The organism is Neisseria sp. DTU_2020_1000833_1_SI_GRL_NUU_006 (assembly GCA_032388755.1).
GTDB lineage: Bacteria > Pseudomonadota > Gammaproteobacteria > Burkholderiales > Neisseriaceae > Neisseria > Neisseria sicca_C.
Window position 1 is genome coordinate 1,439,415 of the sequence record CP135593.1, and the last position, 57,671, is coordinate 1,497,085.

The window sequence follows — 57,671 nt, forward strand, 5'->3', positions numbered from 1 at the left end:
TTGTTCAGCCAAGCCGAACACGACGAAATCGCCCAAGCCATCCTCATCGGCACATCGCAGCCCTATCTCGACGAAGTTCAAGCCGCCATGAACCGCCTCATCGAAGCCATGCCCCGCCGCGACATCATCGAAGCCTCGCTCGGCAACAGGGGCGCGATGATACTCGCCAAAGACTTGGACGAAGCCTGCGAAATCGCCAACTACATTTCCCCCGAACACTTGGAATTGTCGGTAGAAAACCCGCAGGAATGGGCGAAAAAAATCCGCCACGCCGGCGCGATTTTCATGGGACGCTACACCAGCGAAAGCCTCGGCGACTACTGCGCCGGCCCCAACCACGTCCTGCCCACCAGCCGCACCGCCCGCTTCTCCTCGCCGCTGGGCACTTACGACTTCCAAAAACGCTCCAGCCTGATCCAAGTCTCCGAACAAGGCGCACAGAAACTGGGTAAAATCGCCAGCGTGTTGGCACACGGCGAAAGCCTGACCGCCCACGCGCGCTCGGCGGAATTCAGGTTGAAAGACTGATTCGGTCGAACACGCCATCCATCAAAAAGCAAAGGTCGTCTGAAAACCTGTTTTCAGACGACCTTTCGTTATTCCCTCCATCAAATCGAATATTCAATCAACTCGTTTTGCGAAAACACATAAACCTGTTTCGGCACCAATGCCAATTCCCGCCCTGCGGACAAATCCAGCCTTGACGCGTCGCTGCCTGCCAGTGTGATATGCACGTCCTGTTTGCCGTGTTTCACCAAAACGTGTGTCAGTGCGCCGACGGCGTGGATTTTTTCGATTTCGGCGCGGATCATCGGGGTTTCGTGTTCGGCTGCGATCTGCCATTCGTGCGGGCGGATGTAGCCGGTGGCGGTTTGTTCCTGCCATTTGTAGTGTGCATCCAATTTCCACGCGAAGCCGTTGTAGTGCCAGATGCCTTTTTCGATGCGTCCTTCAAATGCGTCGGTTTCACCGAGAAACTCAGTAACGAAGGCGTTTTCGGGTTTACGGTAAATGGCTTCGGCGCTTCCGGTTTGTTCGATTTTACCGTGGTTCATAACGACGATTTCGTCGGAAACTTCGAGGGCTTCTTCTTGGTCGTGCGTTACTAAAATGCTGGTTACGCCTAGGTTGTGATGGATGTCGCGCAGCCAGGTGCGCAATTCTTTGCGTACTTTGGCATCCAGCGCGCCGAAGGGTTCGTCCAGTAGCAGGAGTTTGGGTTCGACCGCAAGGGCGCGGGCGAGGGCGATGCGTTGGCGTTGGCCGCCGGAGAGTTGGTGCGGATAGGATTTGGCGAGGTGGGAGAGCTGCACGAGTTTGAGCAATTCTTCGACTTTGGTGCGGATTTGTTCTTTGGAAGGGCGTTCGGACTTGGGCAATACGGTCAAACCGAAAGCGACGTTGTCAAACACGTTCATGTGGCGGAAGAGGGCGTAGTGTTGGAACACAAAACCGACTTTACGCTCGCGGACGTGTTTGGCGGTTACGTCTTGCCCGTCAAAGAGGATATTGCCGCCGTCGGCGTTTTCCAGTCCGGCGATGATGCGCAGGAGCGTGGTTTTGCCGCAGCCGGAAGGGCCGAGCAGAGAAACGAGTTTGCCGGTAGGGACGTTGAGGTTGATGTTTTTCAGCGCGTGGAACGCTCCGAAGTGTTTGTTTAGGTTTTGGATGGTGATGCTCATGCTGCGTTCCTTTCGGTGGCGGCGAGTTTTTTATCTTGTAATTTTGTGATGATGTTCTGCACCGCCAGCGTCGCCAGTGCTAAAAGTGCCAATACGCCGGAGAGGGCGAATGCGCCGGTGAAGTTGTATTCGTTGTAGAAGATTTCGACCAAAAGCGGGATGGTGTTGGTTTCGCCGCGTATGTGTCCCGATACTACGCTGACCGCGCCGAACTCGCCCATTGCGCGGGCGTTGGTAAGGATGATGCCGTAGAGCAGCGCCCATTTGATGTTGGGCAGGGTAACGCGCCAAAACATCTGCCAGCCGCTGGCGCCGAGAATCAGGGCGGCCTGTTCTTCGCTGTCGCCCTGCGCCTGCATCAGCGGGATGATTTCGCGCGCGACAAAGGGAAAGGTAACGAACAGCGTCGCCAAAATAATGCCGGGGATGGCGAAGATAATCTGTATGCCTTGCGCTTCCAGCCAGCCGCCCAATGCCGTGTGCGCGCCGAACAATAAGACGAACATTAAACCGGCCACCACGGGCGATACGGAAAACGGCAAATCGAGCAGGGTGGTCAGCAACTGCTTGCCGCGGAAGTCGAAACGGGTCAGCAGCCACGCCATCGCCACGCCCAATACGGCATTGACGGGAACGACCACCGCGGCGGTAATCAGGGTGAGCTTGATCGCCGCCCACGCTTCGGGATCGGTAAGGGATTGCAGGTACAAATCCCAACCGCCTTTCAGCGCTTCGTAAAACACGGCGACAAGCGGTACGACCAGCATCAGCAGCAGGAACCCCAGCGCGACAGCGGTCAGCAACACGCGCAGCCAGCGCGGTTCGGTCAGGTTGGGATTGGCGGAATAAGGTTTCATGGCGGTGGTGTTCTCTGGTTGGTTTTAAGATGTTTGGAGGTCGTCTGAAAAACTGTTTTCGTGGGTCGGATTCGTTTTCAGACGACCTTTTATTGATTAAGGGAATAAAAAACGTCTAGCTGCCGTCATTCCCGCGCAGGCGGGAATCCATCGGTAAAGTTCAGCTGCCTTATTTATTTTTGGTTTTTCTGTTGCCGTGCGGTGGATTTCCGCCTGCGCGGGAATGACGGCAACAGCGTAGTTCAGGTTTTTAGACGACCCCTCAACCCTTCGCCCCCGAACGCCTGCTCAACGCCCACTGCATCACGTTCAGCGCAAACAGAATCACAAACGAAACCAGCAGCATAAACAACGCCACCGCCGACGCGCCCTGTACGTCGAACTGTTCCAGCTTGCCCGTAATAATCAGCGGCAGGATTTCGGAAACCATCGGAATGTTGCCCGCGATAAAAATCACCGAGCCGTATTCACCCGTTGCCCGCGCGAACATCATGCCCGCACCGGTTAAGAGCGCCGGCGTGATTTCCGGCAGCAGCACGCGGCGGAACGTCGTGAAGCGGTTTGCACCCAAAGTCGCCGCCGCTTCCTCATACTCGCCCGACAATTCCTCCAATACCGGCTGCACGGCGCGGACGATAAAAGGCAGGCTGACGACGACCAGCGCAATCCAAATGCCGACGGGCGTAAACGCAATTTTGATGCCCAAAGGCTCGAAAAAACGGCCTATCCAACCGTTGGGCGCATACAGGGTCGCCAAAGCGATGCCCGTAACCGCCGTCGGCAGCGCAAACGGCAAATCGACCAGCGCGTTCACCAACCCCTTGAGCGGAAATTCATAGCGCACCAACACCCACGCCACCAGTGTGCCGAACACGACATTGGTCAGCATCGCATAAAACGACATCCGCAAACTCAGCCACACCGCCGCCAACACGTTCGGCTCGGCAATCGTGTTCCAAAAGCCGCCCCGGCCGATTTCCGCCGCCTTCGCCGCCATCATCGCAAACGGCAAAACCACCAGAAGCGACAGGCACAATACAGTCAGGCCGAGGCTGATTTTGAAGCCGGGCAGTACGCTGGGCGTTTTGAGTAATAACATGGTCGGTCGGAAGGGAAAAAGAAGATGCTGCCACTTTAACGGGGTCGTCTGAAAAACGGAAAGAATGGTTTGTTTCCGGCAAAGAAAAATTGGTTATAAGTATTGCGTGAAACAAGGCCGAAAACTGTACATCCGCCCGCGCGGGGTGTATGCTTCGAATACATTCATACAATATCAATCTTTACCACAAACCTTAAACGTCGTCTGAAAACGACTAAATTCAGGAATACCGCCATGACCGATTTGACCGTTTGGGAAGTTTCCCCCGTAAATACCGTGATAGACCATGTCATCAGCCGCTATCACAATACCCACCGCGCACAACTTGAAGAGCTTGTCCCTTTGGCGCACAAAATCGCCTCAACCTCGCCCGACGGCTTCCCCGCCGAACTGCCGGAACTGCTCGAATACATCCAAAACGAGCTGCTGATGCACATGATGAAGGAAGAACGTATGTTGTTCCCAATGGCAAAACAAGGCTTGGGCAGCCGTGCCGCCATGCCGGTCAATGTCATGATGCACGAACACGAAGAACACGACCGTGCACTGGCGCAGTTGAAAACCCTGACCAACCATTTCACTCCGCCGCAAAACGCCGACAAAGACCAGCAAAGGTTGTACGCGTTGGCACAAGAACTGTCGGACGATTTGGAAGAACATATCCACTTGGAAAACGAAATCCTTTTCCCACGCATCTTGGCTTCATAAAAAATATCGGCGGCTGTCTAGCCGCCGATATTTTTTACCTATGCCACTCCATAATATATAATTGTTTTATATGGATATTCAACCCATGAGGATTATCTTATGAAACCTATTGCCGCCGCTTTATCGCTATCCGCCTTCATCCTGACCGCCTGTACCGCAGACTCGCCCCGCATGTCGGTAGGCCTCGGCTTGGGAACAGGTATAGGCAGCCATATCGGATTAGGTACCTCTGTCAATATCCCCGTCGGCATTGGCAAAAGGGAAAACCGTACCCCTAAAAACAACGGCGGCATCCATATTATCGAGGAACAAATCGTTACTTATTTTGACGCGCAAGGCATCCCTGCCGACAGCCCCGTCAAGGGAGGTTATTATCGGCAATTAATCAGCAGGCACAATAAGGAATATCTGGTACAGGATTTCTACAGCGACAACAGCAGGAAACGCACCGATCCCTATCCCCTGCCCCGCGAACGGCTGCTACAATTCCGCGCCACACCGTATGACGGTTCATTAACCGTATATACCTACAACGGCAACGTCATGCAGCAGCAAGTATTTAAAAACGGAAAATTGATCAGCACAAAATATTAATGGGATAAAGTCAAAATAATATACTTACCATTCAAATATTTGAAATGCTGCCGTTTCGTCAGTTAAAATTTTAGTTGACACTTTTTTTCAGGGCTATATAATACGCCCCATTCCCCGATAGCTCAGTCGGTAGAGCGACGGACTGTTAATCCGCAGGTCCCTGGTTCGAGCCCAGGTCGGGGAGCCAAATTTAAAAAGCCTGAACAATTTGTTCAGGCTTTTTTGCATATACATATTGTGTTCAATCGGCGAAAAATAAAAGTCTTCCTATCATCTAAAGCATTAAGATTTGCCTGATTGCTCCTTTCAGACGACCTTCCTATAATCTGTTTTTCTTTTTTTATAAAGAGTCAATAAATCATGAATATTACCGAAATCGTCCGCCAACGATACAGCACCAAGTCTTTCGACCCGTCCAAAAGAATCGCAGCCGAAGACTTCGCCCATATCGAAGCTGCCCTACGCAACAGCCCCTCCAGCGTCAATATGCAGCCGTGGCACTTCATCATCGCCGATGATGAAGCAGGCAAAGCGCGTATCGCCAAAGCTACTGAAAAACTCCCTTACAACGCCCCGAAAATTACTCATGCGTCCCACGTCGTCGTCTTCGCCGCCCGCGTTTGCGCCGATGATGATTATGTCGCCGCCGTATTGGCGCAAGAAGACAGAGACGGGCGCTTCGCCACGGAAGAAGCCAAACAGGCAGGCGACTCTACCCGCCGTCTGTTCTTAGGCATCCACCGCAACCAAATCCAAGACGAAGAGCAATGGCTTGCCAAACAAGTCTATCTCAACATGGGTTTCACCCTGCTCGCCGCTGCCGCATCAGGCATCGACGCCGTGCCGATGGAAGGCGTGGATTTGCAAGTTTTAAATGAGGAATTCGGTTTGATCGAAAAAGGCTACAAAGCCGTCGCCGTCGTCTCCTTCGGCTACCGTGCCGCAGACGATTTCAACGCCGCTTTACCCAAATCACGTTTTGAAAACGAAGCCATCTTCACCAAAATCTGAAAAAACTGATGAAACAGCAATTAGGTCGTCTGAAACCTTCAAATAGAGGGTTTCAGACGACCTTTTTGCATCATCACATCCTGTTTCGGTATAATTCGCGTTCCAATATCCGGCTAAAAGCCGTTCAGACCTGCCCGTGAATACATCATCGAAACCTTCCCTGCCCTATCTTGCCTCGTGCGCCAGCCTGATTTTTCTGATCCTCCTTTCCCTGTCTTGGGAATTGTGGATTGCGCCTTTGCGCGACGGCGGTTCATGGCTTGCCCTCAAAGCCCTGCCTTTATGCCTGCCGCTGGGCGGCATACTCAAGGGCCGTATTTATACTTATCAATACAGCTCTATGCTGATTCTGATTTATTTTGCCGAGGCGGTCATGCGCCTGTTTGACGCTTCGCCTGCCGAACGTCTGTGCGCCGCATTGTCTCTTATCTCCTGCATAATTTTCTTTGTCGCCTGCCTCGCATTTATCAAACAACACAAAAAAGAGGGAAAATGATGTTTGCCCGTACCGCATATCATCTTAAAAATGAATGGAATGTCCGCCTGCTGCCTTTATGGGTTTGTTTTATCTGGGTTTGCGCCGTCCCTTTCCTGTCGATTTACCGCGTAGGCCCACTGCCGAGCTTCTACCTTGAAGCCGGGTCCCTCTTGGGTGCGACAATTTTAGTTTTGGCTTCGGCATATAAAGGCCTGCTCAATATCCGCCTGCCTTATGTATCTGTCGGACTGTTGCTGATGGCGGCATATTGGGCGATACAGCCACGGGCAATGGGTTTGCTGTATCCGGGGATGAGCGACTTGGCGGCATGGACTTTCGTCATCCTCGCCCTATCTGCCTGGGCATGTCGCGGCTGGATTTCCGCTTACGGACAAGACCGAGTTGTTACCGTATTCGCATGGTCGTTGTTTTTTGGTGCAGCTGCGCAGGCTGTCGTGGCGTTTATGCAGTTCAAAGGATGGTCGGACATTTCCCTGTTCCACGGCATATTGGCTTACGGCGGCGGAACGGTAAACGGCCAGCTCGGGCAGCGCAACCATCTGGGCCATTATCTGATGTGGGGCGTACTTGCCGCATCCTATTTGTGGGCAACGCGGAAAATGCCCGACTGGCTGGGATTTATTTGCGTATTTCTGCTGACTGCCGTCTTGGGTTTGGTCAACTCGCGCACTATCCTGGGCTACATCATCGCTATCGTATTGATTCTGCCTTTTTGGTACTGGCGGGCAGGCCGCGAATCGGCACGCTTAATCAAAATCTTCTTTTTCGCAGCGGTATTGGCTGCGGTTTTCCAGTTCGGCATGGGGACGCTACTTGAGTTACTGGGCAACAGCCGTTACGAGACCGCGGTAGAACGCGCCGGCCATAGCGATTTTGAAGGTTCTGCGCGCCAAATCGAATGGCGGAATGCCTGGACCGCCTTTACCCGCTCCCCAATCCTCGGACACGGCTGGAACAGCTTCGGCAGCCTGAGTTTTCTGTTAAATGCCGAAAAACAGTACTTTGCCAATAACATCCTAGGCGTTTTGTTCACCCACTGCCACAACCTTATCCTGCAAATCCTTGCCGAAATGGGGCTGACAGGCGCATTATTGAGCGCGGGAACCATGCTGGCGGGCGTTTGGCGTTTGATTGCCCGTCCGTCTAATCCTGCCAACCTGTTCCTACTGACCGCCGCAAGCGTAACCATGTGCCACAGCATGCTCGAATACCCGCTTTGGTACATCTACTTCCTGACCCCGTTCGCCCTCATGCTTTCGCTCTCAAGCGCGCGTTATGAAGATGTATCCGACGGAATCAAACAAGCCCGCCGCCGCAATTTGACAGGCGGTATCGCCGCATTGGCCATTATCGGCGGCACGCTGCACTTAGGCTGGAACTACACCGACCTGACCGCTTACAGCCGTCAACCCAAAACCGACGGCCCGTCTCAAGTCAACGCCAAAATTTCCGGACTGCGCCGCATTTCCGAAACCAGTCCCATGCTGGCCTATTATGCCGACCTGAGCCTGACCCGCCGTGCCGATCCGGCCGATGAAAAAGTCCAACCTTGGGCGCAAAAAGCGGCATTCGACGCACTCACCTACCGCCCTTACAGCAATGCCTACCAGGTCGGCCTCTACCTCTACCGTCAAGGTAAAACCAAAGAAGGCGCGCAATGGATGCAAGATATGTATTATTACTATCCTTACACGATGCCGTTTTACACCGGCAAAATCCGCAGCAGAAAGGAATTCGAACCGCTTCTGCCCCAAATTTTGGAAGACTGCCGCAATTTCCTGAAATCGCCAAAACATAAAACCGCCAAACCTTGCGCGGCGGAGATACCGGCATCGTAAACAACCAAGGTCGTCTGAAATATTTTCAGACGACCTTTTGCTATCGATCCCAATAAACAGCCGGCCTACCATTTCCCACTGGCAAGAGAAACCATATTCGGACATAGCGATTTAAATATGTTTTAAGGTCGTCTGAAACATTTTCAGACGACCTTAAACCCATCTCTCTCCGTTATAGTGGATTAAATTTAAATCAGGACAAGGCGACGAAGCCGCAGACAGTACAGATAGTACGGCAAGGCGAGGCAACGCCGTACTGGTTTAAAGTTAATCCACTATACTATTCCATCCCTAAAACGAATGCGGTAAAACAACCGTCATCAGCCGATAAGCCCATATCCTGTCGATCCAAATAAAAATACCTGTGCCGATATTCACGCGCAGGTATTTTCCATTTCAATCCACTATATAATCCCGTTTATTATCCACCGCCCTACCCCCGCCATGTTCTACCTCAACCAGTCCAACCGTCTCGAATCGCTAGCCGCCCTGTTTGCCGGAATCCAAAGGGTCAGACCGCTTGAGTCTGCTTTGGCGGCGGAACAGATTGTGGTGCAGAGTCAGGGGATGCGGCGTTATTTGAGTGTTTATCTGGCGCGCGAACTGGGGGTGGCGGCGAATTTGCAATTCAGCCTGCCGGCGGGTTTGACGTGGCAGTTGATGCAGAAGCTGATTCCCGATATTCCCGCGCTCAGTCCGTTTTCGCCGGAGGTGATGCGCTGGCGGCTTTTGGATTTGTTCCGCAGCGAGCGTTTTCAGACGACCTCTGAATTTGAAAAAGTCCGCTCTGTCTTGCAAAGCTATTTGGGCAGCGGCGAGTCGGCGGATTATCAGTTGGCGGGGCAGTTGGCGGATATTTTCGACCAGTATCTGGTGTACCGGCCGCAGTGGATTGATGCCTGGCAAGAAGGCAAACTTCTGGGGCTGGGTGAGGACGAGGTCTGGCAGGCGCAGCTTTGGCGCTATTTGGACGACGGCAACCAATCCGCGCCGCACCGTGTGGCGCTGTGGGAAAAGCTGCTATCGTCTTTGGATAAGGCGCACCTGCCCGAACGGTTTTTCGTGTTCGGCATTTCGACGATGGCGCCGATGTATTTGCAGCTTTTGCAGAAAATTTCGGAACATTGCGATGTGTTCGTGTTCGCGCTCAATCCGAGCGGGCAGTATTGGGGCAATGTGATTGAGGCGGCGCAGCTTTTGAAGGGCGGCGACGATGCGGATTTGTCGCAGACGGGGCATCCGCTCTTGGCGTCGCTGGGCAAGCAGGGGCGTGATTTTTTTGATTTTCTGACGGAAATCGGCTTGGAGGAGCAGCCTGTGTTTGAAGAGGTTTCAGACGACACGCTGCTGCACTGCCTGCAAAACGACATTCAAAACCTGCGTATGCCGTCTGAACACAGCCGCACGGATTTGCTGGGCGACGGCTCCGTCCGTATTGTGTCGGCACACAGCCCCCTGCGCGAATTGCAGATTTTGAAAGACAAGCTATTGCGGATTTTGCACGAACATCCCGACTGGCAGCCGCACGATATTGCCGTTTTGACGCCGAACATCGAGCCGTACAGCCCGTTTATCGAAGCGGTATTCGGGCAGGCGCAGGGCGGGGCGCAGGCTTTGCCGTATTCGGTTTCGGACGTGAAACTCAGCCGCCGCCAGCCGCTGCTTTACGTGTTCGAGCAGGCACTGGATTTGCTGGAAAGCCGGTTTGAAGTCGATAAAGTGCTGCCGCTGTTGGAAAGCGGTTTGGTGCTGCGCCGTTTCGGGCTGACGGCGGACGATTTGCCGCTGCTGCACGACACCATTGCCGAATTGAACGTGCATTGGGGTTTGGACGGAACGATGCGCGGCGCGGCGGACAATCTGTTCACTTGGCAGCAGGCGTTGGAACGCATCGTGTTAGGCTGGATGCTGCCCGACGACGGCAGCCCGCTCTGGCAAAACGTCAGCGCGTGGCACGGCGATGTCAACCGCCTCGATGTATTCGGCCGCTTTGCCGCCTTCATCCGCACGCTGTCCCACCTCGCCGCCGAGTGGCGCAAACCCGCAGCGGCGGAGGAATGGACGGAACGCTGCCGCGATTTGGTGCAGTCATTGTTCCTGCCCGACGCCGACGACCAATACGCCTTGCAGCAGTTCGAGCAGGCGTTGGCAAAATGGCAGGAAGAAACCGCATTGGCAGGCTTTAGCGGCACTTTGCCGCAACATACGGTCATCCGCCACATCCGCCGCTTCTTAGGCAGCGAAAGCCAAGCCGGATTTTTGCGCGGCGGCATCACCTTTTGCAGCATGGTGCCGATGAGGAGTCTGCCGTTCAAAGTCATCTGCCTCTTGGGGCTGAACGACGGCGATTTCCCGCGCAACACCAAAGCCGCCGTGTTCGACCTGATTGCCAAACACCCGCAAAAAGGTGACCGCGCCCGCCGCGACGACGACCGCTACCTTTTCCTCGAAGCCATCATCAGCGCGCGCGACATCCTTTATCTTTCCTACGTCGGCCGCAGCATCCGCAACGACGACGAACTCGCCCCGTCCGCCCTCGTCAGCGAACTCATCGACACCATCGCCGCCATGACCGGACGGCGCAGCAAAGAGCTGGCGGAACACTGGGTCGAGCAACATCCCCTGCAACCGTTCTCACACCGCTATTTCATCGCAGACAAAATTTCAGACGGCCTCTTCAGCACGCGGCAGGACTACGCCGAAGCCCTCAACCGCCCGCGCGAACAGGCGCGTCCGTTTTTCAGTGAAGCCCTCGAAGAAAACAGCCCCGCACCGACCGTCTGGCAGGACGACTTCATCCGCTTCTGGAAAAATCCCGTCAAAGCATGGCTGCAACAAACCTTGGGCTGGCGCGAACCCTACCGCGACGAAGCATGGGAATCCGCCGAACCCTTCGAGCCGCAACGCGCCGACAAAATCGCCGCCGCCTACCTCGACGCCCGCCGCCACAACCAAGACTTTCAAGAAACCGCCGTCCGCCTCGACGCCGAAAGCCTGTTACCCGCCGGTGAATTGGGTAAATTGTGGCAACAGAATTTCCAAGCCGCCGCCAAACGCATAGACGGCGCATTGCTGCAAAGCCCCAAACTGCCGCCCTTCGCCTATGAAATCCAGTTCGACGGGCAAACCCTGCAAGGCAGCCTCGGCAACCTGTACCAATGCGGCCAAGTGTTCTACCTCGACCGCAAACCCAATGCCCCGCAACGCATCGCCCTTCTGCTCGAACATTTAATCTTTTGCGCGGTAGGGTCGGCGGTAGGGTCGTCTGAAACCGAAACCTGCCAAACCCATATCGTTCAGCCTGAAGAAACAACGCTTTATCCCGAAATCCCTAGCAGCCAAGCGCAACAAATGTTGCAAAAATGGCTGACGTTCTTCAACCTCGGACAAACGCGCCCGCTGCCTTTCTTCGCCAAAACCAGCCTCGCCGCCGCCGAAGCCTACGGCAAAAAACAGAGCTGGGAAGATGCCCTGAACAAAGCCAGGGAAAGCTATCACGGCAACAAAGTCAGCAAAGGGCAAAAAGACTATACCGAAGTTGCCTTAGTGTTCGGCAACGAAGACACCGAACCGGTAGAAGGAGCGTTGTTCCAAAGATTGGTGGAAGAGCTGCTGATACCGCTGCTGGACGCGGTAAAGGAAGAATCGTCGGATGCGGCATAGAGGCCGAAAATCGGAAGAGGTCGTCTGAAAACGTGAATTCATCGTTTCAGACGACCTCTTCCTTGGTAAACCTGTTTTTAAAACCCCTCACTTCCGCCATCATTCACCAAACCGGAATCCATTGGAAATTCGAAAGGGCAGATGTCTCAAAAACAGTTGCCGAGAAAATCCACCTACTTAGTTTCCTGCCCATCGGGAATGATTGCAGGAGACCTTTGCAAAATTCTCCCCAAATCCCCTAAATTACCACCAAGACATTTAGGGGATTTTCCATGAGCACCTTCTTCCGGCAAACCGCACAAGCCATGATTACCAGACACATCGACCGCTTCCCACTATTGAAGTTGGATCAGGTGATTGATTGGCAACCGATCGAACAATACCTGAACCGTCAAAGAACCCGTTACCTTAGAGACCACCGCGGCCGTCCCGCCTATCCCCAGTTGTCCATGTTCAAAGCCGTCCTGCCCGGAATGGCACAGCCTCTCCGATCCCGAACTCGAACACAGCCTCATTACCCGCATCGATTTCAACCTGTTTTGCCGTTTTGACGAACTGAGCATCCCCGATTACAGCACCTTATGCCGCTACCGCAACCGGCGGCGCAAGACGACACCCTGTCCGAATTGCTCAAACTGATTAACTGCCAACTGACCGAAAAAGGTTTAAAAGTAGAGAAAGCATCCGCCGCCGTCATTGACGCCACCATTATTCAGACCGCCGGCAGCAAACAACGTCAGGCCATAGAAGTCGATGAATAAGGACAAGTCAATGGACAAACCACACCGAGTAAAGACAGCGATGCCCGCCGGACAAAGAAAAACGGCCTCTACAAACTCGGTTACAAACAACATACCCGTACCGATGAGGAAGGCTATATCGAGAAACTGAACATCACCCCCGCCAATGTCCATGAGAGCAACCATCTTTCCCCTTTGTTGGAAGGCCTAACCGAAGGTACGACCGTCTATGCTGACAAAGGCTACGACAGTGCGGAAAACCGGCAACATCTGAAAGAGCATCAGTTGTTAGACGGCATTATGCGCAAAGCCTGCCGCAACCGTCCGCTGACGGAAGCGCAAACCAAACGTAACCGATATTTGTCGAAGACCCGTTATGTGGTCGAACAAAGCTTCGGTACGCTGCACCGTAAATTCTGCTACGCCCGGGCAGCCTATTTTGGTCTGCTCAAAGTGAGTGCGCAAAGCCATCTGAAGGCGATGTGTTTGAACCTGTTGAAAGCGGCTAACAGGCTAAGTGTGCCTGTTGCCGCCTAAAAGGCGGCCCGGATGCCTAATTATGGGGCGTCCGGGGAGAAAAACGGGGATATTTGGCATGAAAACAGCCGAAAAACCTGTGTTTGGGTTTTAGCTGTTGGGGGTGAAGGGGAAGAGGGGAATTTTGCAAAGGTCTCATATATTCATTGACAAATTTCGACGGCAAAATTTATGATTAAAACGTGCCATATATTAAATTAATGTTCAATATATGGAACAAATAAAGAATTTAAATATGATTTTATCAGGAAAAAGGAGGCGGTTATGAATACTTGGATTGAGCGGATGAGTGATGTTTTGCCGACCGGCGCGGCTGTAGGCTGCGACTGGTTCGCCCAAAGCGCGCGCAATGCAGTGATTAAATCAACCGACGGACGGGAAATTATCGACTTCGTAGGCGGTATCGGCGTACTGAATGTCGGCCACTGTCATCCGAAAGTGACGGCGGCAGTCGCGGCGCAACTTGAGAAATTTACGCATACAGCCTTTCAGGTTGTGCCTTACCAGAATTATGTCGAACTGGGCGAAAGATTGGGCAAACTGGTACCCATTGAAGGCAAAGTGAAATGCCAGTTTTTTTGCAGCGGCGCGGAAGCGGTTGAAAATGCGGTGAAAATCGCCCGTGCCCACACTAGGCGCAACGGTGTGATCGCATTCGGCGGCGCGTTTCACGGCCGCACGCTGATGACGCTTGCCCTGACCGGAAAAGTGTCCCCCTATCAGGCAGATTTCGGCGCCATGCCTTCGGGCGTGTTCCACGCGCTTTTCCCTTCCGAAACGCAGCATATCAGCGTGGAGGATGCGGTTAAAAGTATCAAAAGGATTTTCAAAAGCGATATTGCGCCGCACGACGTGGCCGCCATTATTTTGGAACCAGTGCAGGGAGAAGGCGGCTTCAATGTCTGCCCGCCCGAATTTATGCGCGCCGTGCGTGAGATTTGCGACGAACACGGCATTGTGATGATTGCCGACGAAGTACAGTCCGGTTACGGCCGCACAGGCAAACTTTTTGCGATGGAACATTACGACGTCAAACCCGATTTGATTACGATGGCAAAAAGTCTGGCGGGCGGTATGGTATTGAGCGGCGTGGTGGGCAAGGCCGACATCATGAATGCGGCAAGGCCGGGGGGCTTGGGCGGAACATACGCCGGCAACCCTTTGGGCATTGCCGCGGCATTGGTGGTGCTGGACATCATCGAAGAGGAAAAGCTGCTGGAACGTTCCCAATATCTGGGCGACAAGCTCAAACAGTTCCTACGCGATTTAAACGCACCCGAAATTACCCAAATCCGCGGCTTAGGTTCGATGGTGGCTGTTGAATTCGGCGACGATGACAGTCCGAACAGCGAGTTTGCCGCCAAAGTGAAAGCTATTGCGATGGAAAACAACCTGCTGCTACTCACCTGCGGCGCGCACGCCAACACCATACGTTTCCTTTACCCGCTGACGATTGAGGAGGAACTCTTCGACCAGGCTTTGACGATTCTGAAAAACTCCTTTGAGAAAGCACGCAAAAGCTAAAAACGCTGAAACAAGGTTTCAGACGGCCTAAAGGCCGTCTGAAAAACACCCACCACATTATTTTGCAGGACTTCCCATGAAAACCTTTTCCCAACTGCTCAACCACCCCGATATTTCCTTTTCCCCGATTTCAGACTGCCTCAAAGTCGGCAATCCGGCAACGGGCGAGACCTTGGCGTTTGTCCGCACGACTCGTTCAGACGGCCTCAAATTGCTGATTCAAAAGGCGGAGGCGGCACAAAAATTATGGGCGGCAAAAACTGCGTTGGAGCGCGCCGATGTGTTGTGGCGTTGGTATTTTTTGATTAAAGAAAACAAAGAAGAACTGGCGCGTATCATGACGATGGAGCAGGGAAAAAGTCTGACTGAGGCGCGTGGCGAGATTGATTATGCGGCTTCGTTTGTGCGCTGGTTTGCCGAAGAGGCGCGGCGGATTGACGGCGATGTGTTGACGAGTGTGAAAGCGTCGCAAAAACTGGTTGTGTTGAAACAGCCTATCGGTGTTACTGCGGCGATTACACCGTGGAACTTCCCATCTGCGATGATTGCACGTAAGGCTGCACCTGCTTTGGCGGTGGGCTGTGCGATGATTGTCAAGCCCGCGTCGCTCACGCCTTTGAGTGCGTATGCGTTGGCTGTACTGGCCTACGAAGCGGGTGTGCCTCAGGATTTGTTGCCTGTTGTCAGCGGTAGTGCTTCGGAAATCAGCAATGAATTTGCCACGAATCCGACCGTGCGCAAAATCAGCTTTACCGGCTCAACTGAAATAGGTGCGAAAATTTTTGCCGACAGTGCGGCGGACATTAAAAAACTCAGTTTGGAACTGGGCGGCAATGCGCCGTTTATCGTGTTTGACGATGCCGATTTGGACAAAGCCGTCGAAGGCGCGCTCGCCAGCAAGTTTCGCAACAGCGGCCAGACCTGCGTCTGCACCAACCGCGTGTACGCTCAATCGGGCATTTACGACGAATTTTGCCGCAAATTAAGTGAAAAAGTGGCCGCGCTCAAATTGGGCAACGGCTTGGATGAAGGCGTGAACCAAGGGCCGCTGATTGAGGAAAAAGCGGTGGAAAAAGTCGAGCAGCACATCGCCGACGCGCTCTCCAAAGGCGCGGTCTGCCTGACCGGCGGCAAACGCAGCGCGCTGGGCGGAACGTTTTTCGAACCGACTGTCTTAAGCGGCGTAACGGCGCAAATGGCGGTGGCGCGCGAAGAAACCTTCGGGCCGTTGTGTCCCGTGTTCCGCTTTGAAAGCGAAGCCGAAGTCATCGCGGCCGCCAACGATACGGAATACGGTTTGGCGGCCTACCTCTTCACTTCCGACACCGCCCGTCAGTGGCGAGTTGGCGAAGCCTTGGAATACGGCATGGTCGGCATCAATACGGGCTTAATCAGTAATGAAGTGGCACCGTTTGGCGGCGTAAAACGCAGCGGTTTGGGACGTGAAGGCAGCAAATACGGTGCGGACGAATATTTGGAATTGAAATATTTGTGTATTGATGTGGCCGGATAGCCTGCCGTCGGTTTTTAGACGGCCTCACATCGGTCAGGCCGTCTAAAACCGCAACTTCTGTTAACTTCCCCTCATTTCTAATCTCCTGTATGCCGTTTCAAACGACACACAGGGATGATTGTTCCCTGAAAAACGGGAGATTCCAAAAAACATAGAAAGCAGATAAACAAATTCTGACAAATCTGCGGGTTTACAAGAAGAAACTTAATTTCAATAGGAGGCTGAAATGTCTGATGTATTGAGAGTGGAGAAAATTACCTTTTGGGAAGGCGTGGCCATGATTATCGGCACCAATATCGGTGCGGGGATTTTGGGCGTGTCGTATGCCGCGCGGCAGGCGGGCTATATGCCTTTGCTATTTTGGCTGGTAGTAGTAGGCGTGATTACAACCGTTACGATGCTTTATGTGGCCGAAGCCACGTTGCGCACACGGCAGCACGAGCAGTTGAGCGGTTTGGCGCAGCGCTATGTCGGCAGGTTCGGTTCGTGGCTGATGTTCACATCGGTAACGGTCAATGCACTGGGCGCACTGATAGCGTATATGAGCGGCAGCGGCGATTTGATGCATTCCTTGTTCGGCATCGACAAACGCATCGGCAGCATCCTGTTTTTCATCCCCGCCGCGCTGATTCTGGCTCTGGGCCTGAAAGCCTTGGGCAGGAGCGAGAAATGGATTACGTCGCTGATGGTGCTCATGCTGCTGGTACTGGTCGGCGCGACGCTGTTTTTCCCGACCACTGATTTCAGACGGCTTTTAGACGGCAGTTGGCTGTATATGGTGCCCGTGTTCAACTTGGTGGTGTTTATTTACTGCGCGCAATACATCGTGCCGGAACTAGCGCGCGGCCTGTCGCATACGCCCAAACAGCTTCCCAAAGCCATCGTTACCGGCATGTTTTGCACCTTTGCCCTGATTGCGCTCGTGCCGTTGTCTGTGATTTCGCTCAACGGTTTGGACAACGTCAGCCAGGTGGCGACGGTAAACTGGGGCAATGCCTTGGGAAGTTGGGCGTTTTTCATGGCAAACGGCTTCGCATTGTTCGCCATGCTGACTTCCTATTGGGGCATCGGCGGCAGTTTCTTAACCAATATTGCCGACCGCTTCAGTCTGAAAGTCGATGACAACCTGAAAGTCCGTTCGCTGACCGTGGCCGTGGTCGCCCTACCACCGCTGGTACTGGCTTACAGCGGCATGGTTGGCTTCGTTGACGCGCTTTATTTTGCGGGCGTGTTCAGCGGCGTGGTATTGAGCATCATACCGTATCTGATTATCAAAGGCGCACGCGGCAAGGGCAACCGCACACCAGAATGGACGTGCGCCCCTTGGATGACCCATCCCGCTATTTACACGCTGATTTTCCTACTCTACAGCGCAAGCGCGGTTTATGCGGTATTGGCGAAACTGGATTTGCTGCCTCCGGGCTGGTAAACGGTTTTATAATAAAAAGGCCGTCTGAGACCTTTGCAAAATTCTCCCCAAATCCCCTAAATTACCATCAAGACATTTAGGGGATTTCCCATGAGCACCTTCTTCCGGCAAACCGCACAAGCCATGATCGCCAAACACATCGACCGCTTCCCATTATTGAAGTTGGATCAGGTGATTGATTGGCAGCCGATCGAACAATACCTGAACCGTCAAAGAACCCGTTACCTCCGAGACCACCGCGGCCGTCCCGCCTATCCCCTGTTGTCCATGTTCAAAGCCGTCCTGCTCGGACAATGGCACAGCCTCTCCGATCCCGAACTCGAACACAGCCTCATCACCCGCATCGATTTCAACCTGTTTTGCCGTTTTGACGAACTGAGCATCCCCGATTACAGCACCTTATGCCGCTACCGCAACCGGCGGCGCAAGACGACACCCTGTCCGAATTGCTCAAACTGATTAACTGCCAACTGACCGAAAAAGGTTTAAAAGTAGAGAAAGCATCCGCCGCCGTCATTGACGCAACCATTATTCAGACCGCCGGCAGCAAACAACGTCAGGCCATAGAAGTCGATGAATAAGGACAAGTCAATGGACAAACCACACCGAGTAAAGACAGCGATGCCCGCCGGACAAAGAAAAACGGCCTCTACAAACTCGGTTACAAACAACATACCCGTACCGATGAGGAAGGCTATATCGAGAAACTGCACATCACTCCCGCCAATACCCATGAGTGCAACCATCTGTCCCCTTTGTTGGAAGGCATTGCCGAAGGTACGACCGTTTATGCTGACAAAGGCTACGACAGCAAGGAAAACCGGCAACATCTGGAAGACCATCAGTTGTTAGACGGCATTATGCGCAAAGCCTGCCGCAACCGTCCGCTGACGGAGGCACAAACCAAACGTAACCGATATTTGTCGAAGACCCGTTATGTGGTCGAACAAAGCTTCGGTACGCTGCACCGTAAATTCCGCTACGCCCGGGCAGCCTATTTTGGTCTGTGTAAAGTGAGTGCGCAAAGCCATCTGAAGGCGATGTGTTTAAACCTGTTGAAAGCGGCCAACAGGCTAAGTGTGCCTGTTGCCGCCTAAAAGGCGGCCCGGATGCCTGATTATCGGGTATCCGGGGAGGATTAAGGGGGTATTTGGGTAAAATCAGGAGTAATTAGGAGCGGAAATACACGAAAACCTGTGTTTGGGTTTCGGCTGTTGGGGGAAAGGCTTTTTTGCAAAGGTCTCTGCAGGAGTGGATCCTATATTTTTAATCCACATATAAAAAAGTCGTCTGAAAATATGTTTCAGACGACTTTTTTAACTCTTTCTGCTTATTTATTATGTTGACGGAAATACGCCCACTCCTCCACAACAATACCGTCAGGCAGATGGCACATTCCATACTCTCCGCCATCCTTGTCTTTTTTGATTTCCAACTTACCGCCCTGCTTTACGCAAAATTCTGAAGCCGGATTGGGCATATCGGCCATCGGTACACTTTCTTTCTCAAGAGTATTGCAAGCTGCCAAAGTAGTTGCAGCCGCGAGGCTTAAAATAATCGGCTTAATCATATGTTTTCCTTTTACTATCCCAATATCTCTATTGATTGGATACTCGGTTTTCGGACGACCTCTAAAACAGTTTTGAAAATATCCATCAACGCAAAATATCAGCGTTTGTTTTGGTGATAAACGGGCATAACTTCCGGCAACATCCTTCGTATTGCTTCGATACGGGTATTGTTGGCGGGATGGGTTGACAAGATGGCTACCTGACTGCCGCCTTGCGCCTTATTCATTTTTTCCCATACGCTGATTGCCGCCTGCGGATTGTAACCTGCTTGAGCCATCAGGCGGACGCCTCCCGCATCTGCCTCACTTTCCTGATGACGCGAAAAAGGTTTGGTTGCCAATAAATCTGTTCCGACGCCGACCAAATTTCCGTCCAAACCGACGGCACCTGCCAAAATAGAACCGCCCAAGCCGGTCAATACCTGACCTCCGATGGCTTTTTTGCTGTGTTCGAGCAGAGCGTGGGTCATTTCATGCCCGATGACTGCGGCGATTTCATCATCCGTCAGTTGCAAACGTTCGACCATGCCGGTATATACCGCCATTTTTCCGCCCGGCATCGCCCAAGCATTCAACTCGTTGCTGCGGATAACGTTCATCTGCCAATTAAATGGTATGCCGGTACGGTTGGCGCGGTTGGCATACGGAACCAGTCTGGAAAACACCCGATGGACACGCTGCGCCGTCGGCGAGCCGACATCCAGCACATTTTGGCTGCGTGCTTTTTGTACAACCTGCGTATAGTTTCGCTCGGCCCCCTCGTTCAAAGCAGCCGTATCATATCCCACCATATCGGCGACGGAAGTACAACCCGCCAATGCCGCAACCCAGAGCCATAATCCGTACTTTTTACTGATTTTATTCATTTTATTGATTTTATTCATTTCAAAAATTCCTTGATGCCTGACAAAAGATTGAAATCAAAACCGTACAAAACGCCTTCCGTTTTCACCCACTGACCGTAAAATAAAATGCCGCCTGATTTTCAGACGGCATAACAAATATTTCAAGAGCGGCGCTGCAACATCCAAGATTCGATCTTACGCGCGTCGTTGACTCGGGTTGTCGAAGTCGGCGAGTTCAGCAATACGATGGTAATCGGTTGGTTTTGGACGTTTGCCTTAACCACCATCGAGCGTCCTGCTTCGCGGATATAACCGGTTTTCTGAAGTTCGATGTTCCAGCTGCCTTCGCGGACGAGGGCGTTGGAGTTTTTATAGTTTTGTCGACCGTTTGCCGTCCAAACCGAGCCGTAGTTGGAGGTCGTGTTTTTGCGGATAAGCGGATATTTGCTCGCTGCGGCGACCATGCGGTTCAAATCGTTGGCGGTCGATACGTTTTGGAAATTCAGACCGGTAGGTTCGTAGAAACGGCTGCTGTGCATGCCCAGGCTTTGCGCTTTGGCATTCATGGCGGCAACAAACGCCGACATACCGCCCGGATAGGTGCGGCCCAACGCGTGTGTTGCGCGGTTTTCGCTGCTCATCAGGCTCAGGTGCAGCAATTCGCCGCGCGTCAGTGTTGTGCCGACTGCAAGGCGGCTGCCTGTACCCTTCAAGCGGTCGATTTCATCGGCAGTAATGGTAATGGGCTCGTTCATATCCAACCGTGCGTCCAAAACGACCATTGCGCTCATCAGTTTGGAAATGGACGCAATCGGCATCACGCGATCTGCGTTTTTCTGATACAGGATTTCACCTGTTTTGTTGTTGAAAATCAAAGCAGCCTGCGATGTCAAAAGCGGCCCCGCCATCATCGCCTGAGCCTCGATTTTTTGTGCGTGGCTTAATGCGAAAGCTTCCATCGGGTCATTTTGGGTTGGAAAATTTTGTTCCAAAAATTGACCCAAAACGTCCATATCGTCTGCAGCGGCAGGGGCGGCGGCGACAGTCAACGCCATACCCAAACAGGCTGCACTCAGGGTTTTATAAAATTTCATAACCGACATACTTCAACCAGTAGAATTTAAGACAATTGAATTATTAAAGGGGATATTTTGCTTAAAATACAACAAAATGTAAAGTTTAATATGGCTTTTTTGCGTTTGTTTGCATCTTTTTCCCAAATTGGAAACAATCTTAAGGATGGGAAATTGTGGCGTGTCGCCATGCGTCGGAGGGTCGTCTGAAAACCTTACGCCCAACAGCTTGCCATACGGTATTTGATAAACCTTAAGATACTGATTATACTTACCGACTTTGCCGAAAACCGTTCCCGCAGCATTCGGATGACGGTTTGCCGATATTGCTTGAAAACAGAAGATAAATTATGACTGAAGAAAAACGCTCCTGCTCGTTTTGCGGAAAATCCGAGCATGAAGTCAAAAACCTGATTGAAGGCGAAAACGCTTTTATCTGTAACGAATGTGTAGAAACTTGCGGCGTGATGCTGCAAAGTTCAGACGACCTCTCCGCAGACAAATCTGCAACGGATGCGTCCCATCCGAACAACAAGCTGCCCACGCCTGCCGAAATCGTCGCCAACCTCAACGATCACGTTATCGGTCAGGAACAAGCCAAGAAAGCCTTGGCGGTGTCGGTGTACAACCATTACAAACGCCTGCGCCATCCCAAAGCCAACGGCAACGTCGAATTGTCGAAATCCAACATCCTGCTTATCGGTCCGACCGGTTCGGGTAAAACGCTGTTGGCGCAGTCTTTAGCGCGCAAACTGGACGTACCGTTCGTCATGGCGGACGCGACCACGCTGACCGAGGCGGGTTATGTCGGTGAAGACGTCGAACAAATCATTACCAAGCTTTTGGGTAAATGCGATTTCGATGTCGAAAAAGCCCAACGCGGTATCGTTTATATTGACGAAATCGACAAAATCTCGCGTAAAAGCGACAACCCGTCGATTACCCGCGACGTATCCGGCGAAGGCGTGCAACAAGCCTTGCTGAAACTGATTGAAGGTACGGTTGCCAGCGTTCCGCCCCAAGGCGGCCGTAAGCATCCGAATCAGGAATTTATCAACGTCGATACGACCAACATCCTGTTTATCTGCGGCGGCGCGTTTGCAGGCTTGGAAAAAGTCATCCGTCAGCGTACTGAAAAAGGTGGTATCGGTTTCGGCGCGTCCGTTCACAGTAAGGACGAAAATGCCGACATTACCGGATTGTTTGAAATCGTTGAGCCTGAAGACTTGATTAAATTCGGTTTAATTCCCGAGTTAATCGGCCGTCTGCCCGTTATCGCCACGCTGGCGGAATTGGATGAAGACGCATTGGTCAACATTTTGACCGAGCCGAAAAATGCCTTGGTGAAACAATATCAAACCCTGTTCGGCATGGAAAATGTCGAATTGGAATTTGAAGAAGAAGCCTTGCGCAGCATCGCCCGTCAGGCAATGGAACGCAAAACCGGCGCGCGCGGCCTGCGCTCCATCGTTGAACGCTGCCTCTTGGATACCATGTATCAACTGCCTGATTTGAAAGGCGTGACCAAAGTTGTCATCGGTAAAAACGTCATCGAGAAAGGCGAACAGCCCAAGCTCTTACGCAAAGATGGAAGCGAATATCAGGCAAACGCCCGGTAAAAGAACGAATCGACTATACCGATAAAATATAAAAGGTCGTCTGAAACTCTGTTTTCAGACGACCTTTTTTCAAAATAATTTATTTCAATAGCAAGCATCTATTACAGCCGATAACATAAATATTCCAATTTTTGCCAAACTGGTCTATGATAACGAAAAGAATTATTTACAATTCTTTGATTACAAATCATTTGCAACGGTCAGAAGAAAAAACAGAAAAAAGGAACAAAGAGATGTTAGAAGCCTATCGCAAAGCCGCCTCCGAGCGCGCTGCCCTCGGTATCCCGCCCCTCCCTTTGAACGCGCAGCAAACCGCCGATCTGGTTGAGCTGCTGAAAAACCCGCCCGCAGGCGAAGGCGGGTTCTTGGTTCAACTGCTCGCCCACCGTGTGCCGCCCGGTGTGGACGATGCCGCCAAAGTCAAAGCCTCATTCCTGGCTGCCGTTGCCGAAGGCAGCGCATCCAGCCCTCTGATTCCCCCCGAATATGCGACCGAACTCTTAGGTACGATGCTCGGCGGTTACAATATTCACGCCTTAATCGAACTTTTAGACGACGACAAACTCGCGCCCATTGCCGCCAAAGGTTTGAAACATACGCTTCTGATGTTCGATTCTTTCCACGACGTTCAGGAAAAAGCCGAGAAAGGCAACAAATACGCGCAGGAAGTTTTGCAATCTTGGGCAGATGCCGAATGGTTCACCTCACGCGCCAAAGTTCCCGAAAAAATCACCGTTACCGTCTTCAAAGTTGACGGCGAAACCAATACAGACGACCTTTCTCCCGCGCCTGACGCGTGGAGCCGTCCCGACATTCCGCTGCACGCGCTGGCGATGCTGAAAAACCCGCGCGACGGCATCACGCCCGACAAACCGGGCGAAGTCGGTCCGATTAAATTGTTGGAAGAACTCAAAGCCAAAGGTCATCCCGTTGCCTATGTCGGCGACGTGGTCGGTACCGGTTCTTCACGCAAATCCGCCACCAACTCCGTCATTTGGCATACCGGCGAAGACATTCCGTTCGTACCGAACAAACGTTTCGGCGGCGTATGCTTGGGCGGCAAAATCGCGCCGATTTTCTTCAATACTCAAGAAGACTCCGGCGCGCTGCCGATTGAAGTCGATGTTTCCGCGCTGAAAATGGGCGATGTCGTCGATATCCTGCCTTATGAAGGCAAAATCGTGAAAAACGGCGAAACCGTTGCCGAGTTTGAATTGAAATCACAAGTATTGCTGGACGAAGTACAAGCCGGCGGCCGTATCAATCTGATTATCGGCCGCGGTCTGACTGCCAAAGCACGCGAAGCCTTGAAACTGCCTGCTTCCACCGAATTCCGTCTGCCACAAGCACCTGCCGAAAGCAACGCGGGCTTTACTCTGGCACAAAAAATAGTCGGTCGTGCATGCGGTCTGCCCGAAGGACAAGGCGTACGCCCGGGTACTTACTGCGAGCCGCGCATGACGACGGTCGGCTCGCAAGACACTACCGGCCCGATGACCCGCGACGAGTTGAAAGACTTGGCTTGTTTGGGCTTCTCCGCCGATATGGTGATGCAGTCTTTCTGTCACACTGCCGCTTATCCGAAACCTGTCGATGTCAGAACCCATAAAGAACTGCCCGCCTTTATTTCCACCCGTGGCGGCGTATCTCTGCGTCCGGGCGACGGCATTATCCACTCATGGCTCAACCGTCTGCTGCTGCCTGATACCGTCGGCACCGGCGGCGACAGCCACACCCGTTTCCCCATCGGTATTTCCTTCCCCGCAGGTTCCGGATTGGTGGCTTTCGCAGCAGCCACCGGCGTGATGCCGCTCGATATGCCAGAGTCCGTATTGGTACGCTTCAGCGGCAGGCTGCAACCCGGCGTAACCCTGCGCGACTTGGTGAACGCCATTCCGCTTTACGCGATTAAACAAGGCTTGCTCACTGTTGCAAAAGCCGGTAAGAAAAACATCTTCTCCGGCCGTATCCTTGAAATCGAAGGCCTGCCTGATTTGAAAGTGGAACAAGCTTTTGAATTGACCGACGCATCCGCCGAACGCTCCGCCGCCGGCTGTACCGTGAAGCTTAATAAAGAGCCGATTATCGAGTACATGAAATCCAACGTAGTGCTGATGAAAAACATGATTGCCAACGGCTATCAAGACTCCCGTACTTTGGAACGCCGCATCAAAGCCATGGAAAAATGGCTGGCAAATCCGGAGCTGCTCGAAGCGGATAAAGACGCCGAATACGCCGCCGTGATTGAAATCAACATGGACGACATCAAAGAGCCGATTATTGCCTGCCCGAATGACCCCGACGACGTATGCTTCATGTCCGAACGCTCCGGCACCAAAATCGACGAAGTGTTCATCGGTTCGTGCATGACCAACATCGGCCACTTCCGCGCCGCTTCCAAACTCTTGGAAGACAACAGCGACATCCCTGTACGCCTGTGGGTTGCGCCTCCAACAAAAATGGACGCGAAAGAGTTGTCCGACGAAGGCCACTACGGCGTATTTGGCCGTGCAGGCGCACGTATGGAAATGCCGGGCTGTTCATTGTGTATGGGTAACCAAGCACGAGTACACGAAGGCGCAACCGTCATGTCCACTTCGACTCGTAACTTCCCGAACCGCTTGGGTAAAAACACCTTCGTTTACCTCGGCTCAGCAGAGTTGGCGGCGATTTGCTCCAAACTGGGCAAAATCCCGACCGTTGAAGAATATCGCGCCAATATCGACATCATTAACGAGCAAGGTGAAAAAATTTACCGCTACATGAACTTCAACGAAATCGACAGCTACAACGAAGTAGCCGAGACCGTGAATGTTTAACAGGTAGGTAAAACAGTTTCAGACGACCCCTCAGAGGCTAAATCCGTGAGGTCGTCTGAAAACAAAAAACAGAACAGTTTTCGCTGTTCTGTTTTTTGTTTTCAAGTCAATCACCATATCCCCTACTGCCGGATATATCTCCTACCCGCTGATAATCCCGTTCACACCTGCTGCCGCTGCCAAACGATACAATATTTCCTGAGGCATATCGTTGTGCCACAGACGGGTAATATTGGCGATAACCGGAAGACGACACACTTTCCTGACCCGAACGATGGCATCGACATCCAAACGGTAGGCATGTTCCGGCTCAAAACTGAGCGTCCCGGCTTCACCGAGCATAATGTGGCTGTTGCCGCGCAAAGCGATATGTTCTGCCGCCACCAACCAATCATCAACACGATGATGCTTGTCTTTACACAACACTACCGGCGTATTCAGACGACCTACCTCATCCAAAAGCGTCCGATTGGTCATCATACTGCCGCCCAAATACAAAATATCCGCACCGGCAGACAAGGCCTCATCTATCTGGCGAACATCACGGATGCGGACAATGACGGGCTTGCCTGTTTTCTGCAAATCAGAAATTTCCCGAACAATCGCCCGAACCCGTAAGTTTTCACGCTGCTCGTCCACTTTTTCATAAGGGCGTGCAGGAAGGTAAAACGGATCGACAAATACTGCATCCGCCTCTTCCGCCCTATCCGTATCGGCAGTAATATCCAACCGCTTCACTCCGCCGAATATCACACCCCGTATAACAATCCTGCCGTCTTCTTCGTCTGCCTCTCGGCTGATAATTTTCCAGTCGTTCAATACCCGGACGACGCGTTCCACATCGGGCAAACGTTCCAATTCATTCGGACGGAACACCCGCTCATCACCAACCGCACCGATAATCGTCCGCTCTTCCCCCCGAGAGACATGCTCTTTCAAGCCCTTATTACGGATAAAACCGATTACTCCCTCTACCGACTCCTGAGAAGCATTCTTACCCATCACAATAATCATCATATATCTCCTGAAACAGACGACAATATTAGCATACTACCGCTTTCAGACGACCTGCCCGCTACAAGGCCTACCACTCACACCTTACATTTACCCTTAATCCCCTATCCGCATTATCCCAAATGTCATGTGTTATACTTTCAGCCATGTTACCTTATTGCCTTTACGCATGAAAAATCCTCTGCTAAATTCAGGAAAATTTTGGCTGAAAACAGTCGTAACTGCGGTCATATTGCTTGTTTGTACCGCAGCCGCCCTGTATGCATCGGTTTATACTCTATTTCCGCTCGAACGAATCGAAGCTTCTATTCAAAACACCTTCAGCACAACAGGACGGAATATCCGCTTCAGCAGCGACATCCGCCGAAGCTGGTTTCCACGTCCTACCGTTACCCTAAAAAACGTTACCATTACCCAACCTCAAAGCAACCAAACTGCCTTACATATCAAAGAGACCCATATCGGTTTGGGCTGGAGCAGCCTGTGGAACGATCACCCGGTCATCGAAAAATGGGTTATTACAGGTGCAGATGCCGTGTTATCGCGCACCGAGGACGGAAAATGGAACCTGCAAGACCTGTTACATCCTTCCCACCCTACCTCTTTAAACCGTTTGATTATAGAAAACAGCTCTCTGCATATGAACATCGCAGGGCAAACACATATTATCGACAATTTTTATCTAAACATCCGCAACAACGGGGCTGACGGCCGTCCCTTCAAAATCAACGGCAGCCTGCGCCGCTCAAATCAACCCATCCAATGGCAGGGTAGCGGCGTGCTCAATGCCTCTGAAAACGGTTGGCGCATTCCCAATCTACTTTGGGAAGCATCTGTTGCTGAAAAAGAAAGCAAACTGTCCGTTGATGGAAGCGGTACATGGACATGGTCGTCTGAAAACGACTCACTAAAAGCAGATAATCTCAGCATACGCACGGATAATCCCGCCCAAAATTTTCACCTGACCGCGCAAATTCCCCGTTTATCCTTTAAAAACAACGTATTGAATATCCCATCGCTCAATGGTGCATTTACAGCAGGCAAGCCGGAAAGCCAATGGAACGGATCGTTCAAACTAGACAAAGCAGGCATCCGCACCAGCATTGCCACATTGGATAACTTTGAATTCAACGCCAGCCACAAAAATGCCGTCCATCAGACCAATTTAACCCTGACAGGCCCTCTGCTGTGGCAGCAAAACAAAGGATTGCAATCATCTTCAATCAATCTGACCACATTGCAGGATACGGTCAACCGCCTACCCAATCCTCGCTTTATCAGCCAATTAACCGGCTCATTTAACTGGAACGGCAAAGAAAACTGGCAAGGGGATTTCAAAGGTACATTCGACCGCCAGCCCCTTGCTCTTGTCTTCAAATATCAACCAACGGAAGGAGAATCTCCTCTTTTGGAAGCCGGGATTGCCCTGCAAAAACTCTCATTGCTCCCCTATTGGGATGATATACAGGCAAACTCCGGATCAGGCTACCCTGCAATCCTCAACAACGGCCCAATCCCAAGAATTGATGCCAGTATCAAAATCGGCAATATCCAAATACCCGGCCTGCAACTGGACAATATCGAAACCCTGCTGAATGCCGACAAAGAACATATCACCCTAAGCCATTTTAAAGCGGGTCTCTACGGTGGTCAGACAGAAGGCGGTATCAGTATGGCAAACACAACTCCGCCTACCTACCATCTCCAACAAGATGCCCAAAACGTACAAATCCGACCATTGTTGCAAGATTTGTTCGGTTTCCACAGCTTCAGCGGCAACGGAGATGCCGTCATCGATTTGACGGCACGTGGCGACAATCGCAAGCAACTCATCCAATCCCTACAAGGGATGCTGACCCTCAATATTTTGGATGGGGCATGGAAAGGTATAGATATAAATAACATCCTCAAAAACGGTATTTCCGCACAACAATCCAGCGGCGAGCATGTTCAAACCCCTTTCCACCGTTTTACCCTCAATAGCGAAATAGACAAGGGCATCAGCCACCACATCAATACCGAATTGTTTTCCGAACATTTGCACATAGTCAGCAACGGCTACACCGATCTGAATACGCAAGAACTATCCGAGAACCTACTTATCCGTAACACACTCAATCCTTCCGCCAAACCCATACCGATCAAAATACGGGGCAATGTCGCTAATCCGTCCGTTACACTCGACTACAACCGTATTACCCACGGACTGAACAATCCCAAAGAAAAACAAAAAGCATTGGAACAAACATTGCGCGAGCAATGGCATTGGCTCAATCCGGAACGAAAACAAGCAGATAAATAAAAAAGGTCGTCTGAAAATCCAATCATGGTTTTCAGACGACCTTTTGGCATCTTCGACAATCCGTTTTATTCAAACGGGCGCACTTCCAAACCGAACATACGACGGGCAGTGTTCAGCATTTGGCAGCTGAAGCCCCACTCGTTGTCGTACCAGGCGAACACTTTAACCATGTTGCCGTCGGTTACTTTGGTCAACGTTGCGTCAAAGGTACTGGCTTGGGTGGTGTGGTTAAAGTCCATAGACACCAGCGGCAGTGTATTGTAGCCCAAAACGCCTTTCAGACGACCTTCTTCTGAGGCGGCCTTCATCAGTGCATTGATTTCTTCGACACTCGTATCGCGCGCGGCTTGGAAGCTCAAGTCCACCAATGAAACATTGACGGTCGGCACGCGGATGGCGAGGCCGTCGAGCTTGCCTTTCAGCTCGGGCAAGACCAAACCGACGGCTTTCGCCGCGCCGGTTTTGGTCGGAATCATGTTTTCCACGCCGCTGCGGGCGCGGCGCAAGTCTTTGTGGCGCACGTCGGTCACGGTTTGGTCGTTGGTCAGGGCGTGAATGGTGGTCATCGCACCTTTGACGATGCCGATGTTTTCGCTCAATACTTTGGCGACGGGGGCAAGGCAGTTGGTGGTGCAGGAAGCATTGGAGATGACGGTCATATCGTCGGTGATGATGTCGTCGTTCACACCGTAAACGATGGTCGCGTCAACATCAGCCTCGCCCGGTGCGGAAATCAGCACTTTTTTCGCGCCGCTTTCGAGATGGGCATTGGCTTTGGATTTGCCGGTGAACGAGCCGGTGCATTCCATCACCAATTCCACGCCCAAGTCGCGCCAGGGCAGTTCGGCAGGGTTGCGGGTGGAGAAGAATGGGATTTTGCGGCCGTTGATGATGAGGTGGGTCGCATCGTGGGAAATGTCGGCATTAAAGCGGCCGTGAACGGTATCGAATTTGGTCAGATGGGCGTTGGTTTCGAGGCTGCCGCTGGCGTTGACGGCGACGACTTCAAGTTGGTCTTGCAGGTTGTAATCGTAGATGGCGCGTAATACTTGGCGGCCGATGCGGCCATATCCGTTAATGGCGACTTTAATGCCCATGGTTTTTCCTCTGTTACGGTTGGATAAAGGTTTGCGACCCGAATTATATCAAAAATGTAGTTTGATGTAATTAATGTTTTATCAATCCAGTTATACCTTTCCCATCATCCGTTTTTTCAGACGACCCATTAGGTAATTTTATGAAATATTGCATCAAAACAAAGTATCATCCCCTTTTTTCCTCTCCTCATCCCTCAAAAATGAAACGCCTGCCATCACGCATCAAATCACTCTCCTTATCCTTTTTACAGGCAATAGTCATTTTCGCCTTCTTATCGGCCGTTGCTGATTGGTGGCGCAAACCCGAACCGCCCGTGCAAATGTCGTCCGAACCGCTGCACCTGCTTTCAGGAGAAACGCTGACACCTGCCTTACTTAGTGCAAACCGTATCGCCGTCCTTTATGTATGGGGAGACTGGTGCCATATTTGCGCCTATACCTCGCCTACCGTTTCCCGGCTTGCCGAAGACGGCATTCCTGTTGTAGGTATTGCCCTGCACTCCGGTGCGGATGAGCATATCCGTACCTATATGTCAGAAAAACATCTTGACTTTCCTACAGTCAACGACAACGACGGACGCTTGGCGCAAAAATGGAAAGTTTCCGTTACCCCGAGCATTATCTTGATTAAAAACGGAAAAATGGTTCACTTTACCTCAGGAATCAACACTTATTGGGGATTGCGCACCAGAATTTTCATATCGGATCTGTTCTATTAATGCTATCCTGTTAAATCCTTTAATATATAAAGAACTCAAATCCTGCGCAGTACATGACCCTGCGAAGTAAATATTCGTTTATTGAAAAAATAAACCGCCCCTTGCCAGCGCAACTGATGATTTTGTTGAGGTTATGTCAAAAATAGACTAATATACAAACATAAGAAAATACGGAACATTACTATCAAAACAAACTTACGGAATGTTATCTGATTTTTGGTTTGATACTTTGCTCCCACGCATCCGCCGCTTTCACAGGGCTCTTATAATGACAATACAGCCTTTATAAATCTGCCTCCACGCTTCAAAGGTTTGTTTATCGGTAACAACGGAGACCCCTCATGCCCAACCAATCCAAACATGCGTCTATTAACATCGGCCTGATTCAAGCGCGGGAAGCATTGATGACCCAATTCCGTCCTATTCTGAACCAAGCCAATATCACCGACCAGCAATGGCGCATCATCCGCCTGCTTGCCGAAAACGGCACATTGGACTTTCAAGACCTTGCCAATCAAGCATGCATCCTGCGCCCCAGCCTGACCGGCATTTTGACCCGCTTGGAAAAAGCAGGCCTCGTCGTGCGTCTGAAGCCGTCCAACGACCAACGCCGCGTCTATTTGAAGCTGACAAACGAAGGAGAAAAACTTTTCGAATCCATCGGCGCGCAAGTGGACGAACGTTACGATGCCATTGAGCAAGTGCTTTCCAAAGAAAAAATGCTCGAACTCAAAGAGCTGCTGACGGCGCTGTCGAAAATCGAACAGCACCTGAAATAAAAAGCACGACGAATGACAGATTCGGCACACACACTCAAGCATCCGTTCAGGGATGCCATGGCATCCTGCGCCGCAGGCGTACACGTCATCACGACCGATGGAGAATCCGGCCGTTACGGTATTACCATGACTGCCGTTACCCCCGTTACCGACGAACCGCCGACCATTATGCTCTGCATCAACCGCAAGGCGGCAATTATTCCGATTCTTCAGACCAACCGCGACTTGTGCATCAATACCCTGTCCGAAAGCCAACAGGACATCGCAGAACACTTTGCCGGCCTGACCGGGCTTTCCCCTGAAGAACGCTTTGCCTACCATATTTGGAACAGGGGCAAAACCGGGCAACTTGAAGTCGAAGACGCACTGGCGCATCTGCATGGACGTATCGTTTCACAACACGAAATCGGGACGCATTTTATCTTTTACGTTGAAATCAACGAAATCAAAAATTCCGGCACACATCCTCCGGCTTTATTATATTTCCGACGGCAATTCAAATCTTTGGAATAAAGCTCCCCAAGCTCGCAAGGTCGTCTGAAACCATCAGATTTCATTTTCAGACGACCTTGAATCAGCCTCCCCAATTCCGACAGACTGCCCATCATTTCATTATCCAAACTTATCCATCTCCCCCATGAAAGCAATGATACTTGCCGCAGGACGCGGCGAACGGATGCGCCCGCTGACCGACCATACCCCCAAACCCCTGCTGCAAGTCGGCAGCGAACCCTTAATCGGCTGGCACTTACGTCGTCTGAAAACCGCAGGCCTTACCGAAATCGTCATCAATCACGCCTGGCTCGGCGAACAAATCGAAACCACGCTCGGCGACGGCTCGCAATACGGCGTACGCATCGCCTATTCCCCTGAAAAAGCAGGCGGCTTGGAAACCGCAGGCGGCATTGCCACTGCCCTGCCCCTGCTTGGCGACGCACCATTCCTCGTTGTCAATGGCGACGTGCTGACCGACATCGACTTTTCCAAAGCCCGACAGGCCGCCGAAGCATTGCCCCATTCAGACAAACTCGCCTGCCTATGGCTGGTTGACAACCCGCCGCACAATCCCGACGGAGACTTCGCCCTGCTTGCCAACGGCTTAGTCTCTTCAGACAAATCAGCAGGCGAAGCCTTGACTTTCAGCGGCGTAGGTGTTTACCGTCCCGAACTCTTCCGCGATACACCGCCGCACCAGCCGGCCAAACTCGCCCCCCTCCTGCGCCAAGCAATGAACGAAGGAAAGGTTGACGCGCAAAAACACAACGGCCTTTGGTTGGATGTCGGAACGGTAGAGCGGCTGAACGAAGCAACCCAAATCGTACAAAACTGGTAATCCTCCATCTTGATTTAAAAATAAAAAGGTCGTCTGAAACCCGTTTCCAAGTTTTCAGACGACCTTTTATTGTCCTTTATCTTTTATCAACCGCTTTCTGTCTTGCCTTGATCCACCCGTTTGCCATCATCATGCACAACCCCGACCAAATCAAACCATAGCTGATTAAAGCCCCGGGCTGCAAAGGTTCGCCCAAAAACGTTACCGATACGGCAAACAGCAAAACAGGCTCCAAATAACTCATCATGCCGAAGACAGCGACCGGCAATAATTGATTTGCCTTCAGGTTCAAATGCATGGCTACCGCGCTGTTTATCCCCAGCAATACCACAAAACCCGCCAATACCGGCATATCGGCAATCAAACCTAACGTATCCGTAAAAAATACGATATACACCAGCGCGCACGGCGCAATCAACATCAAATCCAGCGTCAGCCCGACCAAAGGCGGCACGCCCAACCTTCGCCGCAGCAGGTAATACACAGGATAAGTGCCGAACACCCACACCGTCGCCCACGAAAACGCACCCATCCGCAGCCATTCCCACGCCACGCCGGCACACGCCAGCATGACAGCCGCCGTTTGCAGGCGGTTGAGGCGTTCTTTAAACCAAATCCGCCCGCACAACATCATAGCCAGCGGAAACAGAAAATAGCCCATCGCCACATTCACGCCCTCCCCGTTGACGGGCGACCAGACAAACAGCCACAACTGGCTCGCAAAAACAGGGGTGGGCAGGAAAATCAACAGCCAGCGTTTCCAATCCCGGCCGACGCCGCGTATAAATCTGTCTGCCGCCTGCCAGCCGCCCACCATCCCCATCAGGACGAACAAAGCCGCCAGCATCGCCACCATACGCCAAGCGAAGACTTCCGTCCCCGTCATCGGCTTCATCCAAATTCCGTATAGAAACAGCACGACAAACAAAATATTGGACAATGCCGCCGCAATCAGACCTTTCGACAAATCCGTCATTTCAGACGACCTTACGCAACGAATAAAAGGTGTATTGTAGAATAACCTTATAAGAACTTCCCGTATTTATCTTGTTCTCTTATTTTTTAGTTTTGAAATATATTTTTCTGCTTAAACAAACCGACAGCGGAATATCACACCCCCAAACCTAAAGGTCGTCTGAAATCCGGTTTCCCGTTTTCAGACGACCTTTTTTCAAGCATATCGTTTAAGCGTTCAACAAACTTTCATCCAGCGTCAGCTCTTCGTTTTTATTCACCGCCACTTTGCGCGTCAGGACGTTTTGCGCGATTTCCTGCGCTTCGGCAAGCGAGTGCATCAGATAGGTGCCACATTGGTATTCGTTCAACTCGGGGATTTTGCTTTGGTCTTTGACATTAACCACATCCTGCATCGAAGCGAGCCATGCATCGGCGACCTGCTGCTCGTCGGGCGTTCCGATGAGGCTCATGTAGAAACCGGTGCGGCAGCCCATCGGGGAAATGTCGATGATTTCGACGCCGTTGCCGTTCAAGTGGTCGCGCATAAAGCCTGCGAACAAATGCTCCAGCGTATGGATGCCTTTTTCGGACAGGATTTCTTTGTTGGGAACGCAAAAGCGCAGGTCGAATACGGTAATGGTGTCGCCTTTGGGCGTGGTCATGGTTTTCGCCACACGCACGGCGGGGGCGTGCATACGGGTGTGGTCGACTTTGAAACTGTCTAACAGGGGCATTGGGTTATCCTTTTGAATGAATGATTTGGGGGTGGGAGGGGCTTCTGATTCCGATTACAATTCGGCAATCTCAATCGCTTCGCCCGAAGCCGCGCTCAGTGCTTCGTTCAAAACATCGTAGAAATCCCGTCCGTCGCGCGTTGCCAGCCATTTGCCGTTTTGCTCGGCGAAATGATAGCCGCCGCTTTTTGCGGCAATCCACAATTCTTGGTTTGGCGTGTGGCGGTTGACGATGATTTGCGTGCCGTCCGCCGCTTCGATGGTCAGGACGTTTCCGGCAAACTGGCAGTCGAAATCCCAGCCGTTTTCGTCGATTTGGTCTTCGATGTGTTCGAACAATTCTTCGCTCATGCGGATGAATTCGCTTTCGGTCATCATGGCTTTTTGTGTGTTTTTTGTTTAAGATACCGAATCTTGCCACATTCGCGCTTATGAAGGAAGTTTACCGATGAAATACGGCGTATTTTTTGCAGCGGCAACCACCCTCCTGCTTTCAGCCTGCGGTTACAAAGGCGACCTATATCTGCCCAAAGAAGGCGACAAGGCGCGTTTCGGCGTGGTCCAAACCGGCCTGAAAATCCATTCTTCCAAAGAACCTACCAATCAAACCAACGATTAAGCCTCACCAACATGACCCTGCATTGCGAACAAGTTCCCTATTCCCGCCTTGCCGAAGAATTCGGCACACCGCTTTATGTGTACAGCCAATCCGCGCTAACCGAAGCATTTGAAAACTACCAAACCGCGTTTGCCGCGCTTTCCCCGCTCGTCTGCTACGCCGTCAAGGCCAACGGTAATCTGAGCATCATCAAACACTTCGCCTCGCTGGGCAGCGGCTTCGACATCGTCTCCGGCGGCGAACTGGCGCGCGTTTTGGCGGCGGGCGGCGACGCGGCGAAAACCATATTTTCAGGCGTGGGCAAAAGCGAGGCTGAAATCGAGTTCGCGCTTCATGCGGGCGTGAAATGCTTCAATATGGAAAGCATCCCCGAAATAGACCGCATTCAAAAGGTTGCCGAACGCTTGGGCAAAACCGCCCCCGTCTCCCTGCGCGTCAACCCCGATGTCGATGCCAAAACCCATCCCTACATCTCCACAGGCCTGAAAGCCAACAAATTCGGCATCGCCTACGCCGACGCGCTCGAAGCCTACCGCCATGCAGCCCGCCAAAGCCACCTCAAAATCATCGGCATCGACTGCCACATCGGTTCGCAACTGACCGACCTCAGCCCGCTTATCGAAGCCTGCGGGCGCATCTTGATTTTGGTTGACGCACTTGCCGCCGAAGGCATCGTTTTGGAACACTTAGACTTAGGCGGCGGCGTCGGCATCGTTTATCAAGACGAAACCGTCCCCGATTTGGGCGCGTATGCCCAAGCGGTTCAAAAACTGATCGGCACACGTCGTCTGAAACTCATCCTCGAACCCGGCCGCAGCCTGGTCGGCAACGCAGGTTCGCTGCTCGCGCGCGTCGAGTTCGTCAAACACGGCGAAGAGAAAAACTTCGTCATGGTCGATGCCGCCATGAACGACCTCATGCGCCCCGCCCTGTATGACGCCTATCACCATATCGAAGCGGTAGAACCCAAAAATATTCCGCCGCTGACCGCCGACATCGTCGGCCCGATTTGCGAAACCGGCGACTTCCTCGGCAAAGACCGCACCCTTGCCTGCGAAGAAGGCGATTTGCTGGTTATCCGCAGCGCAGGCGCATACGGCGCCAGCATGGCAAGCAATTACAACACGCGCAACCGGGCGGCGGAAGTCTTGGTGGACTGCAACGAATACCGGCTTATCCGCCGACGCGAAACCTTAGAACAGCAAATGGCAAACGAAATGGCTTGTTTGTAACATTCCGTCCGTTTTCAGACGACCTGTCCCATACTTTGAGAATACTTCATGAAAATCATCGATACCACCCTACCCGACGTCAAACTTTTAGAACCCCAAGTCTTCGGCGACGCGCGAGGTTTCTTCATGGAAACCTTCCGCGACGAATGGTTTAAGGCCAACGTCTGCGACCGCACCTTCGTACAGGAAAACCATTCCAAATCAGGCAAAGGCGTATTGCGCGGCCTGCATTACCAAACCGAAAACACACAAGGCAAACTCGTGCGCGTCGTCGTCGGCGAAGTGTTTGACGTTGCCGTCGATATGCGTAAAGACTCGCCGACTTTCGGCAAATGGGCTGGCGAAATCCTGTCGGCAGAAAACAAACGCCAGCTTTGGGTACCCGAAGGTTTCGCTCACGGCTTTTACGTTTTGAGCGATGAAGCCGAATTCGTTTACAAATGCACGGATTATTACAACCCGAAAGCCGAACATTCGCTGATTTGGAACGACCCGACAGTCGGCATCGAATGGCCGCTGCAAAGCGAACCCAACCTGTCGCCCAAAGACTTGGCGGGTAAAATTTTGGCTGAAGCAGTTACGTTCTAAATTACCGTCGTCAAATCCGTCAAAAACGCAAGGTCGTCTGAAAACTTGAGATAAGGTTTTCAGACGACCTTTTTCAGTTACAGCAACCTGATCCCTTCCCCGTCTGGAGGGGGAAAGTTAGGATGGTGTGGCGGGGTGGAGGATATACGGAATAAAGGGCAAGAGCCACCCTCTCCCCAACCCTCTCCCGCCAGACGGGAGAGGAAGCGAATTCTCATGGGCAAAGCCCACGCTACAGTTATCCCACAAACCAACACAACAACTTCCGCTAAGGGTTTCCCCAATTTCGGGTGCTTTCGACGGCGTAGCGTGGGCTTTGCCCGCGAATCCTATCGTATTGAAGCGATAATGGATTTAAAGTATCAGAATACAAAGAGGTCGTCTGAAAAACTTGAGATAGGTTTTTCAGACGACCTCTTTCAGTTACGGCAACCTGATCCCTTCCCCGTCCGGCGGGGGAAGGCTAGGATGGGGGTGGCTTGCGGATATACGGCAATAAAGGGCAAAGAGCCACCCTCTCCCCAACCCTCTCCCGCCAAACGGGAGAGGGGGCAGATTACTGAATGCCGCCGTTACTGCTTTTTAGTGTCGTATTGAGGCGATAATGGATTTAAAGTATCAGAATACAAAAAGGTCGTCTGAAAATCCTCCAAAACAGGTTTTTCAGACGACCTTTCTCTTCTCCTACTCATTCCAACCCGACTTCTAAATACTCGCGCTATGCCCTACCCGCACATGGCTGTGGTGGTCACGGCCTTCGTGGTCGTAGTCAGATTTGAAGCCTTTGAGTATAACGTCTATGTCGTTTTCTTTAGCGAAGACGTTGGCGAAGTCTTCAATCAGTTCCAATACGTCGCCGGCGATGTAGGACGAGCGTTCGGCGTTGATGGTTACTTTCGAACCCGGACGGATGTTTTTCAGGGTTTTCTTGATGGCGGCTTTGTTCAGGAACGAGACTTCTTCCGCCAGTTCCAAACTGATTTCGTCGGCTTCGGCGAGTTCTTCGCGGCTGAGGTAGTAGGCGCGTTTCATGTTGCCCTGAAGGATGAAGATAATGCTGATGGCGAGCCCGATGCCGACGCCTTTGAGCAGGTCGAGCGCGACGACGGCGACGAGGGTGGCGGCAAAGGGGATGAACTGGTACAGCCCTTTATGCCAGAAATGCAGGAGAGTGGCGGGTTTCGCCAGTTTGTAGCCCACCAGCAGCAAAACGGCGGCGAGGGTGGACAGGGGGATCATGTTGAGGATAAAGGGAATCGCCAAAACGCACACCAACAACAAGACGCCGTGGATAACGGCAGACAGTTTGTGCGTCGCGCCTGCATTGGCGTTGGCGGACGAGCGCACGACGACGGAGGTGATGGGCAGGCCGCCGATGAGCGAGCTGACGATGTTGCCTGCGCCCTGCGCGCGCAATTCGCGGTTGGTGTCGGTGATACGGCGGTGGGTATCGAGGCGGTCGGCGGCTTCGATGCAGAGCAGGGTTTCAATCGAGGCGACGATGGCGATGGTGATGCCGGTCATCCAGACGTAGCTGTTGCCGAAACCTGAAAAGTTGGGCAGCGTGAGCATAGCTGCGGCTTCGCGCCATGTATCGGGAACGGGCAGTTGTACGAGTTGTCCGGCGGGAATGGCAAGGCTGCTGCCGCTGGCGACAAACCATTGGTTCATCAGTATCCCCGCGCCCACGGCAACCAGCGCGGCGGGCAGGGCTTTGATGTTTTTCAGCGCGGGGATTTTGTCCCATACGATTAGGATCGCCATCGACACGCCCGCTACCAAAAGGGAGCCTGTGTGGATGTCGGCGAACAGGGCGGCGGGGTCGGCGAGGCTGCCGCTGCTGCCCAAGGCAAACGGAATCTGTTTCATGATGATAATCACGCCGATGCCCGCCAACATGCCTTCAATAACAGACACGGGGATGTATTCGGCAAGGCTGCCGGCGCGGATGAAGCCGAGCAAAAGCTGGATGGCCCCGGCGATTAAGCCCGCACACAGGAACAGCTCGAACGAACCGAGTTCGGTAATCGCGGCAAGGATAATCGCCGCCAAGCCTGCGGCGGGGCCGGAAACGCTGATGTGCGAAGTGCTGAGCGAACCGATAACGATACCGCCGACGATGCCCGCCAACACGCCGGACAACGGCGGCGCACCGGAAGCGAGCGCGATGCCGAGGCACAACGGCAGGGCGACGAGGAAGACGACCAGTCCGGAAGCGAAATTGGACTTAAACAGGCTGCCCAAAGCTTGTTTTTTCTGATGGGGTTTCATGGTGAGGGGGTACTCCTGATGTGTGTATGTTTTTGTATTTGAGAGGATTGGGGCAAATCAAGGTCGTCTGAAAAATCAGGACGCTTGTTCAAACTGCTTTTCAGACGACCTCCGAACCGTCAACCCGCTTTCTTGCGCGCGTTGACCACCCATTCGGAATCGGTGAGGTCGTAGATTTTTTGAATGTCGGCGAGAATGTTTTTGAAGTCGATGTTCAAATCGATGAGGCGGCCGGTACGCAGGTCGAAGACCCAGCCGTGAACAATCGGGTAGCCGTCGAGCAGGTAGCGTTCCTGCACGCACGCCATTTTGATGACGTTGAGACACTGCTCCTGCACGTTCAATTCGACCAGGCGGTCGTAGCGCAGGTGTTCGTCTTCGATTGCGTCCAGTCCAGTTCTTCCTGATGCAGGCGGTACACGTCACGGATATTGCTCAACCACGGATTCATCGTGCCAAAATCTTCGGGCAGCATCGCCGCTTTGATGCCGCCGCAGTTGTAGTGGCCGCAGATGATGATGTGTTTGACTTTCAGATGCGAGACGGCGTATTCGATGGCGGAGGCGGCATTCATGTCCAAACCGTGAACAAGGTTGGCAACGTTGCGGTGCACGAACACGTCGCCCGGCTCAAACCCCATCAGCTCTTCCGCCGCGACGCGGCTGTCGGAGCAGCCGATGTAGAGGTATTCGGGATTTTGTCCGTCGGCGAGGTCTTTGAAGTAATCGGGGCATTGCTGCCTCTTCGTTTCCTGCCATTTGCGGTTGTTTTCAAAAATGACTTCGTATGATTGGCTCATGCGGCTTCCTTTCTGCTTGATGTGTCGTCTGTTTTTTTGTTACCGCACCCTGTTGCGGATGCGGCCTCTGTAAGGGTTGCGCATTCTAGGAAGTCAAAATTAGAGAAAAATTAGCCATAAAATGTCGTATAAATATGTAAATTCGGCATTTTCAAGCAAAAGGTCGTCTGAAAACCCTTTTTCACCCCAACCAAATAAAAAAGGAGAAACCGCCGTTTCTCCCTATCTTTCAAAAAATTAAACCGCTCTCATCCACACGCCGCCTCCCCGTCCGAAAATCCTCCTGCTGTCTGCCATTTCCCCGCAATTTTCAGACGACCTCCTTACCAATCCTTACACTTTACGGCATAATGGCGGACTGTTTTTCCGAGGAGAATTCCATGTCCGTCAAAACCCCGTCGCTATTCGGCGGCGCCATGATTATCGCCGGTACAGTCATCGGCGCAGGCATGCTTGCCAACCCGACCGCCACCTCCGGCGTCTGGTTCACAGGCTCGCTGATTGTGTTGCTTTACACTTGGTTTTCCATGCTCTCCAGCGGCCTGATGATCCTTGAAGTCAACACCCACTATCCGCACGGCGCCAGCTTCGACACCATGGTCAAAGACCTGCTCGGCCCGACTTGGAACGCCATCAACGGCATCGCTGTCGCCTTCGTTTTATACCTGCTCACCTACGCCTACATCTTCGTTGGTGGCGACTTAACTGCCAAAGGGCTGGGCAGCGCAGTGGGTAGCGATGTTTCGCTCACCGTCGGGCAACTCGTCTTCTTCGGCATCCTCGCCTTTTGCGTGTGGGCATCAGCACGATTGGTGGACCGTTTCACCTCCATCCTCATCGGCGGCATGGTGCTGACTTTCATCTGGGCGACCGGCGGGCTGATTGCCGATGCCAAACTGCCCGTCCTCTTCGACACCCAAGCCCCCGCAGGCACGAGCTACTGGATTTACATCTCCGCCGCCCTGCCCGTCTGCCTCGCCTCCTTCGGCTTCCACGGCAACGTCTCCAGCCTGCTCAAATACTTTAAAGGCGATGCGCCCAAAGTGGCAAAATCCATCTGGGCGGGCACGCTGGTCGCGCTCGTGATTTACGTCCTGTGGCAAATCGCCATCCAAGGCAACTTGCCGCGCAACGAGTTCGCCCCCGTGATTGCCGCCGAAGGACAAGTCTCCGTCCTCATCGAAACCCTGTCCAAATTCGCCCAAACCGGCAGCATGGACAAAGTGTTGACCCTCTTCTCCTACATGGCGATTGCCACTTCCTTCCTCGGCGTAACGCTCGGCCTCTTTGACTACATCGCCGACATCTTCAAATGGAACGACAGCGTGTCCGGCCGTACCAAAACCGCCGCCCTTACCTTCCTGCCGCCCCTGATTTTCTGTCTGTTGTATCCAACAGGCTTCGTTACCGCCATCGGCTACGTCGGTCTGGCGGCAACCATTTGGACCGGCATCATCCCCGCCATGCTGCTCTACCGTTCGCGCCAAAAATTCGGCGCAGGCAAAAACTACAAGATTTACGGCGGATTCGGGCTGATGGTTTGGGTTTTCCTCTTCGGTGTCATCAACATCGCCGCGCAGGTATTGAGCCAGCTCGAACTCGTCCCCGTGTTCAAAGGCTGACAACCCAACCGCACAAGAGGTCGTCTGAAAACCCCATCAAAGGTTTTTTCAGACGACCTTTTCTGTATTTCGCACAGACAGTATCAGCCCCTTAAAAATCCATTGCATTTTCGCTCAATCCATTAACATTTAACCTTGTTGGAAACGCAATTTGTTTGTTAGTATTAAGCCATTGCCGTTACATCCGCATCACGGCGGCGACGGACAACCTCCAAGACGGACAACCTCCAAATAGAAAGGACACATATCATGGCTAAATTATTGGTCGCTCCGGTATCCGCCGGTTTGGACGTGGCAGCAGCAAGCAAAGCCTTTGCCCAAGCTTTGGGCGCGCAAGTTTTCCAACCGCTCGACGCATCCGCCGAAACCCTGTTGGCGCAAGGCAAAAGCGACGACTGGTTTGACGCTGTGGTCGGCAAAGCCGTCGCACTCAATACCGACAAACTCGTTATCGAAGGTATCGCCCCCGAAGCGGACAAACTCTTCCTGTCCGGCAAAAACGTCGAGCTGGCATTGTCTTTGGATGCAGGCGTAGTCTTGGCATTGCAATCTGATAGTGCCGATGCAGCCGAAGCGGCACACCGAATCAACCTTGCCAAACAGCTTTACACCAACGCACCGGGCCTCTTGGAAGGCTTCATCATTGAAGGCGCGGCAGCATCCGTGGGCGAAGAAGTCGCCCGCCTGACCGGACTGACATTCTACGGCTCAAGCAGCGCGCTCAAAGACGTATCTGCGTTGGCAAAACGCGAAGCATCCCGCCTTTCTCCCGCCCAATTCCGTTACAACCTGATTGATTTTGCCCGCAAAGCCGATATGCGCATCGTCCTGCCTGAAGGTGCAGAACCGCGTACCGTCGCCGCAGCCGCCATCTGCCACGAAAAAGGCATTGCCCGCTGCGTCTTGCTTGCCAAACGAGAAGAAGTTGAAGCCGTTGCCAAAGAACGCGGCATCAGCCTGCCTGACTCTTTGGAAATCGTCGATCCCGCTGCATTGGTCGAACAATACGTCGAGCCGATGTGCGAATTGCGCAAATCCAAAGGCCTGACGCCTGAAGATGCCCGCAAACAACTACAAGACACCGTCGTCCTCGGCACCATGATGATGGCGCAAAACGACGTGGACGGCTTGGTATCCGGTGCCGTTCATACGACTGCCAACACTATCCGCCCCGCCTTGCAGCTGATTAAAACCGCACCGGGCGCCAGCCTCGTGTCCAGCGTATTCTTCATGCTGCTGCCCAACCAAGTCCTCGTCTTCGGCGATTGCGCGGTCAACCCGAACCCGACGCCCGAACAGCTTGCCGATATCGCCATCCAATCCGCCGATACCGCCAAAGCCTTCGGTATCCCGCCTAAAGTCGCCATGATTTCCTACTCCACCATCAACTCAGGCAGCGGCCCTGATGTCGATGCCGTGATTGAAGCCACCAAACTGGCAAAAGAAAAACGCCCGGACTTGGAAATCGACGGCCCGCTGCAATACGATGCGGCTACCGTGCCTGAAATCGGCAAAACCAAAGCCCCTGAAAGCACCGTCGCCGGTCAGGCAACCGTCCTGATTTTCCCAAACCTCAACACCGGCAACTGCACCTACAAAGCCGTACAACGCAGCGCCAACGTCCTGAGCGTCGGCCCTCTGTTGCAAGGTTTGCGCAAACCGGTCAACGACCTCTCCCGCGGCGCATTGGTAGAAGACATCGTCTTCACCATCGCCCTGACAGCGGTTCAGGCAAAACAAATGGCAAACTAATTACTTGAATTTTTAAAGTAAACAAAGGTCGTCTGAAAAACTGAACTGCACCCCCAAAGTTGGACATCCCCTCCAACTCACAAGGTGCAGTTTTTTTATGACCAAATATACATTACACTTCAAATACCAAGCCGTACTCCACTACCTGCACATACGCAGCCGACAGCGTACCGCAGATCATTACGGCATTTCCCGAACCCACCTGAGACGATGGATACGCGCCTATCAAGAAGGCGGTATCGGCGCACTCGAACATCCCCAATCCAAAACCATGCCCCAACACCGCAAAAACCCCTTCATCGCAGATAAACCCGACCAAGAAAAAACGCAGGCAGAGCTTATCGAAGAGTTGTGCTATATGCGCGCAGAGGTCGCCTACCTAAAGGAGTTAAAAGCCCTCAGCCAAAAGCGGACCGCAAAGGACAAAGCCAAACCGTCCAAACACTGAGGGCGCAACGCCCGCTCAAATACCTGCTGCACATCGCAAACCTGCCCAAAAGCAGCTTTTACTGCCATCACCAAGACCGGCCCGACCCCGATGAAGCCGACAAAGCCCTTATCGCCGAAATCTACGAACGGCATAAGCATTGGGTTGGAACCGCAAAAAAGCGGCACGGTTGATGAAACAGAGAGACGATTATATAGACTACTACAACCGGGAGCGTTGCAGTTTGAAATTGAAAAAGCCGAGTCCCGTCGCATACAGAACCCGGCTTGCACAGAGCACCTGAATAGGGCTTTTATCGGGTATCCAAGATTTGGGGGGCAGTCCAGCTCTCAGACGACCTTTAGCAGGATATTTGATGTTTAGCGCACGCGACAGGAAGTTTCTACACGGTTGCCGTACGGATCGGTAAAGCTGAAGAATGCTTCACCGTTTTTCTCATGCCATTCCGCACCTTTGCCGAACAGGCCGCGGTTGGAAGTGTAGCGCGAGCCGGAACCGGAAACATCTGATGACAATACAGCGCGTTTGTCGTCAAGACGCAATTCCAACTGATCGTTATTCAAATTGCGGACATCAACAGACAATCCATTCTCACAAGAGAATGTGCGCAAACGGCGGGACTCTGATGTGCGACGGTTTTCTTCGTAACGTCGCTCTTCACGGCGCATCTCATTACGGTCGTAATTATCATCACGATTGTCGTAACGGCGTTCATGGCGATGCTCGTGGCGGGAACCACGTTCGAAATCATAATCCATGTCGGGTGCAACGCATGCACCAAGGGATAATGCAGCGGCAACAGCCAGTAATACTTTTGATTTCATAAATAAATATCTCCTAAATAGAGGAATTTGTCTGCTAAATGCGCTCTCATGTTATAAACATTTCTACCTCCAAACAAGCGGGATTACGCTAATTTACCCGATATTCCTAAAACCGGTTGTTTGCAGGCAAAAAAGATATTTTTAATGATATTAACCAACATGAGTTTACATGATTGTGAAAAAAAATCCGCACCATTGCCAGATGCGGACAGTCGATCCAACCGGTATTTAACGCTGACGTGCCTTAAAGCGCGGGTTACTCTTACAAATAACGTAAACCTTACCCTTCCTTCGGACTATTTGACAGTCGCGGTGGCGTTTTTTCGCTGTTTTCAGTGAAGATAAAACTTGCATTATTTGTCCTTTCTAAATGAAGACATCATCGATTGGAAACGCTGATTGAACTTGCTCGCACGCCCTTCAGTGTTAACGTTTCGCTGTCTGCCGGTGTACACAGGATGAGATGCAGACGACGTATCCAGCGCGAAAAGCGGGTATTCTTTTCCATCTTTCCAAACCATCGTCTTACCATGCGTCTCCGCACAAGAGCGGATAAGCCAGCCTTCATTTGCACCGCTGTCGAAAAATAAAACAGTACGGTAATTATCAGGATGAATATTCGGTTTCATCAATCAATACTCCATAATTAATATGTTATAATATAACATTATACGCTATTTTAAAAATATCGCAAGTTCCCTCCAAATACCTTTTCATAAAAAAGAAATACGGATAAGGCATTAAACCTTACCCGTACTTCTTTTTCATGTATTTTAACGGTTATTCAACAACATAACCTTCTTTATCCCAATGCGTTTTCTTCACCAGCTGATCGTTGGAATAAACCGATTCTGACTTTTTGGCCCCATCTTCGTACCATTCCAAAACAATACCATTACGACGACCATTAGAAATGCTGATTTCCGATAAAATACGACCATTTTCGTCCCAACTCAAAATCTCAGTCGGTTTATCGTTGACCATATTCATTTCCATCTTCGGACTGCCGTCCGGATACCATTGCTTCCAATAACCGTTGGCTTTGTCGTGTTTGAACTGGATCTCGCTTTCCTTCACCCCATTACGGTAATATCGCGAACCGGTTCCTTCGCTCAAACCGTTTTGATAAGGCATCACAGCAGATTTCTTACCGTTCGGATACCAGTTTGTCCATTCACCGTTCGGCTTGCTGTTTTTATAAGTCCCTACCATTTTTTTCTGTCCGTTGAAATGCCAAAGCGTCAACGTCCCATTATCTAACACAGGAACAAATACTTTAATTTGCCCTGCAGGAACTTCATACGGATCAGAATATTTCTTCATGGACGGGTAATAAAAATCCTGCGCTTTGGCAATACCTGATTGAACCGTATATTGTCGGACATAAGCAACCGATGACATCGTTGCTGTAATTTTGCCATGTTGATTAAAATAAACAGAATGGGATTGCGCCCATGTTTGAGAAAATACGCCTAAAAGCAGTACGACAGCCAAACTTTTTTGCCAATATTGAATCATTGTCAGATTATCCGGAAACTGGAGCCAATAATATCGCTCCTTAGATTAAATGTGCAGATTGAAGTATTCCGACGACACATCATTGTGTTCGTATCATTATAACTTTCATAGCATGGATTGTTAAACACAATATCCGTGCAGGCTATTGATATAAAAGACAATAACTTCGAAAAATGGTTCAATTCAATACAAGCAGCATCAATACATCATTTAAAAACAGGTACCTATCATATTTATTAAGGATGTTTATAAACTAGGTAAATATTTTCTAATATAGTGGATTAACTTTAAACCAGTACGGCGTTGCCTCACCTTGCCGTACTGTCTATACTGTCTGCGGCTTCGTCGCCTTATCCTGATTTAAATTTAATCCACTATACATAGCAAGCCCCAAAATCCATAAAAACAAACAGCCGCTTCCCTTAGATAAGGAAGCGGCTGTTTATCTAATAAACTAAGCAAGTGCTTTTTGCAAATCTGCCAATATAGAATTCAGCCCTGCTTTAACCTCTTCCGCTTTTGCAGCAGGATGACCGTTTGCATCCAAAGAATCACGGCTGAAGCGGTCGACATAAGGCGCAAAGGTATCTTTCAGCTTCAGCAGTTTCACCACATCGGAACGGGTGTAACGATCGCCGCCGTAACCGACAACGATACCGTTCTCATGTTGCCACTGGGCAAATTGTGACGGGCTGATTTGCACCAGTTTGCACATTTCGTCCAGCGAGAAATAACGTTTTGCAGGAATAACGGGATTAACGTTGTTTGTCATAGTAATGCTCCACCATGCCTTTGAGTTTTTGGCTGGCATGGAAAGTTACTACGCGGCGGGCGGTAATCGGTACTTCTTCGCCGGTTTTCGGATTACGGCCGGGACGCTGCGGTTTGTCGCGCAACTGAAAATTACCGAAACCGGAAATTTTGATTTCTTCGCCGCGTGCCAAAGTGCTGCGGATTTCTTCAAAAAAGAGTTCGACGATTTCTTTGGCATCGTTTTTGGTTACATTGCTGACTTTATCTACCAAAATATCGGCCAATTCGGCTTTAGTTAATGTCATATTATTACCTTCTGTTGTAACAGGTGCAGATTATTACCAATTTCTATTTAAAATTCAAGCGAATATTTATTTTTTAGCTGCGAAGTTGCACTCCCGCAGCAGTTGCCGCGTCAATCAGTTTTCCGATAACCGGCTCGACTGTTTCATCCGTCAGCGTGTTTTCCATATCCTGCAAAATTACTTTGACCGCCATGCTCTTCATCCCTTCAGGCAGGCCCGTACCGCGATACACGTCAAATACGCTGATTTCCTGTACCAACTTGTTTGCTGCGCCGTTCAAGGCGGCCAACAAATCATCATGAGTCATGGTTTCAGGCATCACAAACGCCAAATCCCTGCGCACCGGCTGAAATTTCGATACTGCCTGATAACGCGTTTTTTCGCGTTCCAACACGGCGGCCATATCGATTTCAAATACCAGCGGCGCTTGCGGCAAGTCGTATTTTTGCAGCCATTTCGGGTGCAATTCGCCGACAAAGCCGATGACTTGGCCGTCTGAAACGATATTGGCGGCGCGGCCGGGATGCAGGGCGGGATGTTCGGTTTTGACAAACTCAACCACTTTGTTTTTCAAAAGATTTTCTACATCGGCCTTGATGTCGTAAAAATCCGCGTTGCGCGTTTTCTCGCCCCATTGTTCGGGCATCGCCGCGCCGTACCACAGGCCGCCGATGCGTTCGTTTTGTACAAACCGGCCATCTGAACCTTTGCTGAACACGCGAGCGATTTCAAACACACGCACGCGGTTTTGCTTGCGGTTCAGATTGTTTTGCAGAATTTCCACCAAGCCGCCGATGAGCGTGGAACGCATCACGGCATACTGAGCCGCCAGCGGGTTTTGCAGACGGATGGGGTTGGCGTTGGCGGCAAAATCGTGTTCCCACTGCTCGTCAACGAAGGCATAGCTGACCATTTCGCGGTAGCCGCGCGCCGCCATTTCGTTATAAACGGCAAAACGCGGACGGCGGGTTTCGGGCAGCGCCAGCATTTTCAGACGACCTGACGTGTAATCGTCGGAGATATTTTCATAGCCGTAAACGCGGCCGATTTCTTCAATCAAATCGGCTTCGATTTCGATGTCGAAACGGAAGCTCGGCGCGGTAACGCGGAAGCCTTCCGCCGTTTTTTCAGGCTGCAGGCCCAAGTGCTGCAAAATGGTTTCCACCTGTTCGGCAGGAATGTCCACGCCCAACACGGTTTTCAGACGACCCAAACGCAATTCGACCTGTTTGTTTTCAGGTAGCCTGCCCAACGCTTCCACCATTTCACCTGCCGCACCGCCGCAGATTTGCAAAACCAATTCGGTAGCGCGTTCGATGGCGTCAGCCTGCAAACGGTAATCCACGCCGCGCTCAAAGCGGAACGACGAATCCGAGCCAAAACCGTATTGGCGAGATTTGCCGGCAATGATTTCAGGCGCAAACCAAGCCGCTTCCAGCACGATATTTTGCGTGTCGTCTGAAACTGCACTCGCTGCGCCGCCCATCAGACCCGCCAAACTCAACGCGCCTTTTTCGTCGGCCACCACCAGCGTATTTTCAGACAGAGAGACGGTTTTCTCGTTCAGGCATTCCAGCGTTTCACCCTCTTGCGCGCGGCGGATGTGCAGGCTGCCTGAAAGTTTGTCGGCATCGAAAACATGCATCGGCTGACCGATTTCCAGCATTACATAATTGCCAATGTCCACCAGCGCGGAAATACTGCGGATACCGCTGCGCTCCAAACGCTGCTTCATCCAATCCGGCGTAGCGGCGCGCGCGTTCACGTTTTCAATCACGCGGCTGATAAAGCGGCCGCAATCGGCAGGCGCATCAATCTGCACGGGCTGTTTGCGGCTGCCCGTGATTGGCGCAGCATGGATTGCAGGCTGCTTGAACGCGCAACCCGTCAATGCGGACACTTCGCGCGCGATGCCTTTGATGCTCAGGCAGTCGGCACGGTTCGGCGTGATTTTCAGCGTGAAGACCGTGTCGTCCAAATCCAGATATTCGCGGATGTTTGTGCCAACGGGAGCATCTTGCGGCAGAATGTGCAGGCCGTTCACGCCGTCGTCGGGCAGTCCGAGTTCATCGGTGGAACACAACATTCCGTTCGACACCACGCCCCGCATCTTGGTCGGCTTGATTTTGAAATTGCCCGGCAACACCGCACCCGGCAATGAACACGGCACTTTGATGCCCGCTTTCACATTCGGCGCACCGCACACAATCTGCACCAACTCGCCCGTACCCGCATCGACTTGGGTAACGTTCAAACGGTCGGCATCAGGATGTTTTTCAACGGATTTCACTTCAGCAATTACCACGCCTGTAAACGCAGGTGCGGCAGTCTCGGCTTCTTCCACTTCCAAGCCGGACATGGTTAACAGGTGTTCCAGCTTATCGGCGGAAAGTTCGGTATCGGCTTGGGTTTTCAGCCATGAGTAGGAGAATTGCATGTTATGTTCTCAATCAACTAATTAACTTTTTATCAGATTTTGTTTTCAGACGGCGTTTAAGGCTACCTGAAAATGTGCAGGCTGCTTTTACTTTGTTGAAGTCAATGCTCTCAGGTAGCCTTTGCTTTGGGATTGCAGCCGTTTATTTCAAAGTAGCCTGCAACATGGTAATGGTATCCAAATATTTTTGCAGCTTGTCTACCGTCAAAATCTCATCGAACTCACTGCTAAATCGCGCAGGATATTGTGGCTCAAAATCGGTAACAGTCTTTAGAAATTGTGCGAAATTGGGATTTTTATCCGCCAATTCGTACACCACCGAATAATCCATTTTCTCTTTAAATCTCGCAGGCGACAAAATTACACTTTTCTCAATATTATCAATATTCAAATGGATAATCCCAATACCAAAACTCTGGCTTAGCTTTTGCAGTGCCTCAATAAACTGGCTATCCTGTTTAATGTGTAAAGCCACCAAATAGCCTTCATTCGCCCAACTGGAATTACTCACCGCCTGAAAGAAATATTCCTTGTAATTGGAAGTATTTAATTCTTTTTTCAGCTCAAACGAAAAAATCTTGATTGGTGAAATATCAAATTTCTTAATAAACGGCAACACATTGTTTTTCTGGTAATTAGCGTATTCAAAATTCACCGCCACCATATCAGGATACAGCCATTTATCTTCGCCTTTCTGCCCTTTGGAACTTTCTTCGTGAAAAATCGTTTTGGGATAGGCTTGGAAATAATCACTATGTTTTAAAAAATGTGCCAAAACTGGGTGCAAATCGCGTTCGTGGAACGTGGATTTCTTGGTATGAGTAAGGGAGACAGGCTGCTTTGAGGCGTGGTTAAACTGGTGTTTTAAAATGTATTGCTTAGGCTTGGTATTTGGGATCTCGACAAAATGCTCTTTATCGGTACGAATCCGTGCGTTAAATGTGGCAGACGGCGTTTTACCCGAGAATGTCTGCGTTATCTCATCAAATGTTTTTAACTGAAAATGCAGTTTATTCTGTAAGACAAATTCCCACAATTCAGTTGGCGTTATCGGACGATTCACCATTTCCATTGCCAACACCGCTAATTCTACAAACCCTAGTTTTCCGTCATCCATGCTCTAACTCCATTCCAATGGAAAAGGCTACCTGAAAACAAGTGCAGGCTGCTTTTTTCATTTTCGGATAATCTGCATAATCATTTCGTAAACTGCTTTAAAAAGTTCAAATCGTTATCAAAAAACAGTCGCAGATCGTTCACGTTGTAACGCAACATAGCAAAACGGTCGAGGCCAATGCCGAAGGCGAAACCGGTGTATTTTTCGGGATCGATATTCACGTTTTTCAACACGTTGGGATGCACCATGCCGCAGCCGCCGACTTCCAGCCATTTGCCGTTTTCGCCCATGATGTCGATTTCGGCGGACGGTTCGGTAAACGGGAAGAAAGACGGACGGAAACGTACTTGCAAATCATCGCGTTCAAAAAAGCGGCGGATAAAATCGGTGAACACGGCTTTCAAATCGGCGAAGGTTACGCCCTCTTCCACCCACAAGCCTTCGGCTTGGTGGAACATAGGCGAGTGCGTAGCGTCGCTGTCCACGCGGTAAACGCGGCCGGGGGCGATAATGCGGATGGGCGGCTCTTTTTTGTCGAGCATGTAGCGGATTTGAATCGGTGAAGTGTGCGTGCGCAAAACATCGCCGTTTTCAACGTAGAACGTATCCTGCATGGCGCGTGCCGGGTGGTTTGCGGGGATGTTCAGGGCTTGGAAGTTGTGGAAATCGTCTTCGATTTCCGGGCCGTCTGCCACTTCAAAGCCCATACCGCGAAAGAGTTCGACCACGCGCTGCAAAGTCAGGGTTACGGGATGCAGACCGCCATTTTCCTGCGCGCGTCCGGGCAGGGTAATATCGAGTGCTTCGGCAGCAAGCTGGGCTTGCAGTTTGGCTTCGTTGAGGGCATCGCGTTTATTGTTAAAGGCCGTCTGAAACTGGTTTTTGCACTCATTGATATGCGCACCTATGGTTTTGCGCTCTTCAGGCGACATTTGACCTAAGGTTTTCAGAAGTCCGGTCAACTCGCCGGTTTTACCAAGATAACGGGCTTTGATTTGTTCTAGAGCGTTGAAGTCTTGCGCGGCTTCTACTGCGGCAATGCCTTCTGCAACGATACGGTTTACATTTTCCATAGTGGTTTTATCGTCTGTCGGTTGATGATGGGTCGTCTGAAACAATGAGGTCGCCTGTATGGTTTGGTATTGCCAAACTTTTCAGACGACCTTTTATCGTTTACGGCCAATCCGTTTGATAGAATCGGCGTATTTTAGCGCAAATCAATTCAAAAAAATAGACTTTAAAGAAAGAAAATCAATCACATAGACTTTATTCAAACAAAGAAAAAAGGAAGCCGTAGCTTCCTTTTTAAATTTTTTGGATTAAGCAGCCAAAGCAGCTTTAGCTTTCTCAACCAATTGTGCAAAAGCGGCTTTATCGAATACAGCCAAATCAGCCAATACTTTACGGTCGATTTCGATAGAGGCGCGTTTCAGACCGTTCATGAATTTGCTGTAAGACAGACCATTTTCACGGGCACCTGCATTGATACGGACAATCCACAATTGACGGAATTGGCGTTTGCGTTGACGACGGTCACGGTATGCGTATTGACCGGCTTTCATTACCGCTTGCTTGGCAACGCGGTATACGTTTTTACGACGACCGCGGTAACCTTTGGCTAACGCGAAGATTTTTTGGTGACGGGCACGAGCGGTTACACCGCGTTTTACGCGTGGCATATTCTAAACTCCTTAAGCGTAGGGTAACATTTTAGCAACAGAAGCCAAATCGCGATCGTTTACCATAGAGGTACCACGCAGTTGGCGTTTGTTTTTAGTGGTCTTTTTAGTCAAGATGTGGCGTTTGAACGCATGAGCGCGTTTTACACCGCCGTTACCCAGTACTTTGAAGCGTTTTTTCGCGCTAGACTTGGTTTTCATTTTAGGCATGGGAAAACTCCATTCGTTATTAGATAAGGCATCAGGGGGTTTTAAAACATTGGTTTCAAACACTTGAACCCAAAATGCCACGGTTTTTGCCGCCAATCAAAAGCTTACTCCGAAGCGGCAATCGGGGTAAGCTGAAAATTATAACTTTATTTTTTCTTCGGTGCAATCATCATCACCATTTGACGGCCTTCCATTTTAGGGAAGGATTCGATTTGAGCCACTTCCGCCAAATCCTCTTTTACGCGCTCTAAAAGTTGCGCACCGAGTTGCTGGTGAGCCATTTCACGCCCGCGGAAACGAAGCGTAACTTTGACTTTATCGCCGTCAGCCAAGAAGCGGTTGATGTTGCGCATTTTGATTTGATAATCGCCTTCATCGGTACCCGGACGGAATTTGATTTCCTTAATTTGTACCTGCTTCTGGTTTTTCTTGGCTTCGTCGCGTTTCTTGGCTTGTTGGTATTTATATTTACCGTAATCCATCAGTTTGCACACAGGCGGTTTGGCAGTAGGGGAAATCTCTACCAAATCCACATCCTGCTCTTCGGCCATGGCCAAAGCTTCACGAACCGATACGACACCAAGCTGTTCGCCTGACTCACTGATTAAACGCACTTCTTTAGCGGTAATTTCGCCATTGATTCGTGCTTCGCGTTCTTGAGCGATGATGAATACTCCTATAAAAATTAATGGTTGACGAGGGCGTCTGCGATTTCTTGCTGCAGTTGCGCAATGAAATCATCCAAATCCAAAGAACCCAAGTCTTCTGCTTTGCGGCGCACAGCCACTTTGTTTTCTTGCTTCTCTTTATCGCCGACAACGATTTGATAAGGGAAGCGGTATTGGCTGTTATCACGGATTTTGTAACCGATTTTTTCGTTACGCAAATCCAGCTCTACACGGAAGCCAGCAGCCTGCAATTTGGCAGCCACTTCACGGCAGTAATCTGCTTGATTTTCGGTGATATTCATAATCACCATTTGAACCGGCGCCAACCATAGTGGGAAAGAACCTGCATGGTTTTCAATCAAAATACCGATAAATCGTTCCAAAGAACCCAAAATGGCTCGGTGCAACATTACCGGACGGGCGCGGTCATTGTTTTCGGTTACATATTCTGCATCTAAACGTTCCGGCAATACAAAGTCCAGTTGCAGCGTACCACACTGCCAAGAACGTCCCAATGCATCTTTAACATGATATTCGATTTTAGGTCCGTAGAACGCACCTTCACTCGGCAATTCGCCCCATTCCACGCCGCAAGCAGTCAATGCTTCGCGCAGGCCTTGTTCTGCCTTATCCCAGACGTCGTCTGAACCGGCACGCTTCTCAGGACGCAGTGAAAGTTTGACGGACACATCATGGAAACCGAATTGCTTGTAAATACGAACCAGCAATTCATTGAATGCCCGCGCTTCGCTGACGATTTGATCTTCGGTACAGAAAATATGCGCATCGTCTTGTACAAAACCTCGGACACGCATCAGTCCATGTAATGCACCGCTCGGCTCGTTGCGATGGCAAGAACCAAATTCTGCTAAACGCATTGGCAAATCGCGGTACGAGCGCAGACCGTTATTGAAAATCTGAACATGTCCCGGGCAGTTCATCGGTTTAACCGCGTATTCGCGCTTTTCCGAACTGGTTACGAACATATTGTCTTTGTAGTTATCCCAGTGACCGGATTTTTCCCAAAAGGTTTTATCCATGATTTGGGGGGTTTTGACTTCTTTGTAACCGGCAGCATTCAGCTCTTTACGCATATGCTGCTCGATAGTCTGCCACAAAGCCCAACCTTTGGGATGCCAAAACACCATACCCGGCGCTTCGTCCTGCAAGTGGAACAAATCCAGTTGCTTGCCCAATTTGCGGTGGTCGCGTTTTTCTGCTTCTTCAATACGCTGGATATAGGCTTTTAATTCATCTTTCGTCGCCCAAGCAGTGCCGTAAATACGTTGCAGCATTTCATTATTGCTGTCACCACGCCAGTATGCACCTGCCAGCTTGGTCAGCTTGAAGTTTTTCAGGAAGCGGGTGTTCGGAACGTGCGGACCGCGGCACATATCGACATATTCCTGATGATGATACATACCCATTGCTTCAACTTCGGGCATATCTTCAATCAGGCGCAGCTTATATTCTTCACCGCGATCTTGGAAAATTTTGATGGTTTCGGCTCGCGGAGTCATGATTTTGATTACATCATAATCTTGTGCAATCAATTCTTTCATACGCGCTTCGATGGCAGCAACATCTTCAGGCGTAAACGGTTTTTCCGTAGCAATATCGTAATAAAAGCCCTCTTCAATGACGGGGCCGATAACCATTTTTGCATTAGGATAGAGCTGCTTGACCGCATGACCGACAAGGTGGGCGCAAGAGTGGCGGATGATTTCAACGCCTTCTTGGTCTTTCGGGGTAATGATTTGGACGGTTGAATCTTCGGTAATCGGATCGCACGCATCGACCAATTTGCCGTTTACCTTACCCGCCACTGTCGCCTTCGCCAAACCTGCTCCGATAGACGCGGCAATCTGTGCCACGGTAACGGGCGATTCGTATTGGCGGACTGAGCCGTCCGGCAAGGTAATGTTCAACATCAAAAAAGCTCCAAAACATTAAAAAATAACGGCATAAATGCCGTTTGGGAAATTTGGTAGGCACGATTGGATTCGAACCAACGACCCCCACCATGTCAAGGTGGTGCTCTAACCAACTGAGCTACGTGCCTGTTTAACAGGGTTCGGATTATAGACGATACTTTGACGCAATGGCAAGTATGAAAACGAGATTTCAGACGACATTGTCGGAACATTGTGATTTTTTTGAAACATTTTCAACAGTGAACATCTCGATACGAATAAGGTCGTCTGAAATATTCAAACACCGCTATTGTGATGAAAATCCTTTATAATCGCGTTTTTACCTCAATCGTTTGACTGCACGGCGGCTTCGCTCGCCGTTTTCTACATTATAGATACAACCTATGCTCAAATTTACCTTACACAAAAAAGACGGTCATGCCCGACGCGGCACGCTGGAACTGAACCACGGCAAAATCGAAACACCCGTATTCATGCCGGTTGGCACTTACGGCTCGGTTAAGGCAATGAATCCGCAAAACCTGCACGATATCAAGGCACAAATTATTTTGGGCAACACTTACCATTTATGGCTGCGTCCCGGTTTGGAAGTCATCGAACAATTCGGCGGCCTGCACGATTTTATCGGCTGGAACAAACCCATCTTGACCGACTCGGGCGGTTTTCAGGTTTTCTCGCTCTCCGACATGCGCAAACTCACTGAAGAAGGCTGTACCTTCCAAAGCCCGATCAACGGCGACAGACTCTTCCTCTCGCCCGAAATCTCCATGAAAATCCAAACCGTACTCAATTCCGACATCGTGATGCAGTTGGACGAATGCACACCCGGCGAAGCAACGCACGAACAGGCGCAAAAATCCCTGCAAATGAGCCTGCGCTGGGCGGAACGAAGTAAAAAAGCCTTTGAAGATTTGAAGAACCCCAATGCCTTATTTGGCATCGTGCAAGGCGCGATGTATGAAGATTTGCGTGAAGAATCACTGCGCGGACTGGAACAATTCGACTTCCCCGGTCTTGCTATCGGCGGTCTGTCCGTCGGCGAACCCAAACCCGAAATGTACCGCATGCTGCGCGCCGTCGGCCCGATTTTGCCCGAACACAAACCACATTACCTGATGGGCGTCGGCACGCCGGAAGACCTCGTTTACGGCGTGGCACACGGCGTGGACATGTTCGACTGCGTCATGCCTACCCGTAATGCACGCAACGGCTGGCTGTTCACCCGTTTCGGCGATTTGAAAATCAAAAACGCCAAACACAAGCTCGACAAGCGTCCGATAGACGAAAGCTGCACCTGCTACGCCTGCCAAAACTTCAGCCGCGCCTACCTGCACCACCTGCACCGCACTGGCGAAATCTTGGGTGCGCAACTCAACACCATCCACAACCTGCATTTCTACCAAGTCATCATGGCGGAAATGCGCGAAGCGATCGAGCAAGGGAAATTTGCAGATTGGCAGGCGCAATTCCATGAAAACCGCGCCCGCGGAGTGGATTGAGATTGAACCATGATTATCGAGGTCGTCTGAAAACATTTATCTTTATTGACCCTTTGCTTTTCAGACGACCTTTTGTACAAAATATAGTAGATTAAATTTAAACCAGTACGGCGTTGCCTCGCCTTGTCCTGATTTAAATTTAATCCACTATATCATTCAATATTAAAGAAAGAAACCATGCCCCGTTTCCTGCCAGAGCCTCCCCTTCCCTACACCGACCAAACCCGTACCGCCGTCCTACTGCTTAACCTCGGCACACCGGATGCTCCGACCGCGCAAGCCGTCAAACCTTACCTGCGCGACTTTTTATCCGACCAACGCGTGGTAGAACTGCCGAAGCTGTTGTGGCAACCGATCTTGCGTGGCCTGATACTGACGCTGCGCCCGAAAAAAAGTGCGCATGCCTATGAAAAAATCTGGTTTAAAGAAGGCTCGCCCTTATTGGTTTATACCGCACGTCAAGCCGAAGCCTTGGGCAAACTACTGCCGGATGTAACCGTCCGCTACGCCATGACTTACGGCAACCCGGGCGTTGACGACGTCTTGGCGGAATTCAAATCGCAAGGCATCGGTAATCTTTTGGTAGTCCCGCTTTACCCGCAATATGCGGCATCAAGCACAGGCGCAGCTTTGGATAAAGTGTTCTTGCAATTACTGCGCCAGCGCAACCAACTCAGCATACGCACGGTATCCCGTTTCTACGATGATGCAGGCTATATCGAAGCCATGAAAAAGCAGATTCAGGCATATTGGGCGGAACACGGACGCGGCGAAAAACTGATGCTGAGTTTTCACGGCATACCGCAGAAACAGTACGACGAGGGCGACCCTTATCCCGACG

52 protein-coding genes, 2 tRNA genes and 4 pseudogenes (2 of these 58 cut by a window edge) are annotated in these 57,671 nt (G+C 51.3%); 29 read left to right on the forward strand and 29 right to left on the reverse strand.

What is annotated here, in order from left to right:
* Positions 1-528 carry the final stretch of a histidinol dehydrogenase gene (hisD, locus tag RSJ68_06990; GenBank protein ID WNU96216.1) on the forward strand. 765 nt of this gene lie to the left of the window's left edge, so the window shows 528 of its 1,293 coding nt (coding positions 766-1,293); the start codon falls outside the window, past its left edge; it ends in the stop codon at positions 526-528.
* A gap of 80 nt (positions 529-608) precedes the next feature.
* Here the strand turns inward: hisD and RSJ68_06995 are convergent, their stop codons facing one another.
* From RSJ68_06995 to cysT, 3 genes are all read right to left on the reverse strand, one after another.
* A complete protein-coding gene (locus RSJ68_06995) occupies positions 609-1,682 on the reverse strand; it encodes a sulfate/molybdate ABC transporter ATP-binding protein (GenBank protein WNU96217.1) in 1,074 nt (357 codons plus the stop codon).
* Positions 1,679-2,539, reverse strand: coding sequence for a sulfate ABC transporter permease subunit CysW (gene cysW, locus RSJ68_07000; protein WNU96218.1), 861 nt, complete (start codon positions 2,537-2,539; stop codon positions 1,679-1,681). The genes RSJ68_06995 and cysW overlap by 4 nt, the downstream gene beginning before the upstream one ends.
* 262 nt (positions 2,540-2,801) lie before the next feature.
* The gene (cysT, locus tag RSJ68_07005) at positions 2,802-3,638 is read right to left on the reverse strand and encodes a sulfate ABC transporter permease subunit CysT (GenBank protein WNU96219.1); all 837 of its coding nucleotides are present in this window, start codon (positions 3,636-3,638) and stop codon (positions 2,802-2,804) included.
* A gap of 234 nt (positions 3,639-3,872) precedes the next feature.
* On the opposite strand from cysT, the gene RSJ68_07010 reads away from it, so the two are divergent.
* The 13 genes and pseudogenes from RSJ68_07010 to RSJ68_07070 all read left to right on the forward strand — a co-directional run bounded on the left by RSJ68_07010 (position 3,873) and on the right by RSJ68_07070 (position 18,791).
* Positions 3,873-4,346 carry a hemerythrin domain-containing protein gene (locus RSJ68_07010; GenBank protein WNU96220.1) on the forward strand — a complete coding sequence of 158 codons (474 nt, stop codon included), beginning with the start codon at positions 3,873-3,875 and terminating at the stop codon, positions 4,344-4,346.
* A gap of 99 nt (positions 4,347-4,445) precedes the next feature.
* Complete coding sequence (locus RSJ68_07015; GenBank protein ID WNU96221.1) at positions 4,446-4,940, forward strand: NemA protein; 495 nt, start codon at positions 4,446-4,448, stop codon at positions 4,938-4,940.
* 111 nt (positions 4,941-5,051) lie between these two features.
* Positions 5,052-5,127 (forward strand) — tRNA-Asn (locus tag RSJ68_07020).
* A gap of 173 nt (positions 5,128-5,300) precedes the next feature.
* Complete coding sequence (gene nfsB / locus RSJ68_07025; protein WNU96222.1) at positions 5,301-5,951, forward strand: oxygen-insensitive NAD(P)H nitroreductase; 651 nt, start codon at positions 5,301-5,303, stop codon at positions 5,949-5,951.
* Between the two features lie 136 nt (positions 5,952-6,087).
* Positions 6,088-6,447: a DUF2069 domain-containing protein gene (locus RSJ68_07030; protein ID WNU96223.1), complete on the forward strand. Its 360-nt coding sequence runs from the start codon at positions 6,088-6,090 to the stop codon at positions 6,445-6,447.
* On the forward strand, positions 6,447-8,288 hold the full coding sequence (locus RSJ68_07035) for a Wzy polymerase domain-containing protein (GenBank protein ID WNU98367.1): 1,842 nt from the start codon (positions 6,447-6,449) through the stop codon (positions 8,286-8,288). Before RSJ68_07030 ends, RSJ68_07035 begins: the two co-directional genes overlap by 1 nt.
* Before the next feature lie 170 nt (positions 8,289-8,458).
* Positions 8,459-8,569: pseudogene (locus RSJ68_07040) on the forward strand (IS5/IS1182 family transposase).
* Positions 8,570-8,732: 163 nt separating this feature from the next.
* The gene (gene recC, locus RSJ68_07045) at positions 8,733-11,951 is read left to right on the forward strand and encodes an exodeoxyribonuclease V subunit gamma (protein WNU96224.1); all 3,219 of its coding nucleotides are present in this window, start codon (positions 8,733-8,735) and stop codon (positions 11,949-11,951) included.
* A 272-nt stretch (positions 11,952-12,223) separates the two neighbouring features.
* Positions 12,224-13,228 (forward strand): annotated as a pseudogene (locus RSJ68_07050) (IS5 family transposase).
* A 264-nt stretch (positions 13,229-13,492) separates the two neighbouring features.
* Positions 13,493-14,752: a 4-aminobutyrate--2-oxoglutarate transaminase gene (gene gabT / locus RSJ68_07055; GenBank protein WNU96225.1), complete on the forward strand. Its 1,260-nt coding sequence runs from the start codon at positions 13,493-13,495 to the stop codon at positions 14,750-14,752.
* Positions 14,753-14,828: 76 nt separating this feature from the next.
* Positions 14,829-16,265 (forward strand): NAD-dependent succinate-semialdehyde dehydrogenase, encoded by a 1,437-nt coding sequence (locus RSJ68_07060; GenBank protein WNU96226.1) that lies wholly within the window; start codon positions 14,829-14,831, stop codon positions 16,263-16,265.
* A 226-nt stretch (positions 16,266-16,491) separates the two neighbouring features.
* Positions 16,492-17,694: an aromatic amino acid transport family protein gene (locus RSJ68_07065; GenBank protein ID WNU96227.1), complete on the forward strand. Its 1,203-nt coding sequence runs from the start codon at positions 16,492-16,494 to the stop codon at positions 17,692-17,694.
* Positions 17,695-17,784: 90 nt separating this feature from the next.
* Positions 17,785-18,791 (forward strand): annotated as a pseudogene (locus RSJ68_07070) (IS5 family transposase).
* Positions 18,792-19,024: 233 nt separating this feature from the next.
* Here the strand turns inward: RSJ68_07070 and RSJ68_07075 are convergent.
* The 3 genes from RSJ68_07075 to RSJ68_07085 form a co-directional block, all read right to left on the reverse strand.
* Entirely contained in the window at positions 19,025-19,264 is a 240-nt protein-coding gene (locus tag RSJ68_07075) for a DUF333 domain-containing protein (GenBank protein WNU96228.1), read from the reverse strand.
* A 98-nt stretch (positions 19,265-19,362) separates the two neighbouring features.
* Complete coding sequence (locus RSJ68_07080; protein WNU98368.1) at positions 19,363-20,130, reverse strand: M48 family metallopeptidase; 768 nt, start codon at positions 20,128-20,130, stop codon at positions 19,363-19,365.
* Positions 20,131-20,270: 140 nt separating this feature from the next.
* Positions 20,271-21,212 carry a serine hydrolase gene (locus RSJ68_07085; GenBank protein ID WNU96229.1) on the reverse strand — a complete coding sequence of 314 codons (942 nt, stop codon included), beginning with the start codon at positions 21,210-21,212 and terminating at the stop codon, positions 20,271-20,273.
* Positions 21,213-21,532: 320 nt separating this feature from the next.
* Here RSJ68_07085 and clpX point away from each other — a divergent pair, with 320 nt between their 5' ends.
* Together clpX and acnB are read left to right on the forward strand one after the other, a co-directional pair.
* Positions 21,533-22,801 (forward strand): ATP-dependent Clp protease ATP-binding subunit ClpX, encoded by a 1,269-nt coding sequence (clpX, locus tag RSJ68_07090; protein ID WNU96230.1) that lies wholly within the window; start codon positions 21,533-21,535, stop codon positions 22,799-22,801.
* Between the two features lie 233 nt (positions 22,802-23,034).
* Positions 23,035-25,620 carry a bifunctional aconitate hydratase 2/2-methylisocitrate dehydratase gene (acnB, locus tag RSJ68_07095; protein WNU96231.1) on the forward strand — a complete coding sequence of 862 codons (2,586 nt, stop codon included), beginning with the start codon at positions 23,035-23,037 and terminating at the stop codon, positions 25,618-25,620.
* Between the two features lie 141 nt (positions 25,621-25,761).
* Here the strand turns inward: acnB and RSJ68_07100 are convergent, their stop codons facing one another.
* Positions 25,762-26,634 carry a chorismate mutase gene (locus RSJ68_07100; GenBank protein ID WNU98369.1) on the reverse strand — a complete coding sequence of 291 codons (873 nt, stop codon included), beginning with the start codon at positions 26,632-26,634 and terminating at the stop codon, positions 25,762-25,764.
* A 169-nt stretch (positions 26,635-26,803) separates the two neighbouring features.
* Between RSJ68_07100 and RSJ68_07105 the strand changes: the two genes are divergently transcribed.
* Positions 26,804-28,936: an AsmA family protein gene (locus RSJ68_07105; protein ID WNU98370.1), complete on the forward strand. Its 2,133-nt coding sequence runs from the start codon at positions 26,804-26,806 to the stop codon at positions 28,934-28,936.
* Between the two features lie 65 nt (positions 28,937-29,001).
* Here the strand turns inward: RSJ68_07105 and gap are convergent, their stop codons facing one another.
* Entirely contained in the window at positions 29,002-30,033 is a 1,032-nt protein-coding gene (gap, locus tag RSJ68_07110) for a type I glyceraldehyde-3-phosphate dehydrogenase (GenBank protein ID WNU96232.1), read from the reverse strand.
* Between the two features lie 200 nt (positions 30,034-30,233).
* On the opposite strand from gap, the gene RSJ68_07115 reads away from it, so the two are divergent.
* The 4 genes from RSJ68_07115 to RSJ68_07130 all read left to right on the forward strand — a co-directional run bounded on the left by RSJ68_07115 (position 30,234) and on the right by RSJ68_07130 (position 32,864).
* Positions 30,234-30,752, forward strand: a complete 519-nt coding sequence (locus tag RSJ68_07115) for a protein disulfide oxidoreductase (GenBank protein WNU96233.1) — start codon at positions 30,234-30,236, stop codon at positions 30,750-30,752.
* 341 nt (positions 30,753-31,093) lie between these two features.
* Positions 31,094-31,531: a homoprotocatechuate degradation operon regulator HpaR gene (gene hpaR, locus RSJ68_07120; GenBank protein WNU96234.1), complete on the forward strand. Its 438-nt coding sequence runs from the start codon at positions 31,094-31,096 to the stop codon at positions 31,529-31,531.
* 12 nt (positions 31,532-31,543) lie between these two features.
* Positions 31,544-32,044 carry a 4-hydroxyphenylacetate 3-monooxygenase, reductase component gene (gene hpaC, locus RSJ68_07125; protein ID WNU96235.1) on the forward strand — a complete coding sequence of 167 codons (501 nt, stop codon included), beginning with the start codon at positions 31,544-31,546 and terminating at the stop codon, positions 32,042-32,044.
* A gap of 124 nt (positions 32,045-32,168) precedes the next feature.
* Positions 32,169-32,864 (forward strand): nucleotidyltransferase family protein, encoded by a 696-nt coding sequence (locus tag RSJ68_07130; protein ID WNU96236.1) that lies wholly within the window; start codon positions 32,169-32,171, stop codon positions 32,862-32,864.
* Between the two features lie 76 nt (positions 32,865-32,940).
* On the opposite strand, the gene rarD is transcribed toward RSJ68_07130, so the two are convergent.
* From rarD to cyaY, 3 genes are all read right to left on the reverse strand, one after another.
* Positions 32,941-33,840, reverse strand: coding sequence for an EamA family transporter RarD (gene rarD / locus RSJ68_07135; GenBank protein WNU96237.1), 900 nt, complete (start codon positions 33,838-33,840; stop codon positions 32,941-32,943).
* A 208-nt stretch (positions 33,841-34,048) separates the two neighbouring features.
* Positions 34,049-34,555 carry an S-ribosylhomocysteine lyase gene (gene luxS, locus RSJ68_07140; protein ID WNU96238.1) on the reverse strand — a complete coding sequence of 169 codons (507 nt, stop codon included), beginning with the start codon at positions 34,553-34,555 and terminating at the stop codon, positions 34,049-34,051.
* A gap of 54 nt (positions 34,556-34,609) precedes the next feature.
* The gene (gene cyaY, locus RSJ68_07145; GenBank protein WNU96239.1) at positions 34,610-34,933 is read right to left on the reverse strand and encodes an iron donor protein CyaY; all 324 of its coding nucleotides are present in this window, start codon (positions 34,931-34,933) and stop codon (positions 34,610-34,612) included.
* Between the two features lie 70 nt (positions 34,934-35,003).
* Here cyaY and RSJ68_07150 point away from each other — a divergent pair, with 70 nt between their 5' ends.
* The 3 genes from RSJ68_07150 to rfbC are packed head-to-tail and all read left to right on the forward strand — an operon-like array spanning position 35,004 to position 36,994.
* Positions 35,004-35,174, forward strand: a complete 171-nt coding sequence (locus RSJ68_07150; protein WNU96240.1) for a lipoprotein — start codon at positions 35,004-35,006, stop codon at positions 35,172-35,174.
* Positions 35,175-35,185: 11 nt separating this feature from the next.
* Positions 35,186-36,406, forward strand: a complete 1,221-nt coding sequence (gene lysA, locus RSJ68_07155) for a diaminopimelate decarboxylase (protein ID WNU96241.1) — start codon at positions 35,186-35,188, stop codon at positions 36,404-36,406.
* Positions 36,407-36,454: 48 nt separating this feature from the next.
* Positions 36,455-36,994 (forward strand): dTDP-4-dehydrorhamnose 3,5-epimerase, encoded by a 540-nt coding sequence (gene rfbC, locus RSJ68_07160; protein ID WNU96242.1) that lies wholly within the window; start codon positions 36,455-36,457, stop codon positions 36,992-36,994.
* 705 nt (positions 36,995-37,699) lie between these two features.
* Here the strand turns inward: rfbC and RSJ68_07165 are convergent.
* The 3 genes from RSJ68_07165 to RSJ68_07175 all read right to left on the reverse strand — a co-directional run bounded on the left by RSJ68_07165 (position 37,700) and on the right by RSJ68_07175 (position 40,064).
* A complete protein-coding gene (locus RSJ68_07165) occupies positions 37,700-39,265 on the reverse strand; it encodes a SulP family inorganic anion transporter (GenBank protein WNU96243.1) in 1,566 nt (521 codons plus the stop codon).
* 119 nt (positions 39,266-39,384) lie between these two features.
* The gene (locus RSJ68_07170; protein ID WNU96244.1) at positions 39,385-39,603 is read right to left on the reverse strand and encodes a hypothetical protein; all 219 of its coding nucleotides are present in this window, start codon (positions 39,601-39,603) and stop codon (positions 39,385-39,387) included.
* 2 nt (positions 39,604-39,605) lie between these two features.
* Positions 39,606-40,064 carry a carbonic anhydrase gene (locus RSJ68_07175; GenBank protein ID WNU96245.1) on the reverse strand — a complete coding sequence of 153 codons (459 nt, stop codon included), beginning with the start codon at positions 40,062-40,064 and terminating at the stop codon, positions 39,606-39,608.
* Positions 40,065-40,444: 380 nt separating this feature from the next.
* On the opposite strand from RSJ68_07175, the gene RSJ68_07180 reads away from it, so the two are divergent.
* From RSJ68_07180 to RSJ68_07190, 3 genes are all read left to right on the forward strand, one after another.
* A complete protein-coding gene (locus RSJ68_07180; protein ID WNU96246.1) occupies positions 40,445-41,686 on the forward strand; it encodes an aromatic amino acid transporter in 1,242 nt (413 codons plus the stop codon).
* A gap of 249 nt (positions 41,687-41,935) precedes the next feature.
* Positions 41,936-43,438, forward strand: a complete 1,503-nt coding sequence (pta, locus tag RSJ68_07185) for a phosphate acetyltransferase (protein WNU96247.1) — start codon at positions 41,936-41,938, stop codon at positions 43,436-43,438.
* Between the two features lie 97 nt (positions 43,439-43,535).
* Positions 43,536-43,886, forward strand: a complete 351-nt coding sequence (locus RSJ68_07190) for a helix-turn-helix domain-containing protein (protein ID WNU96248.1) — start codon at positions 43,536-43,538, stop codon at positions 43,884-43,886.
* Between the two features lie 359 nt (positions 43,887-44,245).
* Here the strand turns inward: RSJ68_07190 and RSJ68_07195 are convergent, their stop codons facing one another.
* The 15 genes and pseudogenes from RSJ68_07195 to RSJ68_07265 form a co-directional block, all read right to left on the reverse strand.
* Positions 44,246-44,710: an MliC family protein gene (locus tag RSJ68_07195; protein WNU96249.1), complete on the reverse strand. Its 465-nt coding sequence runs from the start codon at positions 44,708-44,710 to the stop codon at positions 44,246-44,248.
* Positions 44,711-44,938: 228 nt separating this feature from the next.
* Positions 44,939-45,064: a type B 50S ribosomal protein L36 gene (gene ykgO / locus RSJ68_07200; GenBank protein WNU96250.1), complete on the reverse strand. Its 126-nt coding sequence runs from the start codon at positions 45,062-45,064 to the stop codon at positions 44,939-44,941.
* Positions 45,064-45,339: a type B 50S ribosomal protein L31 gene (locus tag RSJ68_07205; protein WNU96251.1), complete on the reverse strand. Its 276-nt coding sequence runs from the start codon at positions 45,337-45,339 to the stop codon at positions 45,064-45,066. Before RSJ68_07205 ends, ykgO begins: the two co-directional genes overlap by 1 nt.
* Positions 45,340-45,490: 151 nt before the next feature.
* On the reverse strand, positions 45,491-46,228 hold the full coding sequence (locus tag RSJ68_07210; protein ID WNU96252.1) for a toxin-antitoxin system YwqK family antitoxin: 738 nt from the start codon (positions 46,226-46,228) through the stop codon (positions 45,491-45,493).
* Positions 46,229-46,499: 271 nt separating this feature from the next.
* Positions 46,500-46,607: pseudogene (locus RSJ68_07215) on the reverse strand (IS5/IS1182 family transposase).
* A 75-nt stretch (positions 46,608-46,682) separates the two neighbouring features.
* Positions 46,683-47,000 (reverse strand): hypothetical protein, encoded by a 318-nt coding sequence (locus tag RSJ68_07220; protein ID WNU96253.1) that lies wholly within the window; start codon positions 46,998-47,000, stop codon positions 46,683-46,685.
* Complete coding sequence (locus tag RSJ68_07225; protein ID WNU96254.1) at positions 46,984-47,286, reverse strand: integration host factor subunit alpha; 303 nt, start codon at positions 47,284-47,286, stop codon at positions 46,984-46,986. The genes RSJ68_07220 and RSJ68_07225 overlap by 17 nt, the downstream gene beginning before the upstream one ends.
* A 73-nt stretch (positions 47,287-47,359) precedes the next feature.
* Positions 47,360-49,723: a phenylalanine--tRNA ligase subunit beta gene (gene pheT, locus RSJ68_07230; protein ID WNU96255.1), complete on the reverse strand. Its 2,364-nt coding sequence runs from the start codon at positions 49,721-49,723 to the stop codon at positions 47,360-47,362.
* A gap of 142 nt (positions 49,724-49,865) precedes the next feature.
* A complete protein-coding gene (locus RSJ68_07235; protein ID WNU96256.1) occupies positions 49,866-50,840 on the reverse strand; it encodes a hypothetical protein in 975 nt (324 codons plus the stop codon).
* A gap of 80 nt (positions 50,841-50,920) precedes the next feature.
* A complete protein-coding gene (pheS, locus tag RSJ68_07240) occupies positions 50,921-51,913 on the reverse strand; it encodes a phenylalanine--tRNA ligase subunit alpha (protein ID WNU96257.1) in 993 nt (330 codons plus the stop codon).
* A gap of 246 nt (positions 51,914-52,159) precedes the next feature.
* Positions 52,160-52,519 (reverse strand): 50S ribosomal protein L20, encoded by a 360-nt coding sequence (gene rplT / locus RSJ68_07245; protein WNU96258.1) that lies wholly within the window; start codon positions 52,517-52,519, stop codon positions 52,160-52,162.
* A gap of 12 nt (positions 52,520-52,531) precedes the next feature.
* The gene (rpmI, locus tag RSJ68_07250; GenBank protein ID WNU98371.1) at positions 52,532-52,729 is read right to left on the reverse strand and encodes a 50S ribosomal protein L35; all 198 of its coding nucleotides are present in this window, start codon (positions 52,727-52,729) and stop codon (positions 52,532-52,534) included.
* A gap of 146 nt (positions 52,730-52,875) precedes the next feature.
* Entirely contained in the window at positions 52,876-53,397 is a 522-nt protein-coding gene (infC, locus tag RSJ68_07255) for a translation initiation factor IF-3 (protein ID WNU98372.1), read from the reverse strand.
* 17 nt (positions 53,398-53,414) lie between these two features.
* Complete coding sequence (gene thrS / locus RSJ68_07260) at positions 53,415-55,328, reverse strand: threonine--tRNA ligase (protein WNU96259.1); 1,914 nt, start codon at positions 55,326-55,328, stop codon at positions 53,415-53,417.
* A 54-nt stretch (positions 55,329-55,382) separates the two neighbouring features.
* Positions 55,383-55,459: transfer RNA gene (locus RSJ68_07265), tRNA-Val, on the reverse strand.
* 255 nt (positions 55,460-55,714) lie between these two features.
* Between RSJ68_07265 and tgt the strand changes: the two genes are divergently transcribed.
* Together tgt and hemH are read left to right on the forward strand one after the other, a co-directional pair.
* Complete coding sequence (gene tgt / locus RSJ68_07270) at positions 55,715-56,830, forward strand: tRNA guanosine(34) transglycosylase Tgt (protein ID WNU96260.1); 1,116 nt, start codon at positions 55,715-55,717, stop codon at positions 56,828-56,830.
* A gap of 177 nt (positions 56,831-57,007) precedes the next feature.
* A protein-coding gene (hemH, locus tag RSJ68_07275) for a ferrochelatase (GenBank protein ID WNU96261.1) crosses the window boundary here: on the forward strand, positions 57,008-57,671 show its 5' portion. The gene runs 347 nt beyond the window's last position; the window shows 664 of its 1,011 coding nt (coding positions 1-664); it begins with the start codon at positions 57,008-57,010; its stop codon lies off the right edge, out of view.

What these genes read in the sequence shown, in the direction of transcription:
- RSJ68_06995 (WNU96217.1), bottom strand. Translation starts at nt 1,682, where the DNA reads ATGAGCATCACCATCCAAAACCTAAACAAACACTTCGGAGCGTTCCAC.
- cysW (WNU96218.1), bottom strand. Translation starts at nt 2,539, where the DNA reads ATGAAACCTTATTCCGCCAATCCCAACCTGACCGAACCGCGCTGGCTG.
- cysT (WNU96219.1), bottom strand. Translation starts at nt 3,638, where the DNA reads ATGTTATTACTCAAAACGCCCAGCGTACTGCCCGGCTTCAAAATCAGC.
- RSJ68_07010 (WNU96220.1), top strand. Translation starts at nt 3,873, where the DNA reads ATGACCGATTTGACCGTTTGGGAAGTTTCCCCCGTAAATACCGTGATA.
- RSJ68_07015 (WNU96221.1), top strand. Translation starts at nt 4,446, where the DNA reads ATGAAACCTATTGCCGCCGCTTTATCGCTATCCGCCTTCATCCTGACC.
- nfsB (WNU96222.1), top strand. Translation starts at nt 5,301, where the DNA reads ATGAATATTACCGAAATCGTCCGCCAACGATACAGCACCAAGTCTTTC.
- RSJ68_07035 (WNU98367.1), top strand. Translation starts at nt 6,447, where the DNA reads ATGTTTGCCCGTACCGCATATCATCTTAAAAATGAATGGAATGTCCGC.
- recC (WNU96224.1), top strand. Translation starts at nt 8,733, where the DNA reads ATGTTCTACCTCAACCAGTCCAACCGTCTCGAATCGCTAGCCGCCCTG.
- gabT (WNU96225.1), top strand. Translation starts at nt 13,493, where the DNA reads ATGAATACTTGGATTGAGCGGATGAGTGATGTTTTGCCGACCGGCGCG.
- RSJ68_07060 (WNU96226.1), top strand. Translation starts at nt 14,829, where the DNA reads ATGAAAACCTTTTCCCAACTGCTCAACCACCCCGATATTTCCTTTTCC.
- RSJ68_07065 (WNU96227.1), top strand. Translation starts at nt 16,492, where the DNA reads ATGTCTGATGTATTGAGAGTGGAGAAAATTACCTTTTGGGAAGGCGTG.
- RSJ68_07075 (WNU96228.1), bottom strand. Translation starts at nt 19,264, where the DNA reads ATGATTAAGCCGATTATTTTAAGCCTCGCGGCTGCAACTACTTTGGCA.
- RSJ68_07080 (WNU98368.1), bottom strand. Translation starts at nt 20,130, where the DNA reads ATGAATAAAATCAGTAAAAAGTACGGATTATGGCTCTGGGTTGCGGCA.
- RSJ68_07085 (WNU96229.1), bottom strand. Translation starts at nt 21,212, where the DNA reads ATGTCGGTTATGAAATTTTATAAAACCCTGAGTGCAGCCTGTTTGGGT.
- clpX (WNU96230.1), top strand. Translation starts at nt 21,533, where the DNA reads ATGACTGAAGAAAAACGCTCCTGCTCGTTTTGCGGAAAATCCGAGCAT.
- acnB (WNU96231.1), top strand. Translation starts at nt 23,035, where the DNA reads ATGTTAGAAGCCTATCGCAAAGCCGCCTCCGAGCGCGCTGCCCTCGGT.
- RSJ68_07100 (WNU98369.1), bottom strand. Translation starts at nt 26,634, where the DNA reads ATGATTATTGTGATGGGTAAGAATGCTTCTCAGGAGTCGGTAGAGGGA.
- RSJ68_07105 (WNU98370.1), top strand. Translation starts at nt 26,804, where the DNA reads ATGAAAAATCCTCTGCTAAATTCAGGAAAATTTTGGCTGAAAACAGTC.
- gap (WNU96232.1), bottom strand. Translation starts at nt 30,033, where the DNA reads ATGGGCATTAAAGTCGCCATTAACGGATATGGCCGCATCGGCCGCCAA.
- RSJ68_07115 (WNU96233.1), top strand. Translation starts at nt 30,234, where the DNA reads ATGAAACGCCTGCCATCACGCATCAAATCACTCTCCTTATCCTTTTTA.
- hpaR (WNU96234.1), top strand. Translation starts at nt 31,094, where the DNA reads ATGCCCAACCAATCCAAACATGCGTCTATTAACATCGGCCTGATTCAA.
- hpaC (WNU96235.1), top strand. Translation starts at nt 31,544, where the DNA reads ATGACAGATTCGGCACACACACTCAAGCATCCGTTCAGGGATGCCATG.
- RSJ68_07130 (WNU96236.1), top strand. Translation starts at nt 32,169, where the DNA reads ATGAAAGCAATGATACTTGCCGCAGGACGCGGCGAACGGATGCGCCCG.
- rarD (WNU96237.1), bottom strand. Translation starts at nt 33,840, where the DNA reads ATGACGGATTTGTCGAAAGGTCTGATTGCGGCGGCATTGTCCAATATT.
- luxS (WNU96238.1), bottom strand. Translation starts at nt 34,555, where the DNA reads ATGCCCCTGTTAGACAGTTTCAAAGTCGACCACACCCGTATGCACGCC.
- cyaY (WNU96239.1), bottom strand. Translation starts at nt 34,933, where the DNA reads ATGATGACCGAAAGCGAATTCATCCGCATGAGCGAAGAATTGTTCGAA.
- RSJ68_07150 (WNU96240.1), top strand. Translation starts at nt 35,004, where the DNA reads ATGAAATACGGCGTATTTTTTGCAGCGGCAACCACCCTCCTGCTTTCA.
- lysA (WNU96241.1), top strand. Translation starts at nt 35,186, where the DNA reads ATGACCCTGCATTGCGAACAAGTTCCCTATTCCCGCCTTGCCGAAGAA.
- rfbC (WNU96242.1), top strand. Translation starts at nt 36,455, where the DNA reads ATGAAAATCATCGATACCACCCTACCCGACGTCAAACTTTTAGAACCC.
- RSJ68_07165 (WNU96243.1), bottom strand. Translation starts at nt 39,265, where the DNA reads ATGAAACCCCATCAGAAAAAACAAGCTTTGGGCAGCCTGTTTAAGTCC.
- RSJ68_07175 (WNU96245.1), bottom strand. Translation starts at nt 40,064, where the DNA reads ATGAGCCAATCATACGAAGTCATTTTTGAAAACAACCGCAAATGGCAG.
- RSJ68_07180 (WNU96246.1), top strand. Translation starts at nt 40,445, where the DNA reads ATGTCCGTCAAAACCCCGTCGCTATTCGGCGGCGCCATGATTATCGCC.
- pta (WNU96247.1), top strand. Translation starts at nt 41,936, where the DNA reads ATGGCTAAATTATTGGTCGCTCCGGTATCCGCCGGTTTGGACGTGGCA.
- RSJ68_07190 (WNU96248.1), top strand. Translation starts at nt 43,536, where the DNA reads ATGACCAAATATACATTACACTTCAAATACCAAGCCGTACTCCACTAC.
- RSJ68_07195 (WNU96249.1), bottom strand. Translation starts at nt 44,710, where the DNA reads ATGAAATCAAAAGTATTACTGGCTGTTGCCGCTGCATTATCCCTTGGT.
- ykgO (WNU96250.1), bottom strand. Translation starts at nt 45,064, where the DNA reads ATGCAAGTTTTATCTTCACTGAAAACAGCGAAAAAACGCCACCGCGAC.
- RSJ68_07205 (WNU96251.1), bottom strand. Translation starts at nt 45,339, where the DNA reads ATGAAACCGAATATTCATCCTGATAATTACCGTACTGTTTTATTTTTC.
- RSJ68_07210 (WNU96252.1), bottom strand. Translation starts at nt 46,228, where the DNA reads ATGATTCAATATTGGCAAAAAAGTTTGGCTGTCGTACTGCTTTTAGGC.
- RSJ68_07220 (WNU96253.1), bottom strand. Translation starts at nt 47,000, where the DNA reads ATGACAAACAACGTTAATCCCGTTATTCCTGCAAAACGTTATTTCTCG.
- RSJ68_07225 (WNU96254.1), bottom strand. Translation starts at nt 47,286, where the DNA reads ATGACATTAACTAAAGCCGAATTGGCCGATATTTTGGTAGATAAAGTC.
- pheT (WNU96255.1), bottom strand. Translation starts at nt 49,723, where the DNA reads ATGCAATTCTCCTACTCATGGCTGAAAACCCAAGCCGATACCGAACTT.
- RSJ68_07235 (WNU96256.1), bottom strand. Translation starts at nt 50,840, where the DNA reads ATGGATGACGGAAAACTAGGGTTTGTAGAATTAGCGGTGTTGGCAATG.
- pheS (WNU96257.1), bottom strand. Translation starts at nt 51,913, where the DNA reads ATGGAAAATGTAAACCGTATCGTTGCAGAAGGCATTGCCGCAGTAGAA.
- rplT (WNU96258.1), bottom strand. Translation starts at nt 52,519, where the DNA reads ATGCCACGCGTAAAACGCGGTGTAACCGCTCGTGCCCGTCACCAAAAA.
- rpmI (WNU98371.1), bottom strand. Translation starts at nt 52,729, where the DNA reads ATGCCTAAAATGAAAACCAAGTCTAGCGCGAAAAAACGCTTCAAAGTA.
- thrS (WNU96259.1), bottom strand. Translation starts at nt 55,328, where the DNA reads ATGTTGAACATTACCTTGCCGGACGGCTCAGTCCGCCAATACGAATCG.
- tgt (WNU96260.1), top strand. Translation starts at nt 55,715, where the DNA reads ATGCTCAAATTTACCTTACACAAAAAAGACGGTCATGCCCGACGCGGC.